Source organism: Bacillus cereus group sp. BfR-BA-01522 (assembly GCF_022662635.1).
Taxonomy (GTDB): Bacteria; Bacillota; Bacilli; order Bacillales; family Bacillaceae_G; genus Bacillus_A; species Bacillus_A cytotoxicus.
The window spans coordinates 1-52289 of sequence record NZ_JAKUDY010000021.1; the positions used below are offsets into that span (position 1 = coordinate 1).

The window sequence follows — 52289 nt, forward strand, 5'->3', positions numbered from 1 at the left end:
TAAAACACGCCCCTTTTTTGTAAAAAATACCCAAGTTATTAAGATACATCAGGAATTGGCAAATCAGATAGCATGCCATTGCCTTTATTAAGAAGGCGCGGCTGCACACGCTCTAATTGTTTTTGTGCATTATATATTAATTGTATCTCCATCTCTTTTCCGGTTACTTTATGGGAGACAAGAACCTTTTCCACCATACCGTGTACATTAAAAGCTAAATCATAGTGCAAATATTTATCTCCATCGACTGCAGATAAACGAGCACCGTCACGAATAAGTGTATATCCTTCGGTCATACCTTCTTTAAATACATCATTTGGATCATTACCGGGCATTGGTTTACCACCGGTATATATTTGCCTATCAATTAATCCTTTCATCAAATACATGATTGGATCATATAGATTTTTTTGCATTATCATAGAATCACTCCTAGTTTACCCTCGTAACAGACCAGGTTTTTGCTGGTCGTTGGACATAATAGTGATCTTTGTCTTGATTTACCCGAGGAAATGATAAATCGGGTAAGGAACCATAGTCGAACAAAATATTATTTTGTGTATCTAGTACCTGCAAACGTCCTGTAAGAATTCCTTTTGGGTTTCGTACTGCTTCAAATACAACAATATTTACACCGTATTCAAGAGGGATATCTACATACGTAGGATTGTTCCGGATGAAATAATTTTTTGCGACTAATTTATCATTACAGTAAATATTTAATAAGTCGCCATCCTCTACGTCCCAATCCCAAAGTTTTAATCGTAATGTATCTATATTGACTGTAATACCAGTTATATCTGTATATGGAGCAGGTTCATACCCATAGTTAACAGTTAAATCTAAAGTTTGATAGAATCCATCATCTGCAGATATCATTGTAGTAATTCCTTTAACAAAGTAATTCCACTGTTGGCCAGAATCTCTATTGTAAACGGAAATAACGTCGAATAATTGAATCCTTGGATCACCAATTACCGCTACTGTTAATGTTCTGAACTTCTGAATTGCTTTTAAGTGATAGGCTGCAGCAACTGCCCTCCTTGCAAAGAACGTTGTCGCCCAAGGAACTTCTATCATTTCCTCTCGCAAATCACCCTTCGAAACATTTTTTAATAGAAATGGGTTAATGAATCCATTTGCATAATCGCCACATTTCACAACGACACTATTACTAATATCTTGATCTGTTAGTTGCATATCTAATGAGATAAGGTTTTCCCCTTCTATAAAATTAAACTTTGCAGGTTCGTTAATTGCGTAGTCCGGAATTTTCATAAATGTACAACTACCATCCGGTTCATGTTTTATATAATGGAATGTTGTATCTATAATATCGCGAACAATTTCATCCCATTTTTGAAACCTCTTACCGGTTGCCCCCTCAACAATCCAACTCTGATTGGTACCAGGAATATTTACTCTGTTTCCGTGTAATTGAACTCCTGCTTTTTCAAAAAAGAATTTCACTACATCATAAACATTACCGGTTGGTGCAACAATTTCATCAGATCCTGGTGTAGGAATTACTGATTTATGCAGTACTTTTTTATACGATGTTGTACAGGTTACTGAAATTGTACCGCTTTCGGCATTTACCTTAACATCAGATACAAAACCATGTATATACGGTAAAGCTTCATTACCATAGCCGATAGACACCTTAAATTCAGTCTGCGGATATAGCTGGTTTGTATTTGTTACCTCACTGTTATAAAACCATTCTTGAATAGAAGAGAACTTACCATACCAGTTATCAGGAGCCATTTGACCGTATTCATTTGCAAAGGTAATAGTAAATGTACTTGCAAACTGATCTGCGTTTTCTTGCACTTCTAAGCCCGTTACACGGTGCTGGACTTGTACATAAGAAGAAGAGTCCCTTCTTTTCATATAAACAATTAAATTAGGGGAGTTATTTCCAATTTGAAAATAGCTCCCCAACATTCTAATTAAAGAAATAGATCCTTCTCTCAAATTCCATCAACCCCAATACCCGCTTGTGACATAGATATTAATTTGCATTTTGCTATCACTAATGCCCCTTTCCTTATTGCATCTACTTCATTTGGTGGAATAATACCGCCGTATGTTCCATAATCACCGGTGATGATATGAGGACGATAGATTTCTCTCATGAAATCACGCCAATGTTCTATTTGGTTAAATAAAACATTAAATTCAACTTCACAGCCTTTATTTCCGGAACTTTGAAAACGCGGATAGCCATGCATTACATTGAATGATTTGAGCCCATCAAGAGATTTTGGAAGTTTTGTCTGCTCAATCATTGCGATGTTTGGAACAGGACCAAAAGCGTAATAATGAACATCACGTATATAAGCTACATCTGCAGCACCATAACCACTTGTTGTGAATTCAATTGTTTGTGGTCCTGCGCCTACAAATATTTCTTTAGATTCCCAAGCATAAGCACCTCTTGCTCTAAATTTCTCAATACCATTTACTCGAACAATAAAATACTTATCTGGAAGTATACCATCAGATCCAATGGGGACTTGGGACATGAAAGAAAAGTTATATGTTCCTGGCCACGAAAAAACAATTGTGTATCGAATTGTAGTTTTTAACTCTGTAGCATCAAATAAGAGATGGTATGAACCGCCTCTTCTATGCAATGTTTTTATGATACTCATACATTTCTCACCGCCATTCCCATTAGATCGTCAGCAACTACGTTTTGTAGCAGTTTACGCATTTTTACAAAGTCCTCTGCAGATTGTAATTTTTCAACAGCAACTTTGAATGTTGCATTTTGAATTGTTACGCCATTATCTGTTTTCTTCTCAACGTGGGTTTGTCCAGCAAATGGATGTGCAGTTTTACCAATTAGATCTGCAGAATGTGCGCCCATTTGTCCGATTTGAGTAGATACATCAGTTACTAGTTTCATTGGTTTAGGTGGAACAACAGCTTTATTCAATAGTTCAGAAGCCCTATCTACTACGGGAATCATTTTTTCCATCCCTATACCTAGACCTTCTGTAATAAATCCACCAAATTCCATCATTAGACGTGAGGGACTTCGAATACCAAAGAATTTTTTTACAGCTTTAGGAATTCCACTTACAACACCTTTAGCTTTGTCAGCTACCCAACCAGCCATTGATGCCATCCCTTTGCCGATACCAGCGATTATATCTTTTCCCCAACTTAATGCATCCTTTGCCACGTTTTTGACAATAGATCCTACTTTACTAAATACATCTTTTACTGTATCCACAATTCCTGTAAAGGTTCCAGTAATAGCCTTTTTGATTGTAGAGAAATTATTTACTATGAAATCTTTAATAGCCCCTACAACGCTAAACATTGTATTTTTAATTTTGTTAAAATTATCAACTACGAAATTAACAAAGGTACGAACTGCACTAATAATTGTATCTTTAATGAAATTCCATGCAGTTTGAATAATATTCTTTACCACATTCATAACGGTGTTGATTATATTTTTTATAGTGTTGAATGCAGATTGAACAGTATTCTTAATGAAATTCAATACAGTAACAAATACTGTTTTAATGAAATTCCATGCTACTGAGATAATTGTTTTTATCACATTCATTACAGTAGAAATGATATTTTTAATAAAATCGAATGCAGCACGAACAAACGATTTCAAGAAGTTGAGGACAGTGGTAAATATCGTCTTTATGATATTCCATCCAACTCTAAAAATCGTTTGCCATATTTTTATATAAAAAGATATTACGTTTTTTATGAATTCTAAGGCAATTTTAATAACGCTTTTTAAAATATTTAAAGCAGCATTAAAAATGAATTTTATAGCATTCCATCCAATTTCGAATGCCTTTTTCCAAAAATTAATATAGAACTTTATAACTGCAAGATAACCGCGCCAAGCTGCTTCGAGTATTTTTCCTATAAATGATACAGAAGCATGGAAGACTTTTTTCGTACCTTCCCAAAATCCAGAAAAGAACTTAGACAAACCATTCCAAGCGGATTTCGCACCTTTTACGGTTGCATCCCACCCCTTAGAGCATGCGTCACCTATCCATTTAACTGCTTGTTTCGTATATTTAACAACAGAATCCCAATTTTTATAAATTAAATATACTAATCCAACAATAGCTAAGATAGCAATTGTCCAGGGATTCATGAGTAATGTCATAGCAGATCTACCAAGTAAAGCTAATGCTTTTCCTATCGCACCAAACATACCAATAAGTTTAGGTCCTATCTTTAAAAGTCCTGCAAATGCAGCACTACCTAGAAAAGATACTGCTCTTCCTATCATTCCGAACATACCTATTAATCTAGGTCCAAGTTTTAGCATTCCTGTAAATAGCATTGGTACTTTCGTTAGTACTGGCACAAGAAATCTGAACGAGCCAACAAATGCTCCGACTCCACTTGTCATAAAGCCAAGCATGGCGACTAATGGTCCTAGTACTGCAACCATACCTAAAATTGCTACAATCCCAATTTGAATTGGTTTCGGAATTGCACTAAAGGCTTTGGCTGCCCATTCTACGGCTTTGATAATTGGGGGAAGTGCTACTTCTGCAATATCAATAATCGCTTGTCCAAGCGGCTCTAATGATGCTGTTGTAGTACGAACTAGTTTTTGCCAACGAACGCCAAATGCTTCTTGTTGCGTTTTTTGCATATCTTTCATCGCACCGTCAACATTTTGTAAAGCGCCACCAGCATTATTAAGACCAAGTACAGCTTCTGCGCCCATATCTTCCCACTTAGTACCAAACACAGCAACTCCAAGCTGATTAGCTTTAACTTTGTCGTCCATTTTACCTAAATCACCAAGTACAGCATTGAACACATCAGCAGCTGTAGCTTTACCTTTATTGAAGTTGTCCCATATTTTTTGTGTTTCTGGTGACATTTCAGCAAAAGCATCAGCTACACCTTTCGATCCGTCTTGTACACGGATACCAAACTCTTTCACAAGGTCATTAATGTAGTCAAGATTGTAGCTTCCATCACGGGTTCCATTCGCCATTATGGTGAACATTTCTTGTGCTGAGAATCCTGCCTGTTTATATAGCGGCGCATATTCAGCTACATTATCAAACATTTCGTTAGAAAAATTAAGCCCCTCTTGTCCTGCTGCGGCAAATAAATCAAACGCTTCTTTTGATTCAATACCAAATTGGTTCATCAGTTGACCTGCACCACGTGTTACCTCATTGATATCAGTGTCGAATGTTTTCCCCAGTGTCATAGCACTTTTTGTGGCACTTTCTAATTCATCATAAGGAACGTCCTTCATGTTCTGATAGACTTTTATCAAAGACTGATCTACCTCTTCAAGACTTTGTCCGAACCCATCTTTCCATGTATCCTTTGCAATCTTACCAAGGTTTTCCGCACCCTTTGCGCTGAGACCAAGTGAAGATTGGATATTCCTCTGTGAAGTATCGAAATCAGAAGCTACTTTAACAGCAGCTGCCCCGATACCAGCTAAAGGTAAAGAAAGACCAGTAGTCATGTTAGTACCAACATCTTTCATCTTGTTACCAACTTTACTAATGGATTCCCCTGCCTTTTGGAATTTATCATGCATTCCATTCGCTGTTTTTTGCACACGATCTTCAAATTGCTGTAATTCTTTATATGCACCCTCAGCTTTAATACCAATTGTTCCGAACAACTGGAATATTTCTGCTAACATTTACGCACCTCCCTTCGATGAGGCTATCACTCTTCATCTTCTTCCTCTTGGAATTGAGCGATTAGTTTATTAGCATGTTCGATACATTGTTCTTTTGACCATACTTCTGCGATTTCAGCAGATTGATTTTCATCGTCAAGAGTATCTGTGAGTCCAAAAGCTTGAAGGTAATCATTAAAAGTGGTACCTTCTTCAAGTTGACGAGTTTGAAATCCAATGAACGCCATCTTCTTCCACTCATTCAGCTCTTCTCGTTGCTCTTCTTTTGTGATGAAAGAAAATAGGTCCATTAAACGCGAAAACGGTATAGATAAGACATATTCATCTGTCCATCCATACCGTTTTTGAATCTTATCGAAAGCACGCAGCATATTTTGCTCAGCTTCCTCTAAATATTCATCTGTATCCTCGTTTATGATTGGATTGGAGCTACTGCTGACTTGCTCCATTTCTCGCTTTGGATTTTCACGAGCCCCTTGACTTGGTTGAAAAAAGTCATTAAGTCTTCACTTTCTAATAAGCCTTTTATAACAGCAACCATTGCTTCTGGAGGGAATTGACGAAACTCATCTGCTTTTACTTTTAATAAACTAGCAAAGAACTCTGTAAAATCATCCTCACAAGCAGGAATCATTGTTAAAACACGGAAAGCAAACTCTAATCCTTTTTGTTGCTGCTTCTCTTTAATCGCAGCTAATTGCACTTGTTTTTCTTCTTCTGGAAGGGATTCAGCAGCTTTAGTTAGTTCATCCATTTCTTGTTTATCCTTACCGAAATCAGCAAAGTTAGCCATTGCGCTGCGTCCGACTTTTGAAATGATCTTAGCGAATCGCCAAACGTCCGTTACATTTAATCGTCGCATTGTTACTGTTTCGCCCATGATTGTAATTTCTGTACCGTTATTCATCATTTTTTCTAAAATAGAAGCCATTTTGTTCTCTCCTTTTAGCATTTAGCCTGTTTTATGTAATAGAAAACCGACTACCTTTTATGCGGTAGCCGGTGCTTTAGTTATTGCTGCTGTTTTCTTTTTCTTCGGTAAATAAATTTCATATGGTGGTGTGGTTGGTGCAGATTCACTATAATGACCGATAAATTTACACTTCAATCCGACAGTTCCTTTACCGTCTTTTAGATCTACTTCAATAGACGAAACTACCATGGCATTACGAATTACAAAAATTACTGGTAAATCGCTACCGGAAATCGTACCAACTAAAGCGATATCATTGTAATTTGAATCTGGAATATCGTTAGTAGGTTGAGCGATATCATAATCTGCATCCGTTTCACTGTCTATTACCATACCAGGTAAAGCTAATTGTAGATTCTCTCTTGTAAATTCAACTAATGTTGTTTCTACATGCGGTTCATCTTTTAAAAGCCATTTACCGCGGACCATCTTACCAAGCAATCCATCGATATCAGCATCATAATACTCTCGATCAAAACCGACCTTTGTACCGCCTGTGGTCGCTCCTAAAAGTTGGCCTAAATCTTTTACACTCTTAAAACCTTTATAGATTACACCAGGTCCAATGACAAAATTATCGGTTGTTCCTTCGCGAACACCATTAATCATTTTCCAACTCATTTGCTCTACCCCCTAATACAAGTCCGTTCGTATGGTTCGGACAAGGAATTTTACATTTATATGAATGATAGACGGGTCTTCATCTGGTACAGGAAGACTACCTGCACGATGTATAGAAAGTATCCCATCATCCTTTAAACCAACTTCTCTATCTAGCAATTTTTCAATACGTGCAGCTATCAACTTTGCCTTATCATAATTCCCGTTATCACAGTACACATCGAAATTTAGAATTATTCGATCTATAATTTCAACATCATCCGGATTATTTGCTTCAATTCTCATAACGACATAAGGCATTTCCATGTCATCTTGTGCAGTTTGAAATGTAAGAGCAGGACCTTTGTCCTCTTCTTCACCATATTCCGATAGATTAGCCTGTATTATTTTATCGTTTTCTACAATATTTCTAATAACTGCAATAGCATTAGACATACAATTATCCTCCCATCATTCTTTTTAATTCCATACGTTCTTTTTCAAACGTTTTTAACAAGAATGGACGGGCTTGCATATTACTTGTTCCATTTTCAAGCCAAATTGATTTCTTTAAATCACTGCCAACTGCTCCTATCACTTCTGATTGCGATCTTTTGATGTTGTATTTAATCGAGTTCAATAAATCACCAATACGAACAGCGGGAGCTTCACCTGGTTTAGAAGCGGTATATTTCCGGCTTGTATGTGGTATTTTGTACTGTTTACCGCTACGGCTTCCTGTAAGAGTTTTCTTCACTTGATTTTGTAAGTGAATCGATGCAGAGGTGACTTTTTGGACACACATAGCATTAATTTGTGTTCTCACTTGCTCCATATTACTAGAAAACTCAATTTCTACTGAATTAGCCATATAGAATCATACCTTTTCGCAATAAATTTCAATGTGATGATTCAGAAATGCAGGGTTACGTGGTTCCCCTTTTACTTCAAACGTATAATCAACGCCTAATTCTTCGTTTTTGAAATAAATACGATCATTAGGTTTAATTTTGTAAGAAGCAGGTGCATAAATCTTAAAAGTTGTATCGAAATTTTGCTTATCACGCTTAAATCTCTCGTTATCAGTAGCAGAATTAGTAGTTACACGGCAAATCATATTCTCGTAAATGTCCTCTTCTGCTTCTGCATAATTACCAGAGGATTGTTTCTTTTTTGTTTTTCGTTTTACAACTACTTCATGAATGTATAAATCATCCATACTACCATCATCAAAGTACATATTCATGTAGCCATCACCGGCTTAACTCTTGCTCTAAACCCTTTTAAAGCATTGAGTATCTTATTATTCGTAGCAGGTTCATCTAATGTTTCTGGGCTAATCTGGTACGAATAATCCCCAATACTTTCCGAAGTCTTCATACCCTTTCGCTGTAAGTTAGCACGAACTACTGCAGAAATAACCAAATCAATAATACATTTCCTCATAAGTACCTGCAGATCATCATAATCTTGTATCTTATATTCGAATTCATATAATTGATTTTCGGATAAACCATAAACAATACGTCCATTTACAGTAATAGAATCGGTCATATCTTGTTTAGAACTGACATGAGTTACTTTTTCTACAGATTCAGCAGGGAAAGAAAGCCAAGCTAGTTTGCTTGTCCGGATGATTTCTTTCATCGGATTAGCTGGCTTGACTCTTAAATATTTTCTTGTAATAACTGCATAGTAATCTATTAGTTCTTGAATAACCGTATCGGGCATTTTCTGCACATTTACGCGGTTTTTGATATCCTGCACGGTAATATCCATTATTTATCCTTCTCTTTCTTATCGATTTCTCTTATAAGTTCAAAATGACCAGTACTTACAAGATAATCAGCTTTATCATTTGCTACTGTTTCCTCTTGGCCATTCTTAAATGTTTGCCCGTAAGCAGTATAAGTACCACCCCAAAGAAGGTTAATTACTTTCATAAGTTACACCTCAATCCATAAAAATACGCCCGGCCATTAGGCACCGAACGTATCAGGAATATTTGTAAGGATAGCAACTGCATCCATTTCTTGAATGATAGCATCATCATCAAAATGGATTACATAGAATCGTTTATCTTCCATTACTGCAGATTTACCTTCTGTTGTTTTACGAACACGAGTTTCATAAGTATTTACAGCGATGAAGTTGCGTGGATCAGCAAGAATAATTACGTCATCTGTTAAAGAAGGAACAGTAGCGATTGCATATCCCATTGGTTTATTAACTTGATCTCCTGCCCCAAGTAATGCAGCGTCACCAGCACCTGTTGGACGATTTGTTAAATATTCAATCCACTTCTCTCTGCGATTCGGTGACATAATCCAACGTAGATTGCTATTCTTATATTTATTAGGCATTGCACCAGACAACGCAAAGAGGGAACCTTTACCAAATCCATTAGCTGCCGCTGCTTCCCCTGTACCAGTTACTAGTTTAGCGTGGTCAACAATATGTGATTCCTTTGACTTTAAAATTTTCTTTAACCAACCATCGTTAATTGATAAAAATGGGTCGGATGATTCTTCATCGCCATTCCAATGTAAATCCTCTAAATCAATACCCGTTTGAGTTGCCATAAGAGTCATTACAGTATCCTCAAAGCCTTCCCCTTCAATGTTCTCGCGGAGAGTTTCTTCTGTAATTTCCCAAGGTAGACGGATTGCTTTTGTATTATATGGAACATTTGATGTTTTCACACCTGCACGGTACTCGTCATCCTTATCTTCTGTTTTCTTACGCAAAATACGCCCGCCAATAGCGATTTTATCAATTACGCCTTGTTTTGCCTTACGCATTTCTTTTCGATGCAGCTGTGAGAATGGAGTTGATTCGAATGCCATTCTAAAGAATTCTTTACTTTGTTCCGGATTTAATAATCCAGAAGAAATGGATCCAGTCGAGATAGTCTTTTCAATTTTAGATAAACGATTTAATAATTCTGTATTATTCATTGGCATATTTGTAGTCCTCCTCTTACAGGTTTAATCCTGCCCATTTAGATTTCTTAATTTTTTGTTGCCCAAGTACTGGATCATCATCTGGATCCAATGATTTACGAATAGAAGCAGCATTTTCAAGGTTTTCAAGACGTTTAGCAATTGGTTCTAGCGCTTTCTGGATAACTGCCGCAGCTTTCTCTTCGTCCGTTTGTTCTTCTGGTGTTGGTTCTACCTCCTCACCATTTACCTGTTTTTCAATCTTATCTAACTTAGTAGCTAACGGTTCTACCGCTTGTTTAACAATATCTGCAAATTCTTCTGCTTTCATTTCATCTTCCTCCTGTGGTGAAGCATCTTCTTTTATTTCGTTAATTAAAGCTAATGCTTCATCTAATTTTGCATGATTCTTTTGGGATAATACTTTCCCAGCTTTTTTAATACTTTCTAATACAATTCTTTCTGCTTGTACATTATCTTCTGATTTCGTGATGGTATAACCACCTTTAATAGAAGCAAGAATTTCCTTCATATCATCAAGAGCAGCTGTCATTCGGTCGATATCGGGATTGTTCTCCCAAATTTCCCAATAGAACACATCTTCGAACAAATTAAAAACAGCACGTAAATCACGGTTCTGTCTTTCGTCTACAAAACGATCTTTTACTTCACCTTTTTTAATATCGTGTTTTTCACCTTTGAAATAACCGATCATTTTACGAATGAACCCCTTCTCTTCATGAGTAAAATCATCTGCTTTCGTGATTTCTACACGTTCACCAAATCCACCCATTGAAAAGCCAGTTACTTCACCTTTTTTAATTTCTTCCCAGGTGTCCGCATCATCAACACGTACAGTCATAAGCCATGTTCCTGCTTTTACTTCTTGATCGCCTACCGTCATATCACTTTTAGCAATCCAATTTTCAACAACTGTACCTTTCCCAGCAATTTCATCATGCTGTTTATCGATGTGCTGGTAATTTTCCATAAAAGTATATGCAGCCTTTTCAATTTCCTCTGCAGTCATCATATCCCCATGACTATCTTCAACTAGTGGTTCATATACAACACCTGTAACAAGCTGCTTCTCTTCCTCTGTTTTAAGGATTGGAACTTGTTTAGATATATTTGGTTGTTTAGTAGATTCACTTTTCATAATGGCAAATTGACGACCATTAGCGCCCTTTGCAACTAATGAAACATAGCTAATATTGGCGTTTCTTAGTTCGTACCCCATCGTTTTACCTCCTTTCCCATAAATATTGGGGTTCCAGTGTCAAAACGCATAGCAGCCAAGTACACGACCGTATACGTTTTGACGATGAAACCCCAACTTATAGGAATATTTATTCTTGTGAAATCATAGTACAGCGGCAATGCGGATGAGCTGGCGGACACATCTTCCCATTACTAAATGGTTCGTCAATATCTACCGTTTCACCATTTAAACCACCACACTCATTACAAACACGCTCATCATGACCTGTAAGCCACGTCTTTTTGTTTCTATTTGCACCTTTATACGCGATTAAATTACCATAATTCATTGCATATGTTGTTTCTGTTCGTGCAATCATCATCGCTCTGTAATTACTAGCCTCTGCCATTACGTCTGCAATGGATACACTTAATGCATCGACACCCATTCCCTCACTAAGATTCTTTAGCATGACTTCTCTTAGTCTACTCTTAGTGGTTTCATGGATCCCTTTTGCTAATTCGAATGCATAAGCAGCTACCCATTTTGCAGCAACGTCACCAATAGGATCTAATACCATCCAGGTTAATCCATTTGTTGCTATAGCGCTTTGAATGAATTCTGTCACATCATCCTGCAATGTGTCCGTGACTTCATCGACAAACATTTGTCGTTCTTCATCCCAATCCACACTATCTAGAAATTCATCAACTTCCGCTTCTGCAATTGCAAGATCAATGTCTTCATCTGCTTTATTAATACGAATTACGGGAAGTAGGTTTAAGAGCCTATTTCCCTGTTCGGAAAAAAATCAGCTACCTTCTTTTGCATAGCCTTCTCTACTTCTTCATGTTTTTCCCTAAATGCATTAATAGCAATTATGTTCTCTTGCTCATTGTCTGCAGATTTTGCAATAGGTTCGAATTGCGAATCAATTGTTCCACCTTCAAAGAATGTATCACCATTTTTTACAGGTTCATAACCTACTACTTTTCTTGATTCATTAAGTGTTAATATACGTTTTTCATAACCGTCTGCTGCATATTGCATATCAGCTTCACGATCATCCGTATCAATTTCGTTTAATTTGAACTGCCAATCTAAACCGCCTAGTTTTTCGGAAAATACACGGAATAATTGTGTATTTAATCGATGCTCCAATATTTCTTGGCCGGGTTCAATAATAGAACGCTTATACATTTCGTTCATTTCTGCAGCAGTTGTTTGCCCTAATGAACCTGTCATAGCCCAACCAATACGGTAAGGCGGTACACGATGAGCTACGCATATCTCCATTGCATTATCTTGTTTATATAAACGGAAACTACCTTCTTTAACATCTGGACTTAATTTTTCCAGCCTAGCTTGTGCTCCTGGTGGAACTGGAACAACCGCTAACTTATGGTGTTCACCTTTTGCCTCAACAGAAAAAAACGCTTGTAATTCTTTTTCTACTGAATCATCTATTTCATCAACACCCTCAATAAATAGCAGAGCATCCGGTATGGTTTTTCCAGTGAAATAGTTAATGTTGTAATCTCTTACCGCCTGCGAACCAACTATAGAACCGATAGAACTCACATAATTTGGTATCCCATAATAAGAGGAACGTGAACCGAATTTACGAATAACAATTACTTCCCCCGCTTTTTCTGTTCCGTTTTCTGCAATATCCTCTGCGTTTAACGGCCTACCATCAGCAAGACGAAATTCATCAGGATAACCGAACTTCTTAAACCAACGTTCTTTATTATTTACAATTTGTGCAAAGCGTACCTTATCTTTATGGGCACGAACTGTATGAGCTGGAATATGGTATAATTCTGACGGTTCACCTTTGTTATTACGAACGACTTCAATGATACCCCATCCAACTGTTTCATAATCCTCCCATACAGCTCTTATAATTTCAGAACTTGTCATTTCTGGATTACAATTCCGCATAAAGTTTTTTAACATTTTATATTGTTCCTGGTTTGCTTCTTTCACTTCTTCAAAAGGAGCAAAGTCAAAACCAACACCTGCAATATCATCTACTTTTGCGCTAATACAAGCAGAATGAATAGGATTACTTTCCTTTATATCCAGCAACGCTTTCATATCATAAGGTGGTTTAACCAATCCCTTATCGCCATATATTTGCGCGAATGGGTCAACTGTCATTTGTTTGCTGTTATCTACCTTATTCTTCGGATCATCTGCAGCTTTATTAATACTAAATACTTTTACATTCTTTATAGTTTTTTTGTCGCTCATATCGTCTGTATGTCCTCCTTTCTTCTATTAATAAAGAGCAAAAGAAATAGCCGAACAATAAATGTCCGACTACACTCTTTTAACTTTTCCACCCATAACCACTTTATGTTTACTCATATCGTCCTCACATGCATAACGAGTCATATCAATACTATGATTATCTTTATCTTGTAATCTATTTTTAGGATTACCGTCTTTATCAACTTCATAATCAATGTTTTCAAATTCGCTTGCCGTTTTTGGACAACGTTCAGGATCAATGATGATTTCCTCTAAATCATCTAACCATTTTTCTCCGTATTCAACGGAACCAGGACCTTTAACCGCACCTTTAATTTTCTTAATACCATGCTCGTTTTTCATTTCATCAATTGATTTTGGTTCAGAAGAATCCGCGATTATCTCAACATCATCCCAGCCGAGCTTTTTAATCCTTTCAGCTAATGAACGGTTACTAATTTTAACGCCATATATTTCACCAAATATATATAGTTTCCTGCGTGTTTTGTCATAATGCATACGACCAAAAGACAGCGCATCATTTCCATAACCCCAGTCAATCCCTTGTCGTATATTATCAAATGATTTGATTTCTTCATCTGTAATACGTCTGAATTTAAGGTTACTAAATGGAACAACGCCGCTGCCTGTTGGTTTACCTTCATATTCATGCTCATACTGTTGTGGTTTAAGCCTTTTCGTTTCTTCTGCTTCCTCAATAAATTGCTTAGAGATGTATGGATTATCATGGTATGTACTATGATGTACAAATGTATTTTTAGGGATAAATTGTGTTTCAAACTTCTTATTAACCCAGGACTGTTTTCTTTTTGGTGGGTTATATGAGTAATACATTTTATAACGCAAACCATTTGGCAGTTCTTTACGTAAAATGGATTTTTCTATTGTAGAAACATCTTCTTCTAATTTGAACTCCGCTAATTCTTCAAACCAGGCTATAGCAACTGGAAACTTTGCTATCTTAATAGATTTGATTTTCGCAGGGTCATCAGCACCACGGAATATAATTTTGTTCCCCCGTGGTTTATAGATGATTTCCATTGGACTTTCTTTAAAACGAAATAAATGCTCTACACCTAGTATTTCTATTGCTTCTTTTATTTGCTCGTAGCAAGATTCTCTTAATGTCTCTTTTACTTTTCGTACACAAAGAACGGTAATAGGATACTGAATTAAATCCATAACAATACAAATTGATATATCAGTAGACTTACCAGAACCACGCCCACCTTTACAAACGATTTTCAATATATCTTCGCATTTTCTTGCCAACCAAACAGGATGGAATGCAACTGGGATTATATCGCTAATTTTCTTTTTGAGCATCTAACTCACCATTTATGTCATCTATAAACTGCACTGGCTCTAAATCATTTGTATCGTTATTTGTAGTAGACTTAATTTTATCAATCTGAACTTTCATTAATTCGAGTTTTGTACGACGCTCATCATCCATGTTTGCTAACCTATCGAAATCCCTAATAAGAGCAGATAATGTGGAAAGAGCTTTAGACTGAGCATTTAAGAAACTAGCCTGCTTATCCCAAGCAAATTGAATTTCCCACTCTTCTTCAAAACCACTTTCGGTAAGTTTCTTTTTCCGTAGTTCCTTTGTCATATCTTCGTTATCTCTAACAAACATAATACGTTGAGCATGAATGATTTGAGCATGGTGCAGCATTATACTTTCCCATAAGATTGATAATGGATCGTTGCTTACTGCTTCTTCTAATTCTTCTTTTAAATCATATATTTCTTGCGGTAAATACTTTCTGTATAGCCCATGGGTAACAGCATTACCATTACGCATTGGAGCAGCACCTCCGGAATTACCAACGGCATTTTTATTACCTTTTGGTGCTCCACCACGATTGTTTAAGGCGTTCTTGTTACCTCTGGGCGCTCCTGGTTTCTTTTTGGAGTACTCCATATCTTTTTTCAGAGTACTCCTTTCTTTTTTATGGAGTACTCCGTTCATTTGTTGTACCCATTTATCTTTCGTTTTCCATCCACCTACTGTTTTTTCAGAAACAGTTTTTTCGGATGTAGATAATAATTCAGCAATTTTACGGTTAGTAATCTCGCCATGATGTTCTTTAAATATTTGATACGCTTTATCGCGATTCGGACTGCGTTGTCTGGCCATAATTACATAACACCTGCCCCCTTATCCAATTGTTTGCACTTCCTTCTCTAAACACTCAATGCATATATGAGAATTATCCGTATTCGCTTCACGGATATAAATTTTATCAAAATGAGTAATTGTTAATGGCATTTTTAAGGTCCACATGCAAGGTTCATTACAAACAGAGCATGTAGGAACATTTATATTTTCTTCTTCCATTTACACCACCTCACGCTAATCGCTTTATAAAATAAAAAAGCAGCGGATTCGCTACTTTAAATATTTTTATTTACTTTCTGTTTTCTCTTCGAATGAAGATTTTTGTAAATCACGTTTTATCCATAATCCTTTATTGATTAAATCTTTAACTTCTTTCCCTAACAAAAAGTCTACCGTTTGGCTATTTAGCATCTCCCATATACCTATCAATTCTGTATGTTTAGGAGTATTCATAAAATATTCAAACGTTTTTACACCTTCAAAATGTCTATGATACTCTCTATGACATTCTCCGCATAATGGGACTAAATTATCATAGGCGTTTGTCCCGCCCAACTGTAATGCCTTTTTATGATGTAAGTGAACATCTACAGTGGAACAGCATCTTTCACAAATTTTACTTCTACCAGTCTCTTTCCAATAGGCTTGACTTAAATTACGAAACGATTGACACAGTTCTTCATATGTATCCATCATAAATTCTCCTCTTTATATTCTTTAACTTTAACGTAAATTGTAGACCTTGGAACACCAGTCATTTTAGCTATATCATTTACACTTAATCCATTTGTATTTCTATTAAAGTAAAGGTTTAAAGCTTTTTTCACTTGTTTTTCATCTTGCCCTTTACGTCCCATATGTTTCCCCTGCGCTTTAGCTCTTTCTCGGCCTTCAGACGTTCTTTCATTAATTAAGTCTCTTTCAAATTCAGCAATTGCCCCTAACATGGTAAACATCAATTTACCTGCTGGTGTCGAAAAATCAATTTTTTCTTTTATAAATACAACAGAAATATTTCTCTCATCTAACTCACGTACAATTTTATGTAAATCAAATGTAGAACGTGCTAATCGATCTATTTTATAAACAACCAATTTATCACCAGAGCGCAAATATTCTAAAGCGTTATTTAACTCTTCTCGATTCCTTTTTGCTCCACTTTGCTTTTCTGTAAAAATCTTTTCGCATCCATATTCTTTTAACTTATCTATTTGCAATCCTAAATCTTGATCTTTAGTGCTGACTCTTGCATATCCAATCAAAGCCATTATAAAAAAACTCCCTTTCATCTAAAAGTCTTATATCTTTTGTACATTTAATTCTAGACTAACTTCTAGACGAAAACAAGCATTATTTTTCCATCATTATAGATTGCAAATGTCAATGTCTAGAAGTTTCAACTTTTAGACATTTATTACGTTTACAATATTTGGTTTGTGTTGAGTTTGTTTTGTTAAATGCAACACATTTGCCCTTATCTTCCCTTAACAACAAACAAGACGCCACCCAGATTACAGCAGCGCCCACAATAATTGATATTGGTTTAAAAAACAATGATTAACACCTGTTCTGCCATGTTTTCACTATATCTATAATCGTATCCATTAGCAGTCAAAAATGCCTCTACACTTTCTATAACAGAATTCACATCATCTTTTTCAATAACAACTTTCTTTTCTTCGACTAATTTATTTAAGTATCCAGTTAACTTATTTACTGCTTCTTTCATGTAATTATCCTCCTCCTAACCAAATATCCATTTTATTTTAAAGTCACGTAACGATCGACAACAAACAAGACGCCACCCAAATCACGGCAGCGCCTACGATAGTTATTCCTATATGCATGTCACAACCTCATTTTAACTCTATGCTAATCGCCACTATTCCAAGGAATATTTCAAGCGAGTATTCATCTTTACTAATCCCTAACATAAAGGATGTAGGAAATAAGGTATATCCTGTTATACCCTTCATCTTATATTCATCCTCCTAACCAAATGTCCATTTTGTTCTAATATGCGGGTTAGGATTTGCACCTAACATGGTCGGGTCCGCCTTTCTGTAGTAGCCCGATTAGTAAACGTCTACCTTTTCCGTCACCGCATTACGTTTAATGTGTAATTTCTATATCAGCAGCAAGTGATTCTGCATAATACTTATCTTCCTTATACGATTCAATATAGCTTCTTTTCAGAATATCTAAGTAGTTATCTTCCATATATCCACCTTCTTTTTTAGGTGTCTAATTTGTCTAATAATGCTGCGTAACGTTCGGTTACTCAGATTCTTATATTCCATAGGTATATAAGACAACACACAATACTCATACAACGACATTTCTGTTAATGCGACTAAGACTGCGCACGATTGTATAAGGTTTACTTGTGCGTTTAATGTGTAATTTCTATATAACAAAGAAAAACACCCATTATGGATGCTTTAACTTCTGCATATGTTCTTTTACTCGTTCATTACCTTTTTCCCAATACTCTTTATCAAGTTCGAATCCAATGTAATTACGACTAGTGTTAATACATGCTATAGCAGTTGTAAAGCTACCCATACAATTATCTAGTACAATATCTCCTTCTTTTGTGTATGTCTTAATAAGATATTCAAAAAGAGCAACTGGTTTTTGCGTTGGATGAAATGTTTTACTATCCCTCGGAAAATCAATTACTGACTTAGGATAATTCGTATACTTAGTCACATGTACTTTGTTCAACGATTCGTTATTTCTTTTTCCGAAAATCTTTAACTTTCTAGATGTACTTTTACGATAAATCGGTTTTTCTAGTTTTATTAAATCTTGCGGATAATATTTAGGTAACTTTTTATAAAACACTAATACATTTTCATGATTTTTCAAAGGCATTCTGTTGGCGTTTGGAAAACCAGTCGTATGGTTTCCTTTCTTCCAAATCCATTCATATCGAAATAATTCCATATTAGATGCAATTAATTTCGTTGTAAATGGCTGACTTGCTGTTAAAAGAATAGCCCCGTTGTCTTTTATGATGCGTTCATATTGTTCCCACAATGGACCAAACGGAATAATTTCGTCCCATTTACACGCAGTAGTTCCGTAAGGCAAATCGCAAAGGATTAAATCAATGGATTTATCCTCAATCATTTTCATTCCTTCTAAACAATCCATATTAAACACTTGATTCAACATTCTTATAACCGCCCTTTTCTTGCAAAATAAAAGGTACTCATCCCAACTATTAGAATGAGTACCTTTTGTGTAGTTTCTTAGCATTTTTATAAAAAAATACAAAGAAACTGTTCATCTCCTATTTACACGTGTAGTGATACGTGTTATAATATTTATAGAAAAGGAGGTGAACAAATGACAAGTTATAGTTCAAAAGAAATGTTCAAACGCTTAAAAAAAGCTGGATATGAATTACATAGTGTACGTGGCAGTCACCATCATTTCAAACATCCAGTAACAGGGAAGAAGATTCCAGTCCCACATCCCCGTAAAGATTTAGGCGTTGGACTTACACAAGAAATCTTGAAACAAGCAGGGCTGAAATAGCCCTCCTTGTTTCAAATGAACTATAACAAACATTATACACCAAAAAACAAGAAAGGATTCGATATTATGTCAAAGAATGAAAAAGACTATTACGTATATCCTGCTATCTTTAGATTTGATAGCGATAGCGTACTTGTAACTTTCCCTGATTTACCTGGATGTATGACAAGTGGCAAAAATCAAGAAGAAGCCTTAAAAATGGCTAGAGATGTATTAGGTGGTTTTCTAACAATAATGGAAGAAGATAACGACCCTATCCCTTCGCCAACCCATATAACAGATTTAACAGATTTAAACGATAATGAATATGTTTTATTAGTCGATGTCAGAATGCCGCCATATAGAATGACCGATAATGTTAAATTAAAAAAGAAAACACTAACTATCCCAGAATGGCTAGACAAAGAAGCTGTAAATAAAAACATCAACCAATCAAAATTACTCACTGAATCTTTAAAAGAAACATTAGGTTTCAATGATAATACACACACACCCTAAAAGGACGCTTGAAGCGTCCTTTTTTTTAATCAAAAAGAGGTTGAAATTCTGCACCTCTTTGAACCGACACTTTATAGGTAGGCAAGTATCAGCTCAAAGAAGAGCAGAAGCTCTCCCGTTTAGACCATTAAATTAATGAGAATTAAAGAGTGTACACATATACTAGAAAATCAAGAGAACAACGAGATTTGTTATATCTTATTTCCTTCTAGTATTAAAAAAACAACTGTCGATCCACGAAGCAACTGGGTTTACTCCATCAGTAACCAACAAGATAAAGTTTCGGAAGCCTTTCATATATAGTGGGCATTCGTATGACAAAAAATAGCGTTTTTAAGATAAAAAGCCTCAGCCAACCATGCAGAAGAGACTTTCTTTAATTTGTTTCCCTATTTTTTCGTCTGCTCTTCGTAATACCGTTTGAACAGTAGACTTCGATTTATTCATCATTATAGAAATTTCTCCCATCGAAAAACAATATCCTTTAAACATGATATACATTTCCCTCTCTGACTCCGATAATGTAGATAACGCATCATCTAACATGATTCGCTCCCATTCAGAAATTACACTTTCTTTTTCTTCTTTATCCCATTCATATTTTGTCGGTGTACTACGGAAATATCTTTGCATTAATAGCGGGTCACACGCCTTTTCACGCTCATATGCCGCTCTACGTTCAATGCCCCTCTTCGCCCCTGGTTGCTTTGCTGTACGCATCCATTCCAAGGCATATTCTATATCACTAATCATTTCTTTAATTACTTTTACATCTGCTTCCGCAGCAACCTCTTTCGCTTTCTCTAATTGTTTCAATGTTTCTCTGTATTCTTTCATTAATTCTTTCATTTTCATGGTCTATTTCCTCCTTTTAAATAAAAAAGAGGACGCTGAATTATAAATAGGAAAGATTACATTCCTATATACAATCAACGCCCTCTGAATCCGGACTATTAACTTCATTTTTTATGTTTATCCTTATAATATGGTATGTGAAATTTTTTATTTTAAATTTCTTTTCTGTAGTTGCTCAATTACATACCCACCACTGTTAACGCCTATTTTTCTTGCAATTTCTGCATATGTTAATCCTTCTTCTCTCATCGATAAAGCCACTACACATAATTTATCCCAATCTTCTTTTGTTCTTCTCTTTGGAGCATCCGCTGCATATGTACCACCTATATGAGTTCCTAGCTTGTTAATTCGTTTCCCTATCTCACAAACTGTTAAGCAATATTTTGTATTTGCATGCTGTTTACAATTTGCGCAATGCTCGTCCTGTAGGTTTAAAATCTTTATACGGATTTCCTTCTTATCCATTTTCCGATTTCCCCCATTAACCACATATTGGCCATTCTAATTTTTCTACTTGTTGCAGATAATCAACTAGTGCTCGATCTGTTCGTTTCACTACATATGCTCTTTTTTCGAATTCTTCTCGTGGGATAGATTTGCGGCCATTATCATATAGCATAGCTTCATAGTATTCTGCTACCAATTCGATAGGAGTAAAATAAATAACCTGGTCTGTTCTGAATTCTATTAAAAAGAAGCAAATAGCCCCTCTCTCTTGCGTATCCCTTAAAAAATCAATTTGGTGCCTATGAATATTATCTAATGGGAATCTACTTGTTTCCTTAGTAGACTTTGCTTCAAAGTAGATTGCTCTACCTTTGTATACACCGTCATAATCTACTGTAGATTTATCTTGCCAGCAGCTTTTCGTTATTTGTCCTAGCTTATTTGTTTTTAATACTTTTACAGGTGTAGGACGTTTATTAATTATTGCCACCATTGCTGATTTATACATTCGATTTGTAATGTTTAATAGATGCTCAAATGCCATCCCTCTATTTGCATATCCCATGATTTTCCCTCTTTCTATCGTTATTACTATTTTCTTATACAAAAGGATTATTTGGTTAAGTTTTCAAACTTAGCTCTGCCTATTACTTCAACTTTAGTCATACTAGTGATCCATCTATTAATAAAACGCTATCCTCACAATCACAAAATTCCGCGTGTAATTTATTTATTGGAGTGTCTATGGTAGGTCTAGCAAGACTAACCAAATATGTTGATAACGCTTGTTCACGCGTTAACTCTACTGGAACAGCTTCTTCTTTAACTTGTTCCGCACTATCACCAGCGACATTTTCTACATATATTTCAATCGCTTTATCCACATCGCCATTTACCGCAATTAACGCATAATATTCATGCTTATTAAACTCAAAGTATTTCATATCCATTCCTCCTTGAATATAACCAATAACTTGTCATATACTATCTATGCATCTAGGTTTTCATTTTGATCGGAGCAGTTAACTCTTGTTGGCTGCTCTTTTATTGCTTGTTCACTTCCACCCAAACTCCATGTTTCATTTCCCAACCTTGGTTGTACAATTGGAATATTTGTTTTTCTACTTGAGACATTTTCCTTTCTTTTTGCTTTTCAAGATCTTGCAGTTCCTTTTGTAGTGATTTAATCTGATTCTCATACTCTTCAAGTGCTTGCATATCTGTTTTTACATAATGCTTATAAGCTGCAACTCTTTCTTCTGGCCACTTGTCCATATCTATTCCCCTTTTCTCCAAAATGAAATTTTTATTAATCATCTATTAGGACCATTCGAAGTCGTTTCGTGCTATTTCCACAGCGTTTTTCATATATAGGGAAAGTCATATACCTCAAAAAATCTATTGACTTATTAGTTTCCGCATGAATTTCTGCTATTGTCCCTTCTGTAATGAAACGCTCGCCTTTATACAATGCGTAAATTCGTCTGTACCACGGTTTCCCCATATTTATTCTCCTTTCAACTAAAATAGCGTTTTTATTAAGAAATTTTTTCTAATTCATGTTCGGCATACCATGTAGACGGTCGTCCTATGATGTTATACTGAAATCCGAATGCAGGATTATTTAATGCACACCACCAATGATCAACCGTAACTACTTCGCCAGTTTCTTTAATCCGAACCCTTTCACCATCTTCAAATAGATGTGTTCTTTCTTCCATATTGATTTCTCCCTCCAATTAAGGATTTTGTTTAGTATTCTGTTGAAGCTATAATGCATGGGCTTGTAATGTTGTCATTTTTAATTACCCATTCAAATGTCTTGCGGACTACTATCGAATCTCCAAGTGGTCTTCCACATTGGAAATTGTCCTTTTCACTTTCTGGCAACTCATCTATGTCTACATACGTAACTTCTTGCAAACTAACTTCCCCGACGAACCCTTCGTTTATATCTTCATCTTCAAGGCCACATTCTTTCTTGTAATACGCTTTTGCTTGTTCTTCATTTTCAGCGCAAACCCAATCGCAATCATTCATTTTAAAAACTTTCATTGTAATCCCTCCATAGCTAATTTCATTGCTTCATGTAAACTATCCGATGACCAATGTCCCTCGTCTGCTAATGAATCATAAATCTCATTCGTTGTTAGTCCTACCATGAGTTCAACTTGAATTCTTCTAATTAACTTTCCGAAGTTATTTGTATAATTCAATTGATCCACCCTTTTCTCTAAAATAACTATTTTATTAAGAAAACTTATTTGCATTTTTCAATTTAACGTTTTCTAATTCAAGTTCACTTATTCTCCTTTGTAACTTTTTAATTGTGTTTATTGCCATAAAAGCAATGTCTTGAGCTTCTTTTTCGTATTCTTCACGAGTCAACGATCCATCTGTATTACCTCTCAGATGCCACAATTCCGATAACGTTTTATCAACTCTCATTTCTCATTCCCCTTTTCGATTAATCTTTATAAGGTTGCCAATTCATACCGTCCAAATTAATAGTTTCTTTTCCGTAAACTTTGCGCCCACGCCCTTGCTCAACTTTGGTTATTTCGTACCACTTGCCAGTATCATCATCTTTCACAACCCCTTTACTTGGCTTGTAAGAGAATGAAAACACCTTTTCACCATCTACATAAAACGGATACATTGTAACCCTCCTTTCCGACCAAATAACGCTTTGGTTATAAATCAGCTACTTTAAAAATCCTTTTATCACAATCAATACAATACGCAAATTTACTGTCCTTATAATTTAGATAATCATGAAAATCTCCATTCTCACGTTCGCTCCCATCGAAATTGTGTCTCCAAATAGATGAACCAGATATTTGTACTTTCGTATAATACCCTTCATTAGAACCACAATGAGGGCATTCATCTATTGGCGCTTTGACTTCATTCATTTCATCCCCTCATTTCTCTACAAAATTCAAAATGTATTACTTTACAAATCCACTTCGAATACAAATTTCAAAAGATACATAGCGAGCGTGATAAGAGCCCACGCTATCGCTACGACTGCAAAATCCGCTTTCTTCATTCAAACCACCACACTGCAATAGTAATCACCCAAACTAGCGCAATCCACTTCGTATCACTCATTGTCACATCCACCACTTTCTGCTCTCAGTTAAACTTTCTTTGGTTGAGCACCGTGTACTACTGCAGCACGCGGCAAAAAGTTTCTAACAAGATATAATGCTTCATGTTCATCTTTTGCATTGATATCTACATTTAGCTCACCTATCATTGGCGGGATCTCATATGTAACTACAAATAGATACATCTCAATACCCACTCGCTTGACGCACAAAGTTTTCTTTGTTTTTCTCTTTATAAGCACGCACAATATCTTCGTATTTATATCCATATAAGTAGCAAAGACGGAAGAAAATGCCGAACGCTCTGCTCAAACGGGTCATTGCTACATTAAGATTTTTGTAATAACACCAGGATTTTTTAGCAGCCAATGTATCTTGTATGTACCATTCGAACAATAAATTGACATTCGATACATTATTTTTCATAATGTGTTGATAACAAAAGTGCGGCACAATTCTACGTTTCAATGTATACCGGTCTAACTCAATAACAATATTCATAAGGAAGTGAAACCCATCTATCAATTCTTCAAGAAGACCTTGCTTTGGTGTTCCGAATTCTACACTCCACATTTTGAATGCTCTTGTTTCATTCCATGCTTCACTAATCTCTACTACTAATGCACGGAATAACATATCTAATTTGTCAGTACCTGTATAAGCGATACGCTTGTCTAGTTCTTTTTGCATTTCAATCAGTTCCGTAATATCAAAAGTTTGTTCCATCTCTTCTTTAGTGATAACGTGCAATTTTGATACATGTCTCATTGTGCATATACCCCTTTACGAAAGTCTTTAATAATGTTGCCTTGTTCATCAAAATAAACGATCTCCCAGTGCGGATGAAATCTAAACTTATGAGGATTTCCATCTAGTACAATAAATAAATCGTTTTTACAATTCCCAACAATCGTTCCCATTTTTCCTTGTACCTCAACGCGCATCCCTCGTTTAGCAAAATGGATTTTTCTGTAACGGCACATTTTTTGAAATGGCTCCTCCTTACCAAAAAGCGTACTAATATCAACAACATCCTTGTATTCACAAACGATAAATCCTTTAAATATTTCGAAAGGCATATCTATATAACCTAGCTTTTTCATTTGATTATAGTAGTGATATTTAGCCATTGTTTCATTTTCTTTTTCTACAATATGCTCACAACGCCATTGTGGAAAAATTGTATAAACACGGAATTTATACAGACTTTTCATCGCATTTCCTCCTGTTCATTATTGTCACAATCAGTAAGACCGCCAATTCTATCTCGTCCAATTCCCATAATTGGCGGTCTTTCGTTCTATAACACTCCAAATCTATTAACAGATCGATTAACTTTTGTTTCCGCAATTACTTATTTCACCTGCATCACATTTCATTTTCGAATCTTATCGAATACTCTAATTGCTATAGCGGACAAAATTCCCAATATTACAAAAATAATTAACGTATCCAGATTCATATCAATTTAACCCGCTCTATCTTCGTTGAAAAATAATATTTCTAGCTCATCCGGGTCCACTTCATATCGTTTACCAGAATTGATAATCATAATAGCAACCTTCCCTGTCTCTTTATCTTGATGTAATACTACTGAAGCATTTACATCATCACTAACATAATCACCAGAATGGAATTCATTATTTCTTCTATTTTTGGAAGCGAAGACTCTGCGGCGTTCTTCCCAATATTGCTCGTCTTCTGTTGCTAACCGACATTGATCAGCATATTGCCAGCCTTTATCTCCTGCGTTCATTACGTTTGTATTTCCCCAAACGCCATATACCTTAATTCTCCCTGTTTTTGAATCTATATCTAAGCACTTAACTCTCGCAAATGTTGTATAATCTTCGCACTCAAACGCTACCCAATCACCTAATTCAAAAGGCGTTTTAATAAATACCGGTACTGGAATGGCTGCTACTGCTATTTTCATTTCGAATTCCTCCATTTTATACATACTCAATTACAAATTGTGGTTTAAATTCCGTACTATCTAAGAAAATTCTTATCTGTTGTGGTTCCTGGGATTCTCTTGCTTTCCTGCAAAGTTCTTCTGCTGCTTCCCAATCAAAATTACTATTGTGCGCTCTGTTATAACGCCATATAGCTGTTACATAATCGATATACATATCAAAGTGATTATCCTGTCTTACCGAGCGCGGCAGCTCGTCCGCGCTCCATACATCGCAAGGAACAATCACCAGGACGTCTACAAAGTCCGGATGTCCAGGACGATGTTTTATGTTAGCTTGTTTGATATCAAAGGGTTCTCCGCGCATCACAACTTTTGTATCTTTTATATTTGTTATAACGGGTGGATCAATAAACAAATTCTCCGAAAAAATCGTCAGTTGCTCTTCCATGTTGATCACCTTCTTGTAATTGCAATGTATATACTAGCTGTTTATCTAACAATGTCCCCATTGCAGCATGCATCCACAAGTGTCCACCAATCTTTCTTTGTAAGAATTGCAGAATCGACAAAATTTCATCGTTAGATAGTTTTACAAACACACCTAATTTTTCTTGATTGAATTTACCACCGCGCTTTTCAATCTCCAGAGAAATGTTGTTTTCTTTTACATATTGTTCTGCTTTAACCAAATTAAGCTGTCGTACTTTATGCTGCCCGTACTTTTTTGTAATCAGCGTTAGCATATCTTTAAGCACTAATGTATCAACTACTTTTAATTTACTTTCTATTTCGCCGCGACAGCTTTTACAAAGCGTTTTCTCGCACCCGTCGATATACATATTTTTCACATCAGCAGCAGGAATGGTATCCCCACAAATATCACACCAATCACCGCTATCAAGCCAAGAATGATTCATTACTTTCAACTCCCTACCACTTTATTTTTTACGGTTAAAAATTTATTAATATTTATATTTTTATATACATAATTTTTTAATGGCCGCTTGTACATATATTGTGATATACTTGCAAATGTAAATTTATTTCGAAAATCCTTATTGGGTACCCGTCTTCACGATGGGTCTTTTTTATGCATTTTTGCGTATTTGTTCAACCACTTCCGGATTCCCACCTATTTCTGCAAGACGATCTGCAACGCCAAGCACATCGTTCCGCTCTTTATTTCTACGATATTGATCTCGTTTCTGTTTTTGCGTGTATAATTCAATTAGTTCTTTTTCAACTGCAGCTGCTTCGTCAGCTTGTTGATTACATAACTCCTTTAATTCTCTTGCAGCTGTTATTTCGCCATCACTCATAGCTCTATCGCATTGACGCAGCAAGATTTTACGATTTGTCGTATACTCACGAAGTTTGTTTTCTAACTTTCCAGCTCTCTGTATATGTTCTGGAAGCACTCTATCAGCTAATCCCATTCATTTCACCTCAATTTCAGCTACATCGATAAGGATGCAGCTGAAAGATATATGAATTACTGTTACGCAATAATAAATACTTTTTTGTTAGCGATTTCATCTGCTAGTTTTTCAGTTAAGTAGTTTTTAATGTTTTCAATCGCTAGCAATTTCCATGCTCCACCGTCCGCTTCAAACAACGCACATTTCGGCCCATTTTGCATACGGAAAACAAAAGGGCTTACTGGTTGTTCTACTTCAACAAACGTGCGAAATGGTTGTAACATGACAGGATTCGGAACTACCACATTAGCTCTCGTTGCAACACCCGTTTGAGCAACGACAGATTGTGAAACTCCATCATCACCAAATTGATTTACTGCTTCTTCACGAATATTTCCAACCACCTTCAGCATTACATCACGATCATCATTTTTAACAAATGCAGATTGCAAGCTAATATTAAAGCTCTCTGCATCATGAAATCTTTCGAATGTAAAGTGTGGGACAAAAGCCTCGGCTCTGATAAAAACATTACGGTTATAATCACCATTAACTTTTGTGAAACAAGAGATATTTTTAGGATTTTCAACATGAATCATTAACAGATGATCACCGTCGAATTCTGACTTGATATAATCTACTAATCCAGACAAACTGCTAACAGTGATTTCAGATGCTGTTGGTTCCTTTACGGCATATAACGGTTGAGTAGAATATGGTCGATTATTAATTCTTTCAACCTTTACTCCTGCTGTTTCTAGTAAGTATTCCATTGCTTGTTTAATCATTTTTACAGCTCCTTTACGGTTTATTAGTTAGTTAGTTTGTTGTTTACGAAAATCCACAACGGATGGTTCAAGTGTTTTGGGCTTATTTTGCGTTTCTTCTGAAACTATTTTTTCACCAATGTCATTAGCAATATCACCATCCCTATCAATGAACATTTGCCCCTTAATACCAGAAGATAATTCTTGCCCAACGATTTCACCTGTAGCGTCTTGCCCCATTAAAATCTTAGTGCCTATTTCTTCAGTTGGAGCTAAAGTAGATTTTGCTTGGACAATACAATCCAACACTTCACGTTTTTTTGTACCAGAAAGCGTTAAGGTTAATGTGATTTTTCTTTTTTTAGTTGGATCCGTGTTTGGATCTGCTATGTTCTCTAAAACCCGTTGGAACTCTGTATCAAATCTTTCTGCAAGAGCCCCTTCGGCAAATGTATTTAAATCAATTGCCATTTTGTACAACCTCCCTATACTAATCTTGGACGCCAAACTTTTATGTAATCTATTACTTCCTCGAAGTCCTTCTGGCGTACATTGTGATAGCTATTTACAGCAAACCTTGCATATACATCTTTCCAAATTGCCGAAAATACCTTTCTTCTTGTATCGTGAATATTTTTATTCACAATCCCTTCATCCCAAACCTTATAAACTCGACGGCTGACAGCATTTCTAATTGCAGTTTGTTGGCTATAATCCACCGTCATACGTTGATTAAGATCATTTTTAATTTCTTGCATTTCTGTCTTAATCTGACTCAGATCCTCCTCATGAGTAAGAGTTAATTTTAAAGTGGCTACTAATTGTTCTCTAGAAGTCGGAAGAGACGTTTGTTTCTGTTTTATATACTCTTCCATCCGATTAAATTCATTTATGAACATTTCTTTAAATTTAGCTGCCTTTTCACCTGTATATCCCATTATCAAGAACATCAGACCATCTCGTTTAAGAAGATATTTCTTATTTCGTTTTCCACTTCGATCTCTATATACACTCACGCCAAAATTGGCTTCAGCAAATTCCTTGCTGCATTGCAATCCTTCGATAGAACGAATAACTTTTGCATGTTCTTTATCAAACACTTCTGCCACAGTAAGACTATCTGTTACAACTGCATCACCATCTATAAATACTAAATGACTAATTGGTTCCTGAATGGATTGTAACGAATTCACTATGAAACCTCCTTTAATCACTCAACACATCATTGCGCTGAGTGATATATCAGTGATTAATTTTCATTTTCTTGAGTTTCATGGACTTGTTCGAACAAAAATACTAAGTTTTCTAGCTGAATACCACCTCTTTCAACTTCATTCAACAAAGTAGTAATATCACGACCCATGTTAGACCTCCTGTTTGTTGAATTTAATTCAACATATTGTTTTGAAAAATCATTTCAATAATTCCGCGTAGTCAATATGTAAAACGGAACATATCCTCTTTAAACGGAAATCTGGAATGTTAACATTGCCTTTTTCTATTTTATTAATAGATGATCTATCCTCATAACCTACTAATTTAGCCAATCTTTCTTGAGATAAACCTTTACGTTCTCTTTTTTCTTTAATGATTCGAGGATTATAAGAAATTGTCATTCAATCACCTCACTCACGAATACATGATACCATCATGTTGAATTTAATTCAACATTTTTTATTCACCCCCTGCATTTCACTAATTCAACATATGGTTGAATTTAATTCAACCATATGTTAAGATGTTGAATGTAGGGGGTGAAACAATGGAAAACATATTCGGAAACAGGTTAAGAGAATTGAGGAAAGTGAAAAAAATGACACAGCAAGATCTCGCAGACAAATTAACTTTATCCAAATCTCTTATTTCCAAATATGAAAACGGTGCAGCTAAACCTTCTTATGAGGTTTTAGAACAATTAGCACATATATTTGATGTAAGCGCAGATTATTTAACTGGTAAAATTAACACTTATATCGATGATGAAGATAAAGAAAAACAAATTAATTATTTATTACAGAAATACAATAAATTAGATCAAGAAAAAAGAAATAAACTTATAAAAGTTCTTGATGCCTTATTGGAATTATAAGAAGGTTGCTAGCGCAACTTTCTTTTTTATGTTCATATTATATCACAAAACAGAACATTTGTTCTAGTTTGGTTCGATTATTTTATATACTTATCACATAAAATGTCTATTTTATAGACATCCATAGTATAAACATATTATTCGATTTATAATTCTCAGTATGAGAGAATTTAGCAAAATGTTGAAAAAGATGCGAAATTCACACGGGTTAACTCAAGAAGAATTAGGAAATAAGCTTAATTTAAGCCGCGGTCAAATTAAGAACTACGAAAATGGTTTTGAACCAGACTTAGAAACTTTAGATCGTATCGCCTCCTACTTTAACGTACCTGTTGATATTCTTTTAAACAGAAATATAAAACCTAACACAAAAATTATTGAAAATACACTAATTGAAATTCAACAGATAATCGCTTCCATGAATGATGAACAACGAGAAGATTTTTGTAAAAAGTTACTTCCTTACGCAAAATTCTTAGATAAAGATATAAGGATATAGTTTTTAAAATCCTTCGTTCTTTTTCATGGCTTTATTTTACATGGAAAAATATTCTGATTCTAGCGGTAAAATGTACATAATTTTACAGTTTTATCAAGACAGCTAACAAGCTGTCTTTTTTGCGTTTGGTTCGACAAAACACGACAACATTCAACATATTTATTTGTTAATATTAGAAGGGGTACCGCCAGCATTTCGGAAAAAAACCACGCTAAGAGTATGCAAGATTTTATACAGTTTTTGGCTCATTTAGTAACAAAGGAGAACCCTAAAATCGCGCAGGATAGCAATGTATAAAAAGATGCATAGAATTATAGGAAAAGAAAAAGGCGAATTTCTTGTGAGAATAAGATTCCGCCTTTTTCCTCGCTACCGATAATGAGACGTTATGTTAACCTTATATGAATATGGTATTCATTGTTCTTTAGAAATTAAATTCAAAAGGATATTTATTTGCCATAAAGAAAATATAAACTTAGATTATATAATATTTATTCCTCTAATAAGGTGGTTTTAGATGAACTATAAGGAAAAAGAATTTACGTTAGATTTGAAAGAAAAGATAATTAACATAGAACAAAAACTTAGAAATGTTTCTGTTCAATTACTACAAAAATACGCCCCTTTATTTGTTAAAAAGGATATGGAGCTTTTTATTGAGCTTGAAAAAAGTAAAAAGGATACCTTTGAAATAGGTTATAAATCATCAATATTACTGGCAGTGACTGATGCACAAGGGGATATGATTGATTTTTATACGATACCAATTTGGGAATGTAATCGTCATTTTTTTGGTCTCCCAGTTTCAATAAATCTCCCTGGAAGCAAAGTAATGGGGGAACTTATTGATGAATCAGAAAAAGACATTCAAATTGAACTTAAGGAACATCTAGAAGAATTCTTAGAGTTACCAGACTAAAAACAAATTTCTGTTATTCAACTAGTAAATAACTAATGTTAAACAAACTAAATCTATTTACTTCCAATAACGAATTTTATGTAAATAAGCTACCCATATGGACAGCTTATTGTATTTTTGGTTTAGCGTGGTTTTTTTCCGAAATGCTGGCGGTACCCCTAGAATTAATATATGCAGATACTATTTGGAGAGGATGTATAATAGATGGGCTTTAGATTTCGAAAAAGTATAAAAGTGGCTCCTGGCGTGAAAATAAATGTTACCCACAAAGGTGTCGGTGTTTCCGCTGGTGTAAAAGGTGCGCGTATTAGTACTGGTCCATCCGGATCACGAATTACAACTTCTTTACCTGGCACCGGAATCTCATATGAACAACGTATAGGAAAAAAGAAAGGGTCTAAACAAAGTACAAATAGATCAACTAACCAAAAGTCAACAACTGTTAGTTCTAATGAACAATCATATACACAACCAAAAACTTCCGTAAAAAAAGAATTAAAAACTTTTAAAGTGACTCCTTTTCGTGTAAAGGATAACAAAGCAAATTCTTTCGCTAGAAAACTAATGAAGCCACTTTCTGTAATTACAGGCGCTTTCGCGGCCCTATTCTTGATTATGATGCTTGTTATTCCTGCTCTTATCCTAGCAGCTATCTCTTTCTTATGTTATAAAAATATAAAAACACCATTTGCAGCTGTATGCCCAGGATGTAATGCTAAAAATCTATTGATTTATAAAGAAAAGAAGATTGCTTGTCGTAAATGTAAAAGCACTCTTATAATTCAAAAATAAATTTATACTTTTATGCTTTTATGCTATACTCTATATAAGCAATGCATTATAAGAACAGATATTTTTGCATATAATAAAAGAAGAGATGCTGGATACATCTCTTCAAGTAACTGCTACCGTCAGGGTGGCGGTTATCATAAGTTATTTTTTCCTTTGAAAACCACCCCTGTGCTTGCGACGGCGAGGAGTGGTTTTTTCATTGTTTTCTTTAAGAAAACTTCTTTTGAAAACAAATGCAGATATTTCACGTACAATTGCTTTCGCGATTTCTTTCAAAAGTTCTACAATGAAATCCATAATTATCACCTCCTTTCCTTCCAGTTGGAAAGAAGGGATAACAAACCACCCTCACAATATGCAGTTACATACAGTCTACCACACTATCCTATTAGAAGAAATATCATTAGAATAAACTAAATTCCTATTGTAACAATACCAAACATAATACCGTGCTGTGGATAAGTGTATTTATCCACAGAAAAAGACCGACATTTATTGTCGGTCTTCGTATTTTCTCTTCTTTTTTCCACAAACTTCTGCTATCATTAAAAGAGTAGATATATAAATTGCAAATGTAAATTTTTTATATAAATTTAAACAATTAAAAAACCCCGACTTAATTTTCAAAGGTTCGTAGAGTTTGGCCGCTCCTGCTAACCGATGAAAATTGGAAAATGGAGATCGAGGTTTGTTTTCACATATTTAATTGCTACCTTTATGATAGCATAAACTAAAAAAAATGTGAACAACAATCCTCTAATTTCCTATACCCATTTTTGGACGGGGTGGAAAATGGAGGATTTTTATTATGTCTGTAACATTCAAAAAAGCTAAAAAGAAAACAAGAAACGAATTACAATTACCTATCTTACACTTTGTTTGTATGGATGACTGGATTGAAAAAATAGGTGATAAAGCATTTACAGCATGGTTAAAATTTTATACCTGGTGTAACCGTGAAGAAGATGAAAACGGGAATCGCCCAGAAGATGATGTAATTCCTTCTAGCTTGACTAAAGTTCAGAGACGTTTAGGGGTAGGAAAAGATACTTTCTATAACAAAATCTTAAAACCACTTTGGAATTATGGTTTGATAGATGTGTTCGAATACAAATCTGAAGATTGGAAAGGCCAAGGCAATGTAAATATCATTGTGTATGAATATCCACAAAATGAACATGCTCTATCTACTAAGCCATTAGAAAAAATTCGTGATTACGATACGGACTATACATCTCAAGCAAAAACTTTCGCCAAACTTGGTGGACGTCCTAAAAAAACGGGAGAAGCCCCCCGTTCTGAAATAGAACAGGGGGATGGTTCTCAAATAGAACAGGGGGGGTTCTCAAATAGAACAGGGCCCCGTTCTGAAATAGAACCCAATAATGTTTCAAATAATCTATCTAATGTTTCAAAATCTAATAATGTTTCAAAACCATCAAAGAATCTATCTATCTTAAATAGCATCGAAAATACAAATTTATATGATACTACAAAAATGGTGCTTAATAGAAAGATAGACAGAATTACTAATAAAAAGTTAGAAATTATTCTTTCTCTTTTTGACATCTATAAAACGGAGATAAATGAAGTTGCGTTTAACGCTGTATTAAATCGTGTACTAGATTCTTCTGTGAAAAAGAGCTTTAAAGGGTTATTAGAGCAATCTATAAAAACAGAAATTGCTAGCTTGCCTAAAGAAGAACAAAATTCTAAAAAACGTACAGAAATGATTCCAGATTGGAAAAAAGAAATAGATCAAGAAGATAACTTGCCATTACCCGCAGAAGAAAACGGACATGCTGAAAAAAATTTAGATGATGAACGTAAACATTTAGAAGAAATATTAAAGAAATATAAGCGTTAGTGATTAGATAAGGCGTTTACAATGTTGGGGGGGAGTAAAATGATAAAATCATATACACATTGGACTGTTTGGAATACCGAAGATGGAAAAAAAGTCATTGCAGATAATAATGGAACCATAATGGACAGAGATACAGCATATGAAACGATGCGTTTGATTCAAGAGTTTTACGATAGTGTATCAGATTCGGAAATTACAGATTGCAATAAACAACTACTAAAAGAACAATATGTAGAATTAGAGGAATGGGAACAGCAATATAAAAAACGCCAAGAATATGAACGAGAATATAAACCTACTTATATGTTCATTATCAAGAGGATAGATCAACCTGGTTATAAATTTAAATTCGGTGGTCATCGCGTTCATGATTTTGATGAAAAAAGAAAATTAAACACAATCAAAGAACAATTGGATTTAAGATTAGCTAACATTGGGAAAGAATCCGAAGTTCCTATTGAATTAGTAAGTTCGTTCATATATGTACATAATGCACCCGGAATTTATAAGCATATATTAGAGGTATATGGGCATTTTAGAGACGATTTTGGCTGGTTCGTATTGAATGATAAAGTTTTTGATAAAATCATTAATTACATAGAAAATGAAATGTTAGAGGTGTAAGTATGTCGTTTAGCACTGAAGTTATTAATCAAAGTATGAATAATATTGGAGGGTATATTGCACTATACTTTGGCCCTCCAATATTACTCATAGCAATACTAGTAATAATTGTATCTAGATATTTTGATGTATATTTAACTCGACAATTGTTCGGTATAGCTGCAGTGTGTATATTTGTTGGTTGGTGTATATATGTTTTTAATTACATTAGCTTAAAGTAAAAGTATTAACGGTATTGTGTATTTCTATATATCTAATTGGTTAGAATGCTACTGTCGTAAAGAAAAAACAATTAGGAGGATGATTTATGTGTGATTTCTCTACGTTTAGACTTTTACCAGATTGGAAGCCACCTATTTTTCATGGAAAAACTGTAAGAAGTAATATTTCCCAAAGTTTGTGGCGTAAGAAAATTAGGCAAACTCTTCTAGAATCTCATAACTTTACATGTTGTATTTGTAATCATAATGAATTAAAAGAAAATTCAAGGAAACTACATGCACATGAAGTTGAGGAATATGATCTAGATAAATTAGTATGTTGTCTGCAAGATATTCAGTTGTTATGTGCTAAATGCCATGCTTTTAGCCATTTTCGGTTAACTTTAGCAAGAGCGACACCTAAACAAATAACAGAGTTAGAAAATCATTTTATGCAGGTAAATAATTGTGAACGAGAAGACTTGCGTAAATACCTTTGTTTGAAGAGAAAACATGAAGACGAAATTATTAAAGAATTATATACAAGATTAGGTATACAGAACGTAATTAGGCGAGTTAACTATAAAGTTACTTATAAAGTGAATGAATGTGTACCTTTTTACAATGAAATTGTACTCCAATTAAAAAATAAAGGCTTATTATATGAAATGTAACTCCTCTTTTTTTACATAGAGAGGGATATTTATTAAAAAATTTCACGTACTTTATTAATTTATAAAAATATTAACCATATCATTAAGGGATTCTTTATTCAAGTGTATTTATGTATAGGCATTACTTAGAATTGCAACTTAAAAATTTAAATGTCCAATTAAACCAGATTGTAGATTTTTTAGGTTACTTACATGATATTCAATTTATTTGGGACAAAATGCATCCACAGGTTAAAAATCAGCTTGATTTAAAGAAATCACATTTAAATCATATTAGAGATATAGTCCATGTGTTTGTAGATATTGATCCTAAAGCATCTAACTTACGCAAAGTAAAAAGTACCGTACGAGTCAGAAATTATGAGTCTGCTTGTACGATACTTTTTATGTTATTCGGGTTTCTTACTTTCGAATAAAGTAGCTATTTCAGCATCATTGATAGATTCTTTTCCATACTCAATTTTATTAAATAAGTCATTGAGCATTTTTCTTAAAGATTGAATATTATTAGCTAAACTACCATCCATGCCTACATTCGATATCTCTTGAACTCTTCCGTTTTCCAATTGCTTCAATTTATTGCTAATCTCTAGAACCTCTGTGGAATATTCATTTTTAACATCAATTAATTTTTCTTTTTTCATTATGTATCACCTTTCTAATTCTACTTATGAATTTTTATACTCTTATTTTAGAATTTCACGTACTATATATCAAATAATAAAATACATAATGATTTTTAGAGAATATTGTAACATTTCGACGAAGACAAGGGTTTTCCCCCTCTATAACGAATGTTATAACAAGAGGTGATGGTGCTATGACAGAGAAAATAGGCAACTCTCAATCTATATATGTAAGCAAGGACGTAGCGACGATGCTAAAGATCCAAGAATCTACATTGCGTAAATACTGTATCATGCTCGAGGAACATGGTTACCATTTCCATAAGAATGAGCACGGACATCGCGGATTTATGGATAACGATATTATAACGCTAAGGAAGTTAATTGAAATTAAATCACACCCTGATATGACGTTAAAACAGGCTTGTAACGCAATAATGACATGGGTTAAAGAAAAAGATATGTCAGAGGTTGATACGGATGTTATAACGAAAACTGAGCAACATGACGAGCGATATAACGAGTTAAAAGAAATGATTCAGCAGCAAAATGAATTGCTAAAGCAAATGGCTATAAAAATGGATGAGCAACAGCGCTACATTGATGAGAGATTAGAAAGACGAGATCAGCAACTTATGAGTGCTATACGTGAGATGCAGGAGGAAAAACGTGTATTATTGGAAACTGCAGCAACGAAGAAAAAAACTTGGTGGAAATTTTGGTAAGAATATAAATAAAGTATAGATGGAGGAGAATAAAATGCTTTGTACTATGGTATTGGATGGTCGTTTTAGAAAAAATTTGCAACAACCATATGAATTATATTTTCAAACTTATACGGATAGAATATCTCCTGTTTTCGAAAATATAGATCAGGAAGCTGAAGAAGTTGCTAAAAATGCTTATAACCAAATGATGATGAATATAGGTTATGAGGATTGCGATCCTGGCGATTTCGCAGATGATGCATGGGAATTTGGAATAGATTATTATCAAAATGTTGCGTTAATGAGATACAACACAAAGTTAATGTGGATTTCTACAATGTATCAATTTTGGGAACAACAGGTTAGAAGATTTTTATATAAAGAAATGACTCGCAGCGGCTATAAAGCTTTTAATAAAAATCAACAAGAAATAGAATATAAAGATTTTTGTAAAAATATCGTTAAAATAAAGGAGTTCTTCCTTAAATTTAATGTTGATGTTGAAACTTTACCATGTTGGGAAAAAGTAAACGAGCTAAGACTATTAGCTAATGTAATAAAGCATGGGCCAGGTGAATCCGCTGAAAAGTTATTGAAAATCAGACCAGATATTTTCGATTCCTCATGTATATCAACTAATCTATTAGATTTATATCAAACGACCTTAAACGATGTGGTTATTAATATAAGCGATCAAGATTTCAAAATGTATGCAGATGCGTTGAGGGATTTTTGGGGAGAGTTGCCAGATAGAATGTTATTGAAATAAAAGTACCTAAAAAGTTAATGAAATAATTTACAGTAGTAGCTTGATTATATAAAAAGAGATTCTAATGCAGAATCTCTTTTTATATGTAATGTTTTATTGATACTTATATAATTATTATATTATTATTAATAAAATGTTGATATTTATCTATATTTTAGATAGAATTAAGATACCATTATATAAGTATTACATAATCGAAATGTAAGTATTAATGAAATTTAAGGAGACGATAAAATGACAAAAGTATTTGCGATTGATCACGGTAATGGTGCCGTTAAAATGCGTACGGATGTGTTTAAGAAGACACTTCCAGCGATCTATTCCTTTGCGTCTAATGTTGGCGAAGCATTATCTGGAGGCAAAATGAAGCTTAAAACTTATAAAGTTGATGGCGCTGAGTATGTATGGGGAGATGACATCATTAAAGTAAATAATACATTGAACACATACGCTCAACAAAACCGTTATAAAACTAATCAATATATAACATTATCTAAAATTGCACTAGCTGAGATGGCAGCGAAAACAAATGTAAAAAGCTATGATGAAGTTCTTGTTGTAACTGGTGTTCCAAGCCAAGAAATTGGCACAAGAGCAGTTGAGGAAATCAAAGAAGTGTATCAAGGGACTCATGAGGTCGAAGTAAATGGTAAAAAGGTAACTATTAATGTAGTTGATGTAATCGTTCTGGCTCAACCAGTAGGAACAGTTATGAGTCGCTATCTAGATGAAGATGGTTTTGTTGCTGATGATTCCTATGAAGATATGACGGTTGGTATTATTGATATCGGTACAGGTACAACAGATTTAGATGTAATCTCTATGCTGCGTCGCGAAAAAGAATCTACTTCAGTTCCAAAAGGAATGCACGATGTATATGAACCAATCGTTTCTAAAATAAAAAAAGAAACAAGTGCTGCTATTAATGATTATAAGTTGGAAAAAGTGTTCGAAAGCGGGGAATACCAAGCTTCTAAACGTATGGATCCAATCGACTTTAATGAAGAGAAAACGGCTTCAATTAAAGAAGTTTACGATTTTATTGTAAACGGAGTGAACAATGCATGGAAAACATTCGACCGTTTTGACGAAGTGCTTGTCTCTGGCGGTGGCGCGAATACTTTCCATGAATTATTGGAAGAATGGATTGGTAAAGTAACTAAGTTAGAAGAAAGTCAAACTGCGAATGTAGAAGGCTTCTACAGATACGGTAAATTTGAGGTAGGCGAAGAAGATGGCGAATAAGACATACCTTCTGTCTTATGACGATGTACTAGATAAAGACATTAAAGAGTGGCTAGAATCTTTACCACGTAATAGAAAAGCCGAAATGGTTCGTACTGCTATTAGACATTATATGCATACGAGTGGTTCTATTATTATTCCTCCAGTGAAAGAAGAAAAAGTGGAACCTAAAAAAAATGAGAGGAAGCGTCCTAAATTAAGTAGGGGCGGTAATTTCGAAAAAGAGTAATTACAAATGAATACAAAAAGAGAAAGCTCTTCCCAGCTTGCCGGCAACGAAAGAGCTTTCTCTACACTATGAAAATCTGAAAGGATGATTGAACAATGTCAAATACCCTTATCAAATTAACAACTAGTGAACCTATTCTACCACAAAAACGTAGCAAAAAGGAATTGTTCGGAACATTTCGGTATTTTTTTAGACATCACTATAATCGATTAAATAAGTGGTTTGGAATTGATGAATGTAAAAGTGATCGCATTTGGTACTATGGAACAATCTTTCTTATGTTTTTTCTTCCTGCTGTTACATATGTCGTTTCTAATTTAATATGGTCCTAAATGAAGATATGATATAATAAATTTCGGGTATACTGGGCTATCTTCTGTGAGGATGGCTCTTTTTTATTATGGTTATACTATTATAGGGAGAGAACATTATTAATGAATAAAGCAGTATTCTTAGACCGCGATGGGGTCTTAAATGAGGTATTAACCAATCGGGTGAAATTCGTAAATACACCAGATGATTTATACTTATTACCTGGAGTCGCAGAATCTATTGCGAAATTAAAACAGAATGGATTCAAAGTATTTACGGTAACAAACCAAGGTGGTATTGGACTTGGATATATGAGTCATGAGCAACTTGAGAATATACATAATAAATTACAATGTGAGATTTTAAAGTTGAATGAATCAGCAATTATAGACGAAATTATGGTTTGTGAACATAAACCTAAAGATGGATGTAAATGTAGAAAACCAGAACCAGGAATGCTATTAGCCCTAGCGAAAAAACATAATTTATCTTTAACAGACAGTTATACGGTCGGGGATCGTGAAGTTGATGTGGCAGCTGGTATCGCTGCTGGTACAAAGACAATACTTGTTACAAATGAAAATAAACCGACACAAGCGAGTTTTAAGTGTTTAACATTATTGGAGGCAGTTGATTATATTTTAAGAGATAACAAGGAGGAGAATGAGAAATGCCATTTGTAATACGTGGTGAAGGATTCATTCTAACGGATTGTGAACCAGGAAAAGAAGAAAAAGAGTTGGAATTTGAAACGTATGAAGAAGCTGAAAAAACATTAAATTTGATACAGTTCCCTATGCGCAATCCAAATGCAAAAATTGTAGAGATTTAGCCCATAATATAGGATAAATACACGATGGGATGTTGTTAGGATGTAAATAGTAGTCCGGACTAACAATTTTGAGTGCTATATAACACGTTGTGTCATGCGGGTTTTAAGCAAAAATAAACATGCAGTTCTTACCCCAACTTCAGTGTACAAATCTAACTCCCCATATCCTGCATAATTTACCTAGTTTTTTTGTTAGGCCGGACTAACAAAAATCTAGGTAAAACATTTACAATTATTTTACATTTAATGGTTATTTATAATGATATAATGAATGTAACAGCATTATTATCCAACAATGGATACTTCGCCCTCTTCGGAGGGCATTTTTTTTGATATGAAGTATAGGTAATTCATGGTTTTGTATTGCATCTTTGACACTATATCTTATACAGTTAAAGAAAAGGTTCGAATTTAAAGAATCCACGGAAGAATGGGAATAAGGGTAGAACAATATTTTTATGAAGAATTAGGCGACATCATTGTGGAGGTACTTCAATGATTAATTTGAAAGGCGAAAAGGAGCAATAATATGAACATAGACAACGCTAGTTATGGGAAAGGATTACGTGACGGAATTATCATGTCTCACGAAAGCGAAATTAAATTTATTGAAGAGCAAATTGAATTTTTGAAAGCAGCACTAGAAAAATAAACTGACGTAAATACTGCCTAATTCAATGCTATCATTAAAGAGAAAAGGAGATGATTTGTATGATTAATTTGGAACCTTATCATTGCTGTATTTGTGATACAGATGAATCAGTGGAAATTGAGATTGATGACTTTGAAGAGAGAAGAGAAGTTTGCATGAATTGTGGTTATGTTCATTTCGGTGCAGCGGATCCATGGGAAATTGAAGAAAATGAAAAAATTGAGAAATGGATAAAGGAATCAAAGATGAAAAGAGCCGACTCATAAGAGCTGGCTCTTTCATTATTGTAGATATTCATAATACCATTCACGCACATCTAACCAAGCAGTGAACTCGTCCATTTTTGGGTTACTCATTTTCTCAGTTAACACATAAGGCGCTTCACCTTCGAACAAGATAGCCCCCTTAATCCCTTTGTTGCATAGCACTTCTGACACTTCTTTGATTGCATCATATCCTAATCCACCTGTTTTTATTGCTCGTCTTCCATCATCCACTGCAGAATCACCTCTATTTAAATACCAATCTAATGTTTTGCTTCCTTGCAGCAAGTTAATATCTACCTTACCAATACCATCAATACGTCCATTGTCTGTGTACTGCCAAATATCACAAGCATAAGCTGGTTTCTTCTGTGGTGTACCGTCATTGGTACCGTAACGTGGAAGCCATAAGAAGTCAGCTTTCACACTTTGTAAATTATATTTAGTATATAATTCATGACTTACATAAAAGCCTACCTTCCACCCAGCAGCTTTACATGTATCAATGAAGGCTTGGGATGCTGTTGCTAAGTCCCCTAAGTTCCCTTTGCTATCCATAGATTTAACAGTATCTGTTTCTACATCTAATGCTAGAAATTTTGCATTCGGGCTTACCCTGTTCATAAAATCCTTTGCTTCTACAATTGCATCTGCTACAGATACAAAACATCCATAAGCATACGCCCCATGAGGAATACCATATCGTTCTAAATTTGTTACATGATCATTATATAAATGATCTACTAGATTCGAACCATACTGAACACGACAAATTGCTAATTCAATTTGCGATGCTGCAATTGGCCAATTTATTTGATTATTCCATTTTGATAAATCTACAATGTACCTCATTATTCAACATCTCCTTGTTTTTGTTCTTTTTCTTTATCAGAGAACCATTTGCCCGCAGACGGATTAGAAACAACACCTGCGGCAATTAAAAGGCATAAAATAGCATCCACATACTCTTGGTATCTTCCAAAATTAAAATTAGGGATAGTATCCATTAGTACCATCCCTAACAGGGCAAATAAGGCTACCCATAGGCCGTAATTGTTCAATTTTTGTTTCATTGTGTTTTCTCCTTTTTCTTTCTTGAATCTGCTCGTCGTATCTTTGCTTCAATTTCAGAAGCAACACTTTCTAATAACCATGCAGGGATCCATTTTTCCCAGCCAATTCTTGCACAGTTTGCAGCGAAACTATTAAAAATGTGATAACTCAATCCACCTATTACCATAAAGAAAAAGAAATCTGGTAGTTTCAGAGCTATATCAAATAAATGTGCAAGTGCAGGTAAAGATAAAAGCACCACAGTTCTTGTGATGCCTTCAATTCCATATTGTGATGAATATGTACCGTCTATCTTTGAAGCTTTACTACCGGTAATCCAGTCTAGCACGATGATCCATCCAAAAATCATCACCCAAATCAAATTTGCTTTACCATATAGCAAATTAACTACTGTGCCCAACCCGCCACTTATTGCGCCACCTACTTTAAATTGATTACTTGTAATAACATCACTTATATTTAACGATTTGATGAGCTCGTGAATTCTTTCCAAGTTCTCACCTCCTTTCAAATTTTGACCAAAATAAAAAAAGCCTGCTACAGCAAGCTTACATTTTACATATTTAATTTCTTCCAAGAATGTTCTAATGGCTCTTGTCGTGGAGATTTTATATTTTTATTTAAATCATTTTGAACAATTAAAGTTTCAGCGAAAATCAATCCCCTTCTATTTAACGGCTTCCTATTTCCGATTAAGAATATGTCATCAATCATTTTCCCATTTCTTGAAATAATATTTCTGGTTGCTATCAAGGGTTTGGGATCGAAAATAACACCTTTAAAAGTATTAATGGTAATCACCTCACTCAATTCGAAATACTAATGAAGGTGGTAAAGAACCATAACTACCTACTGCATTTACATATTTGTATTTCTGAATGACACCATCAACATCTATTTCAATGATATCTTTATTTAGGATTCCGTCACCAGAGGTATAATATATTCCACCCAATTTTCCACGTATCCCATATTGATCTGTTAAGATATAAAAAGGTAATAATAAAAATTTATTATCTATATTTGGATTTCTACTTGCAGAAATCGATAGCCATGTACTTCGATATGAAGAACCTGGGACTGTCCCATCGGAATTTTTAGGTCTATTAAATGTTAATCCGTGATTAGAGGTACTCCAATTGCCACTATAAGCACTTGAATACCAAGTTAAGGCTCTTGTATATGGTTTATGTTCTTCCTCTAACATTAAATCATCTAATACACCAATATAAGATACAGCAGGATTAAGGTTGATACTTATTGGTGGAATTGTACATGTAATAATTTTTTCTTTATCTATAAATAAATAAAACTCAAATTTTATATCAGGATTTATTGTAGGACCATTTGATGAACCTACACCACTGTTGTAGCTTCTACCCTGGAACCAACTAGTAGGCCAAGAGTAATCCGGACTATTCCCGCGCCCTGTAGCATTGTTATAACCTGTACAGAATTTAAAGAAAGCATCTGAATATACGGTTGATCTCACATCAAATTTGAATCTTTCTGACGAAACTTCCATATTTCTACCATCATATGGTATAAGTTCGATATAAATGTTCTTTTTTCCATCATTTCCATCTGAGTACATAACATAGACATCATTTGCATTTTCTTTTCCTTCGTTTAATTGTTTCCAACCAACTCGAAGCATCTCATTGATTACAATATCGAATATTCTTTTTTTAAACTGTGTAAGTCTTTTGAAAATGTATTCTGACATAAAGGTATCCTCCTGTTATTTTAAACTTATAGCTTTAACGATTACTGTAAATAAAGCAGGTTCCGTTCCTTTGTTTTCAATGAAAATATGAGCAGTACTGCTTGCATCTTTATCCTCACAAGGGATTGCTAATATATCGTAAGTTTTCTTCTCTTGTAGACTCTTATATATTTGTAATCCACCTTGCCTTTTATCAAAGATTGTAATGACAGATTCAATATCTTTATCATTCGTTACGTGCAGAGTCCTTAAATCAAATTTGTTATATTCCATGTTAAGAGCTAAATATTGCGACTGCCCATTTTGTACTAGTACTTGTGCTTTCTTTTCGATAAGGACAGGCGATGAAGTATCATCCATAATTTCTTTATATCGATTTATTTTCATTTCTGTACCCATCTGCACACCTCACTCATGTTGTAATCTAATATTAAAATAAATAGGCTCGAAACCTACATAATCCCAATCTTTCAGGACTTTTATCCAAAACTCAATATTACTTTGAGCTTCTAATGTATCTATTGTTATTTCATTCGACCAAGTAGAGTTATCTAGTGAAATATTAGCCCACGTATACCCTGCCTTTTCCATATATTGTTCAATAGAGATTTTTAGGTTATGAACCGGTATTACATTATTGTTTTGAACAATCATTTTTATAATACGTTGACCTTCTACCATTTGGCCCAGATGTGTAGGGTCCGTTTCGTTTAATTCGTTTGAATCCATTAAAAGTTTTATAGGTGAACCGATATTGTATACATCACCGCCATAAAAAGTAGCTTTCTTTTCTGCAATTAATTCTTCTTTATCATTTAATATTTCAATTACTCCATCGAACTCCAATGATGGTAAAGGGATATCGATACCTGTATTCAAGGAATCTACTAAATGTATAGATATGATGCTCCCAGCGGTATTTTTTAATATAACTTTGCTGTTAGGGAACAGTTGACGAAGGTGCAGCTGATTTCCCCTTGTAATGATAATTTTATCGATATCAATCGGTTGATATTCAGCGTCTATTCCTTTCTTTAAGATAACCCCTATTTTATTAGCAGCGATCTTATCGCTATCAATGTAATCAAAAAGATAATCTGTTTTACTGTAAAAGTCCCACTGATCACCTTGAGAGACAGCCATCCATTCTTTATTACCTTTTAAACGGTTTGCAGAATAAGATTCTAAGAATTCGACTTTATTATCTTTATTTTGATAAATAAGCAATCCACCTCTATCTCCGTCAACATCTGGCTCATAATCAGCAATTACTTGTATTGCAATATCTCCCTCTGGTTTAGCAATTAATAGCATCGTATCTGCATCAATCGCATGTTCCATTCGTAAGAATCCTTTCCTTACAGCAATATCAAAAGAACCCGATGGTGTTAGTAACCAATCGGGATTCATAGAATTGAATTCATCTATAAATATTTTTCCACTTTCTTTTTTGTATAGTGAAACTAATGCATTTGTATCAGAACCATCTGGAAGTAACTCTCCTGTATCATCATATTGTATCAGTGGATTAGTATTATCATATCTTTTCCACCCGGGTTCTGGTTTCTTTAAAACGTCTCCTATTTTTGTCATCTTCTCACCCCTTCGTTGAATTTACCTTGTTTTCTTCCAACTTGAATTTGTCCACCAAGATTGACGGCTATGTCGTAACCATAACTTTGGTTGTTCTTCTGCGACTACTTTGTTTTCAGTAACTTCAATAACATCGGCATTGTATATGTTATTAACGATAAAATCATCAAATTTTATACAATTCGCATGAAATGTCATGTCTATTTTAAAGATATCCATTTCTTCGCTTGAGACATCAATCAGAAACGCTCTATCAAACCGCTCAGATTCATTCACAGTCGTTTTCAAAGTGCTGTTCCTATCAAATGTATTATCTTCTATATAATCAGCTCTAAATTGACGAGAAACCTCGAATACATCTTGCTCATGTATTAAGGTTTTTTTAGCTGGTGTTTCTGCTAAAACATCATAAGTTATGTTTTCTGTTTCTATTTCTACTACTGCTCTTTCAGTATTGGTTATTTCGGACATGTCTGTTGTGATATCCGGTATAAACCGTTTCGAATCAATAGTATCAATAAGTTTTGAGACGATATTGGATTCTGAGCGTATCATTTTTTCGGACAGAATCATTTCTGTATATAATTCTCTTTGGATTCGAGCGAATAAATCGTAATCAGGTAAATAAACCGGTAGACCCTGTCCTTCAAATAAATCGTATTCTCCTCTAATCGCATTGATTTGTATTCTATTTTTAATGAACAATTGAAGTCTTTCTTCTAAAGCTGTTATTTCTTTATTCCTTCGATCACTTAACTCATTTTCTGTGATGTCGATAACAATGTTCTTTGTTAATCGATTAACGTTTTCTACCTTTATGCAACTGGTAGTAATCTCATCGATTGTTTTATCTGCAGATGTTGCATTATTAATTACAGTGATATGTTCTTTGTATTCATGATTTCCGATATCAGTTTCAATATTCTCTATAATGAATTCACGATCTATATCTGTTCCGCACGAAATATCAGACATGTTAACATCATGTTCACAACTACGATTGTTCATTAATTCTGCATCGGCAATAGAGTTAACGGCATATTCATTAGTAACCTTATTAGCGTGATTATCATCTGTTATTTCGGTGGCATGGTATGAATGTGTTCTTACGGCATATTCATGATTTGAACCAGGGGTTGCAGCGAACATATTAATAGCTCGACTAGAATAATCGAAATCAGTATCGACGGTCTCTATATGCGATTTTTCCCGTATTTGTTTATCAGAATTTATATATATACTAGTCACTTCTAATGTAGAGCGATCAACAATTTCATATGAATCAAATTCACCATTAACTTTTACTATATCTCTATCCGCCATATCTAGTTGTGTATGGATAGTGGGTAATTCTCTTTGAATTCGAGCGAATAAATCATAATCAGGTAAATAAACCGGTAGACCTTGTCCATCAAATAAATCGTATTCTTCATAAGAACTATTAATTTCACGAATCTTTCGATCTGCTGTTTCTATATCATCATTAGGAACTGCATGGCATTCTTTTACTACCAGATCACCTGCGTCGTCTGTTAGATTTATCCCATGTAATTCTCTTTTGGTCCGTTCGACCATTACATGTTCATAAAAACGCTCACCATACAAAATACGAGCTACTTTAACCCATTCTGGAAGTTCCGCAACATCGGCAGCAAACTGTCGTACTTTCTTTAACAACATTTCTCCGGTGATAGGTGCAGTCATTTCGTATTCATCTGTAGTTCTGTGTGCTGTATTTTCTTCTACAATATGATTCATATCAAAAGTACGGTTATGTTGTAGGGCTTCGTGATTAATATATATGTCTGTATTAAAACATCTTAATTGATTAAACTCTTGTGTTTGGGATATTTCCATCATGAAATCTCGAGATTGTTGAAATGCTTGTGTAGAAGATACGTTTGCTTCTATAAATCTTTCGGAACGTGCATCCTCTACTGATAAAATATTGGCTTCAATTTCGATTTCTCGTATAGCGCGACTGAAAACATCAGATAATATGCCTTTAATTCTATTATTTTTTGTAGCAAAAACACCGGCATTATCTTCTTTAATTGCTTTATATCTCGAATTAGATGGCATGCTTACGGGATAATCATGCTCATTTTTTCCAAAAGGATTTGAAACAGATAATGATATACAATACGTTTTTTCTAAAGATGAACCAGGGACGAGAGAAAAAGCGAAACTTTTTTCGTTTAAAGATAAATAAGGGGCAGCAATAGAATAAATTTTATCTTTCATTCTTCGCTCTCCCCCTTTCCTTAAAGATCTTCTTTGTATATAGCTAGTCCAATTGGGTTAAATGGTGAATTTGAAGTTGTAAATGGCGAAACTTCTGTTGTCGGTAATGTATAACGATAAAGTTGTGCCATTTTATAACTTGCAGTAATTTCACCCACAGGAAACGATTTGAAAGTAACTGTTTTTTCATCAGCGCTATATTCATAGTCTGTTTTAGGAACTTCCTTACAATCTACATAAACACTTAAGGTGTCCCCTTGCGGTTTGTGCTCTAAATGGTATATTTTTCTGAGTCCATCCCCATCTCCAAGGACTTCATTTACAACTGTTTTTTCAATTTCTAATTCGTCAGCTTGTTGAATATTCTTTGGATGAACAGCATACACATCATCTAGTTTTCCTACATATCCATCATTAGGATGGACAATATACATCTGTGACAAATGATATTTACCACTGTACATAGATGGATTGAATCTTCCTTGCCCACTATCAATATCTTGATGATGTGTAATAAATGCAAGATAATGTTTCTGATACATAGCTCCAGTTAATGATTGAGACAACATTGGAGCTAAGTTTCCACCAGACGTATTTTCACCATAATCAACATTCGTTTTCCCAATTTGTTTTATAGAATTAGAGAATTCTTCACCTTTACGACAACCGCTCATAATCAGTAAGTTTTTCTGTGGTTTTTTATCGAAGGTATGCATCTTACCAATATAAAGCGGAACAAACAATGCACGAACTGGGCTCGGTGTTGGATCAATACGCATAAACATAACAATCCGGTCTTTATTTGCATTACCGTACATATATACAACAGAATCACGCTTCCAATCTTTCGTAAATCGTTGTTCTGGTGTAAAGCTCAATGCAGTGAAAGGTGAGGCGTTAATGAAATTGATAGATGTAAAAATTTCAGTCATGACACTTCTTGTATCTTGAACACTAAAAGATGTTTGAGCAAGGAGCACTTCTGCTAATTCGCCGTTTTCATTAGGTTCTAATAATCTAGTTCCCGAAATTGTAATGTTCTCTGAACTAGAAGGAGCGGATTTGAATTCGATTGATTTACTTGTAAACGTATATTCACTTGAATCTACAACATTCTTGTTTTTATAAACAAAAAAACGACTTTCATCAAAGTCGGTAAAAGGTAAATTAAATGTTGTTTTTGTTCCGTTCCCATTCCCTAAATTAGCAACCGTATCGGTGCTATTTATTTCTTTTTCGATAAAATAACGAGTGTACGTGAAGAAAATCATGTCATTTGTTGGTTCGTATGCCTCATTTGCAAGACGGTATTCTCCAGTTACTTTACCACCTTTAGGAACAGGAGAATTAAATTTTATTTTTCCTGTTTTTCCATCAATAGAATAGGTGCTCTTATCTTGTAATTCACTATTTACATAGAGTAATAATGAAGTCGGAACCATTGGCGCTGCAGGAATTTGGAATTCTATTTTTTCCCCATCCCCTACGCCGAAATTTCCTAAACGAGATTCAGTTGAAACATATCGTGCGTCTGCAAAATCAGAATCGGATGTATCATAGGCCATAGCAAATCCAAAACGTCTTCGTTCTAAATCACTACCTAATGATTCGAATAATCGTACATCAATGTATTTGCTAGTACCGCTGCGAATACGAAAGAATAAATCTCTTTTCCAGCCGTTATTTTGGTATAATTTTTCTAAATCTGTTGGTAACGTTTGTAGATTAACAATTTTATCGAACCACATTTTGAATATCCCCCTTTTACATTGATTTTTCATAGATTCCTAATCCGGCAGGTCTATATGCTGTAGCTGGCATTTTCGTAATAGGCGAAATAGCATCCACAGTAAAGAAACGATAAATATCATAGGAATCTGGACATGTTTGCTTACGGACTTTTAATTTATCGCCATCGAGTAATCCCAATGGTGATAAAAGAACCATGTAAGGCATAGAACCACGAACCCCTTCGTCAGGGTGTACGATGTAAGCACGCGACGTATGTACTCTACCACTATACAAAGACGGATTGAATTGATATTTATATTCATCATTGTCATGACTTTGCCATGCAGAGGGATATTGCCCCCCATTTACTCCTTTTCTATCTGGTGGCATCATATTACTCGGAACACTCCATGCAATGTAATGAGCTTGGTATCTTGCACCAAATCTGGAACGTTTTATAATCACATTATCAATTCCGTTACCTGGAGATTTAGGATATGTCTTTGTTCTTGGCATATAATTCGTTACATCTATTAATGGAGTATTACTCTCAAAATTATATAAATGAGAATATACTTCAGATCCTTCGTAAGCAGTCCCAGCCCATAATGCGTCAGCAATTTCATCCTCTTTTCCATAGCTCTCTAATTGCCCCATATATACAGGTAAGACTGGAACCGAGTTGTTTTCAAATGCAGGTGTTCTATCTGCTTGAATTAATAGAACAACTCTATACTCATCAACTTGTCCTGTAATTCGAACCAATGAATCGGGCCACCAGTTTGTATCTACATTTACACTCTGTAAATTTGGATTTCTTAGAGTTGCTTTCACTAGTGGGGACATCATAAGTTCTGGTGTATCAGTGTAATCGTAAGTGTAATAAACGTAAGATTTACCATTCTTATCTATGTCTGTATGCGGAATTCTATTAACTTTAGCTAATTCGACATCTGAAATTGATTTAAATTCCTTTCCATCTTCTGCGCCCATAAAGATAATGCTATTATCTGCATAGTTTGGAAGTTTTTCAATCATATATAAGTATAGACGAGAGCGGTCCTTATAACGTGGATTGTTTTCTAAATATGATTTAAATTCAGCTTCTCCTTCTTCTGTAGAAAAATCTATATCTAATTTACTTTTCGCAGACCATCCCCACGTTTGCATAATTCCATACATGCCACCATCACTATTTTTTAGAATTACATGTTTTGCAGCCCAATAATTATGCAAAGAAGTTTCTCCATCTTTCATTTTGTAAACGCATTTGTAAAATGTTTGAGCCTTTTTCCAGCCATTTTGAATCATTGTATTGACTAACTCATTATGGAATTCGGCTTCCGTTACTATTTTTTCAATATATGCCATCTATTTCACTCTCCTAATCTCTTAGTAGTTGATAATTCAACTTTACAATCTTATGCTTTCCAGATTGATTGTGATATTCAAACTTTAATAGGGCATTAGCGGGTATAGGTTTAATGACAGAAAAATTAAATCCTTCTGGGACATCCTTTATATAAATGTTTTTACATACTTGCTCATCGTTAATAAACAAGTTCCAATAATCACGATCGTCATATTGTGATGCAGATATAGAAAAAGCAATCATTTCAGTTTCGAAATCTAAAGAGAATTTATCTATATTCACAGCATCATCTATACTTATTCTTCTCCCCTCTATATATGGCTTGGTCTTCGTAGGAAAATAAGGTGCATCAAATCTTCCGCCGGCCATATAATTGACAGCGAAGCTCATAAAACCACTCCTCTACTTTAAACAGTGCAACTCGAACCATATTGTTTTATCGATAATTCCTTGGTTATAGAATCGAAATATAATTTCATCACCTGCAGTTAATTGTTCATAAACCATAAAATGCATACCTTCGGGAAGCTTCTTGGTATAAATGTTTTTACAGAAATACTCCCCATTAACAAGTAAATCCCATTTGTCGTCCAGTTCATATACCGAGCAACTGACACTAATTGCGTAGAATTCCATATCAGCAGGTAATGTATATTTAAATTCTTCCGTAGTAAATGATGCAGAATCCATGATGAAGCCAGGGACAAATGGCTTTGTTTTTGTTGGGTAGAAAGGTGGATCTAATCTCCCGCCAGCTAAATACGATGTAGTAAACATAAAACACGCCCCTTTTTTGTAAAAAATACCCAAGTTATTAAGATACATCAGGAATTGGCAAATCAGATAGCATGCCATTGCCTTTATTAAGAAGGCGCGGCTGCACACGC

The 52289-nt window shown here is 34.7% G+C and carries 76 protein-coding genes; 18 read left to right on the forward strand and 58 right to left on the reverse strand.

What is annotated here, in order from left to right:
- Positions 1 to 38 precede the first annotated feature (38 nt).
- The 23 genes from MR059_RS19845 to MR059_RS19955 form a co-directional block, all read right to left on the reverse strand.
- Complete coding sequence (locus tag MR059_RS19845) at positions 39 to 422, reverse strand: hypothetical protein (protein WP_242161958.1); 384 nt, start codon at positions 420 to 422, stop codon at positions 39 to 41.
- Positions 423 to 432: 10 nt separating this feature from the next.
- Complete coding sequence (locus MR059_RS19850) at positions 433 to 1977, reverse strand: hypothetical protein (protein ID WP_242161959.1); 1545 nt, start codon at positions 1975 to 1977, stop codon at positions 433 to 435.
- Positions 1974 to 2657 (reverse strand): hypothetical protein, encoded by a 684-nt coding sequence (locus tag MR059_RS19855; RefSeq protein ID WP_242161960.1) that lies wholly within the window; start codon positions 2655 to 2657, stop codon positions 1974 to 1976. Before MR059_RS19855 ends, MR059_RS19850 begins: the two co-directional genes overlap by 4 nt.
- Positions 2654 to 5677 (reverse strand): phage tail tape measure protein, encoded by a 3024-nt coding sequence (locus MR059_RS19860; RefSeq protein WP_087099755.1) that lies wholly within the window; start codon positions 5675 to 5677, stop codon positions 2654 to 2656. Before MR059_RS19860 ends, MR059_RS19855 begins: the two co-directional genes overlap by 4 nt.
- 26 nt (positions 5678 to 5703) lie before the next feature.
- Positions 5704 to 6126 (reverse strand): hypothetical protein, encoded by a 423-nt coding sequence (locus MR059_RS19865; protein WP_087099757.1) that lies wholly within the window; start codon positions 6124 to 6126, stop codon positions 5704 to 5706.
- Positions 6090 to 6608, reverse strand: coding sequence for a hypothetical protein (locus MR059_RS19870; protein WP_087099759.1), 519 nt, complete (start codon positions 6606 to 6608; stop codon positions 6090 to 6092). Before MR059_RS19870 ends, MR059_RS19865 begins: the two co-directional genes overlap by 37 nt.
- A 57-nt stretch (positions 6609 to 6665) precedes the next feature.
- Complete coding sequence (locus MR059_RS19875) at positions 6666 to 7271, reverse strand: hypothetical protein (protein WP_087099761.1); 606 nt, start codon at positions 7269 to 7271, stop codon at positions 6666 to 6668.
- 12 nt (positions 7272 to 7283) lie between these two features.
- Positions 7284 to 7706, reverse strand: a complete 423-nt coding sequence (locus MR059_RS19880) for a hypothetical protein (protein ID WP_087099763.1) — start codon at positions 7704 to 7706, stop codon at positions 7284 to 7286.
- 4 nt (positions 7707 to 7710) lie between these two features.
- The gene (locus MR059_RS19885; protein WP_087099765.1) at positions 7711 to 8121 is read right to left on the reverse strand and encodes an HK97-gp10 family putative phage morphogenesis protein; all 411 of its coding nucleotides are present in this window, start codon (positions 8119 to 8121) and stop codon (positions 7711 to 7713) included.
- A gap of 6 nt (positions 8122 to 8127) precedes the next feature.
- Entirely contained in the window at positions 8128 to 8496 is a 369-nt protein-coding gene (locus tag MR059_RS19890; protein ID WP_087099767.1) for a hypothetical protein, read from the reverse strand.
- The gene (locus MR059_RS19895; RefSeq protein ID WP_087099769.1) at positions 8493 to 9029 is read right to left on the reverse strand and encodes a hypothetical protein; all 537 of its coding nucleotides are present in this window, start codon (positions 9027 to 9029) and stop codon (positions 8493 to 8495) included. The genes MR059_RS19890 and MR059_RS19895 overlap by 4 nt, the downstream gene beginning before the upstream one ends.
- Complete coding sequence (locus MR059_RS19900) at positions 9029 to 9193, reverse strand: YqbF domain-containing protein (RefSeq protein ID WP_087099771.1); 165 nt, start codon at positions 9191 to 9193, stop codon at positions 9029 to 9031. Before MR059_RS19900 ends, MR059_RS19895 begins: the two co-directional genes overlap by 1 nt.
- Before the next feature lie 36 nt (positions 9194 to 9229).
- Positions 9230 to 10213: a phage major capsid protein gene (locus MR059_RS19905; protein ID WP_087099773.1), complete on the reverse strand. Its 984-nt coding sequence runs from the start codon at positions 10211 to 10213 to the stop codon at positions 9230 to 9232.
- A 16-nt stretch (positions 10214 to 10229) separates the two neighbouring features.
- Positions 10230 to 11432 (reverse strand): XkdF-like putative serine protease domain-containing protein, encoded by a 1203-nt coding sequence (locus MR059_RS19910; protein ID WP_087099775.1) that lies wholly within the window; start codon positions 11430 to 11432, stop codon positions 10230 to 10232.
- Positions 11433 to 11541: 109 nt separating this feature from the next.
- A complete protein-coding gene (locus MR059_RS19915) occupies positions 11542 to 12060 on the reverse strand; it encodes a phage head morphogenesis protein (RefSeq protein WP_087099777.1) in 519 nt (172 codons plus the stop codon).
- 113 nt (positions 12061 to 12173) lie between these two features.
- Positions 12174 to 13649 (reverse strand): phage portal protein, encoded by a 1476-nt coding sequence (locus MR059_RS19920; RefSeq protein ID WP_087099779.1) that lies wholly within the window; start codon positions 13647 to 13649, stop codon positions 12174 to 12176.
- A 69-nt stretch (positions 13650 to 13718) separates the two neighbouring features.
- Positions 13719 to 14996: a PBSX family phage terminase large subunit gene (locus MR059_RS19925; protein ID WP_087099781.1), complete on the reverse strand. Its 1278-nt coding sequence runs from the start codon at positions 14994 to 14996 to the stop codon at positions 13719 to 13721.
- The gene (terS, locus tag MR059_RS19930) at positions 14977 to 15816 is read right to left on the reverse strand and encodes a phage terminase small subunit (protein ID WP_087099783.1); all 840 of its coding nucleotides are present in this window, start codon (positions 15814 to 15816) and stop codon (positions 14977 to 14979) included. Before terS ends, MR059_RS19925 begins: the two co-directional genes overlap by 20 nt.
- A gap of 21 nt (positions 15817 to 15837) precedes the next feature.
- A complete protein-coding gene (locus MR059_RS19935; RefSeq protein WP_087099785.1) occupies positions 15838 to 16017 on the reverse strand; it encodes a hypothetical protein in 180 nt (59 codons plus the stop codon).
- Positions 16018 to 16083: 66 nt separating this feature from the next.
- Complete coding sequence (locus MR059_RS19940; protein WP_087099787.1) at positions 16084 to 16491, reverse strand: HNH endonuclease signature motif containing protein; 408 nt, start codon at positions 16489 to 16491, stop codon at positions 16084 to 16086.
- Positions 16491 to 17066, reverse strand: coding sequence for a recombinase family protein (locus tag MR059_RS19945; protein WP_087099789.1), 576 nt, complete (start codon positions 17064 to 17066; stop codon positions 16491 to 16493). The genes MR059_RS19940 and MR059_RS19945 overlap by 1 nt, the downstream gene beginning before the upstream one ends.
- Before the next feature lie 275 nt (positions 17067 to 17341).
- Positions 17342 to 17527 (reverse strand): hypothetical protein, encoded by a 186-nt coding sequence (locus MR059_RS19950; RefSeq protein WP_087099791.1) that lies wholly within the window; start codon positions 17525 to 17527, stop codon positions 17342 to 17344.
- Between the two features lie 701 nt (positions 17528 to 18228).
- Positions 18229 to 18978 carry a DNA-methyltransferase gene (locus MR059_RS19955; protein WP_242161961.1) on the reverse strand — a complete coding sequence of 250 codons (750 nt, stop codon included), beginning with the start codon at positions 18976 to 18978 and terminating at the stop codon, positions 18229 to 18231.
- A 174-nt stretch (positions 18979 to 19152) separates the two neighbouring features.
- On the opposite strand from MR059_RS19955, the gene MR059_RS19960 reads away from it, so the two are divergent.
- Positions 19153 to 19344: a type II toxin-antitoxin system HicA family toxin gene (locus MR059_RS19960; RefSeq protein ID WP_087099634.1), complete on the forward strand. Its 192-nt coding sequence runs from the start codon at positions 19153 to 19155 to the stop codon at positions 19342 to 19344.
- Positions 19345 to 19410: 66 nt separating this feature from the next.
- Entirely contained in the window at positions 19411 to 19842 is a 432-nt protein-coding gene (locus tag MR059_RS19965; RefSeq protein ID WP_087099636.1) for a type II toxin-antitoxin system HicB family antitoxin, read from the forward strand.
- Positions 19843 to 20190: 348 nt separating this feature from the next.
- On the opposite strand, the gene MR059_RS19970 is transcribed toward MR059_RS19965, so the two are convergent.
- The 22 genes from MR059_RS19970 to MR059_RS20075 form a co-directional block, all read right to left on the reverse strand.
- Positions 20191 to 20691 carry a sigma factor-like helix-turn-helix DNA-binding protein gene (locus MR059_RS19970; RefSeq protein ID WP_087099703.1) on the reverse strand — a complete coding sequence of 167 codons (501 nt, stop codon included), beginning with the start codon at positions 20689 to 20691 and terminating at the stop codon, positions 20191 to 20193.
- A gap of 153 nt (positions 20692 to 20844) precedes the next feature.
- Positions 20845 to 21165, reverse strand: a complete 321-nt coding sequence (locus MR059_RS19975; protein ID WP_087099638.1) for a zinc-finger domain-containing protein — start codon at positions 21163 to 21165, stop codon at positions 20845 to 20847.
- 16 nt (positions 21166 to 21181) lie between these two features.
- Complete coding sequence (locus MR059_RS19980) at positions 21182 to 21712, reverse strand: Holliday junction resolvase RecU (RefSeq protein WP_087099640.1); 531 nt, start codon at positions 21710 to 21712, stop codon at positions 21182 to 21184.
- Positions 21713 to 21809: 97 nt separating this feature from the next.
- Positions 21810 to 22091: a hypothetical protein gene (locus MR059_RS19985; RefSeq protein ID WP_242145563.1), complete on the reverse strand. Its 282-nt coding sequence runs from the start codon at positions 22089 to 22091 to the stop codon at positions 21810 to 21812.
- Positions 22092 to 22191: 100 nt separating this feature from the next.
- Complete coding sequence (locus MR059_RS19990) at positions 22192 to 22422, reverse strand: hypothetical protein (protein WP_242161962.1); 231 nt, start codon at positions 22420 to 22422, stop codon at positions 22192 to 22194.
- A gap of 263 nt (positions 22423 to 22685) precedes the next feature.
- Entirely contained in the window at positions 22686 to 22868 is a 183-nt protein-coding gene (locus MR059_RS19995) for a hypothetical protein (protein WP_242161963.1), read from the reverse strand.
- Positions 22869 to 22899: 31 nt separating this feature from the next.
- Positions 22900 to 23202: a hypothetical protein gene (locus MR059_RS20000; RefSeq protein WP_242161964.1), complete on the reverse strand. Its 303-nt coding sequence runs from the start codon at positions 23200 to 23202 to the stop codon at positions 22900 to 22902.
- On the reverse strand, positions 23199 to 23363 hold the full coding sequence (locus MR059_RS20005; protein WP_242161999.1) for a hypothetical protein: 165 nt from the start codon (positions 23361 to 23363) through the stop codon (positions 23199 to 23201). The genes MR059_RS20000 and MR059_RS20005 overlap by 4 nt, the downstream gene beginning before the upstream one ends.
- A 34-nt stretch (positions 23364 to 23397) precedes the next feature.
- A complete protein-coding gene (locus MR059_RS20010) occupies positions 23398 to 23595 on the reverse strand; it encodes a hypothetical protein (RefSeq protein WP_242161965.1) in 198 nt (65 codons plus the stop codon).
- 19 nt (positions 23596 to 23614) lie between these two features.
- Positions 23615 to 23806, reverse strand: a complete 192-nt coding sequence (locus MR059_RS20015) for a hypothetical protein (RefSeq protein WP_000283199.1) — start codon at positions 23804 to 23806, stop codon at positions 23615 to 23617.
- Positions 23807 to 23840: 34 nt separating this feature from the next.
- On the reverse strand, positions 23841 to 24062 hold the full coding sequence (locus MR059_RS20020; RefSeq protein ID WP_242161966.1) for a hypothetical protein: 222 nt from the start codon (positions 24060 to 24062) through the stop codon (positions 23841 to 23843).
- 227 nt (positions 24063 to 24289) lie between these two features.
- The gene (locus tag MR059_RS20025; RefSeq protein ID WP_176371966.1) at positions 24290 to 24445 is read right to left on the reverse strand and encodes a hypothetical protein; all 156 of its coding nucleotides are present in this window, start codon (positions 24443 to 24445) and stop codon (positions 24290 to 24292) included.
- 1 nt (position 24446) lies between these two features.
- Positions 24447 to 25028: a dUTP diphosphatase gene (locus MR059_RS20030; RefSeq protein WP_087099657.1), complete on the reverse strand. Its 582-nt coding sequence runs from the start codon at positions 25026 to 25028 to the stop codon at positions 24447 to 24449.
- Positions 25025 to 25474: a hypothetical protein gene (locus MR059_RS20035; protein ID WP_087099659.1), complete on the reverse strand. Its 450-nt coding sequence runs from the start codon at positions 25472 to 25474 to the stop codon at positions 25025 to 25027. Before MR059_RS20035 ends, MR059_RS20030 begins: the two co-directional genes overlap by 4 nt.
- A gap of 254 nt (positions 25475 to 25728) precedes the next feature.
- Positions 25729 to 26196 carry a hypothetical protein gene (locus MR059_RS20040; protein WP_242145624.1) on the reverse strand — a complete coding sequence of 156 codons (468 nt, stop codon included), beginning with the start codon at positions 26194 to 26196 and terminating at the stop codon, positions 25729 to 25731.
- Positions 26197 to 26212: 16 nt separating this feature from the next.
- A complete protein-coding gene (locus tag MR059_RS20045; protein ID WP_242161967.1) occupies positions 26213 to 26626 on the reverse strand; it encodes a cell division protein SepF in 414 nt (137 codons plus the stop codon).
- On the reverse strand, positions 26583 to 27095 hold the full coding sequence (locus MR059_RS20050; RefSeq protein WP_242161968.1) for a hypothetical protein: 513 nt from the start codon (positions 27093 to 27095) through the stop codon (positions 26583 to 26585). The genes MR059_RS20045 and MR059_RS20050 overlap by 44 nt, the downstream gene beginning before the upstream one ends.
- Before the next feature lie 171 nt (positions 27096 to 27266).
- On the reverse strand, positions 27267 to 27614 hold the full coding sequence (locus MR059_RS20055; RefSeq protein WP_242161969.1) for a hypothetical protein: 348 nt from the start codon (positions 27612 to 27614) through the stop codon (positions 27267 to 27269).
- A gap of 62 nt (positions 27615 to 27676) precedes the next feature.
- Positions 27677 to 28384 (reverse strand): hypothetical protein, encoded by a 708-nt coding sequence (locus tag MR059_RS20060; RefSeq protein ID WP_242161970.1) that lies wholly within the window; start codon positions 28382 to 28384, stop codon positions 27677 to 27679.
- 27 nt (positions 28385 to 28411) lie between these two features.
- Entirely contained in the window at positions 28412 to 28834 is a 423-nt protein-coding gene (locus tag MR059_RS20065) for a replication terminator protein (protein ID WP_242161971.1), read from the reverse strand.
- A 14-nt stretch (positions 28835 to 28848) separates the two neighbouring features.
- Positions 28849 to 29556, reverse strand: coding sequence for a Rha family transcriptional regulator (locus MR059_RS22050; RefSeq protein WP_242161972.1), 708 nt, complete (start codon positions 29554 to 29556; stop codon positions 28849 to 28851).
- A 219-nt stretch (positions 29557 to 29775) separates the two neighbouring features.
- A complete protein-coding gene (locus MR059_RS20075; RefSeq protein ID WP_242145617.1) occupies positions 29776 to 29979 on the reverse strand; it encodes a helix-turn-helix domain-containing protein in 204 nt (67 codons plus the stop codon).
- 146 nt (positions 29980 to 30125) lie between these two features.
- Between MR059_RS20075 and MR059_RS20080 the strand changes: the two genes are divergently transcribed.
- The 4 genes from MR059_RS20080 to MR059_RS20095 all read left to right on the forward strand — a co-directional run bounded on the left by MR059_RS20080 (position 30126) and on the right by MR059_RS20095 (position 32662).
- Positions 30126 to 30452 (forward strand): helix-turn-helix domain-containing protein, encoded by a 327-nt coding sequence (locus tag MR059_RS20080; protein WP_242161973.1) that lies wholly within the window; start codon positions 30126 to 30128, stop codon positions 30450 to 30452.
- Between the two features lie 178 nt (positions 30453 to 30630).
- Positions 30631 to 30951: a helix-turn-helix domain-containing protein gene (locus MR059_RS20085; protein WP_242161974.1), complete on the forward strand. Its 321-nt coding sequence runs from the start codon at positions 30631 to 30633 to the stop codon at positions 30949 to 30951.
- 517 nt (positions 30952 to 31468) lie between these two features.
- Positions 31469 to 31870, forward strand: coding sequence for a hypothetical protein (locus tag MR059_RS20090; protein WP_242161975.1), 402 nt, complete (start codon positions 31469 to 31471; stop codon positions 31868 to 31870).
- Positions 31871 to 32074: 204 nt separating this feature from the next.
- Positions 32075 to 32662 carry a DUF4236 domain-containing protein gene (locus MR059_RS20095; protein WP_242161976.1) on the forward strand — a complete coding sequence of 196 codons (588 nt, stop codon included), beginning with the start codon at positions 32075 to 32077 and terminating at the stop codon, positions 32660 to 32662.
- A gap of 141 nt (positions 32663 to 32803) precedes the next feature.
- Here MR059_RS20095 and MR059_RS20100 read toward each other — a convergent pair whose 3' ends face one another.
- The gene (locus MR059_RS20100) at positions 32804 to 32959 is read right to left on the reverse strand and encodes a hypothetical protein (RefSeq protein WP_204082016.1); all 156 of its coding nucleotides are present in this window, start codon (positions 32957 to 32959) and stop codon (positions 32804 to 32806) included.
- Positions 32960 to 33470: 511 nt separating this feature from the next.
- Between MR059_RS20100 and MR059_RS20105 the strand changes: the two genes are divergently transcribed.
- From MR059_RS20105 to MR059_RS20115, 3 genes are all read left to right on the forward strand, one after another.
- Entirely contained in the window at positions 33471 to 34529 is a 1059-nt protein-coding gene (locus MR059_RS20105; protein WP_242161977.1) for a hypothetical protein, read from the forward strand.
- Positions 34530 to 34568: 39 nt separating this feature from the next.
- Positions 34569 to 35153, forward strand: a complete 585-nt coding sequence (locus MR059_RS20110) for a hypothetical protein (RefSeq protein WP_242161978.1) — start codon at positions 34569 to 34571, stop codon at positions 35151 to 35153.
- A 307-nt stretch (positions 35154 to 35460) separates the two neighbouring features.
- Positions 35461 to 36027: a hypothetical protein gene (locus MR059_RS20115; RefSeq protein ID WP_242161979.1), complete on the forward strand. Its 567-nt coding sequence runs from the start codon at positions 35461 to 35463 to the stop codon at positions 36025 to 36027.
- Positions 36028 to 36416: 389 nt separating this feature from the next.
- On the opposite strand, the gene MR059_RS20120 is transcribed toward MR059_RS20115, so the two are convergent.
- A complete protein-coding gene (locus MR059_RS20120) occupies positions 36417 to 36671 on the reverse strand; it encodes a hypothetical protein (RefSeq protein WP_242161980.1) in 255 nt (84 codons plus the stop codon).
- Between the two features lie 176 nt (positions 36672 to 36847).
- Here MR059_RS20120 and MR059_RS20125 point away from each other — a divergent pair, with 176 nt between their 5' ends.
- The 9 genes from MR059_RS20125 (at position 36848) to MR059_RS20160 (ending at position 41665) form a co-directional block, all read left to right on the forward strand.
- Positions 36848 to 37378: a DUF3967 domain-containing protein gene (locus MR059_RS20125; protein ID WP_242161981.1), complete on the forward strand. Its 531-nt coding sequence runs from the start codon at positions 36848 to 36850 to the stop codon at positions 37376 to 37378.
- 34 nt (positions 37379 to 37412) lie between these two features.
- The gene (locus MR059_RS20130; protein WP_242161982.1) at positions 37413 to 38129 is read left to right on the forward strand and encodes a hypothetical protein; all 717 of its coding nucleotides are present in this window, start codon (positions 37413 to 37415) and stop codon (positions 38127 to 38129) included.
- 234 nt (positions 38130 to 38363) lie between these two features.
- Positions 38364 to 39374: a ParM/StbA family protein gene (locus MR059_RS20135; RefSeq protein WP_242161983.1), complete on the forward strand. Its 1011-nt coding sequence runs from the start codon at positions 38364 to 38366 to the stop codon at positions 39372 to 39374.
- A complete protein-coding gene (locus MR059_RS20140) occupies positions 39364 to 39603 on the forward strand; it encodes a hypothetical protein (protein WP_242161984.1) in 240 nt (79 codons plus the stop codon). The genes MR059_RS20135 and MR059_RS20140 overlap by 11 nt, the downstream gene beginning before the upstream one ends.
- Before the next feature lie 95 nt (positions 39604 to 39698).
- The gene (locus MR059_RS20145) at positions 39699 to 39935 is read left to right on the forward strand and encodes a hypothetical protein (RefSeq protein ID WP_242161985.1); all 237 of its coding nucleotides are present in this window, start codon (positions 39699 to 39701) and stop codon (positions 39933 to 39935) included.
- 102 nt (positions 39936 to 40037) lie between these two features.
- Positions 40038 to 40598, forward strand: a complete 561-nt coding sequence (locus MR059_RS20150) for a D-glycero-alpha-D-manno-heptose-1,7-bisphosphate 7-phosphatase (protein WP_242161986.1) — start codon at positions 40038 to 40040, stop codon at positions 40596 to 40598.
- Positions 40586 to 40747 carry a hypothetical protein gene (locus MR059_RS20155; protein ID WP_242161987.1) on the forward strand — a complete coding sequence of 54 codons (162 nt, stop codon included), beginning with the start codon at positions 40586 to 40588 and terminating at the stop codon, positions 40745 to 40747. Before MR059_RS20150 ends, MR059_RS20155 begins: the two co-directional genes overlap by 13 nt.
- Before the next feature lie 529 nt (positions 40748 to 41276).
- Positions 41277 to 41399: a hypothetical protein gene (locus tag MR059_RS21905; protein WP_277927696.1), complete on the forward strand. Its 123-nt coding sequence runs from the start codon at positions 41277 to 41279 to the stop codon at positions 41397 to 41399.
- Between the two features lie 59 nt (positions 41400 to 41458).
- A complete protein-coding gene (locus tag MR059_RS20160; protein WP_242161988.1) occupies positions 41459 to 41665 on the forward strand; it encodes a hypothetical protein in 207 nt (68 codons plus the stop codon).
- A gap of 15 nt (positions 41666 to 41680) precedes the next feature.
- Here MR059_RS20160 and MR059_RS20165 read toward each other — a convergent pair whose 3' ends face one another.
- From MR059_RS20165 to MR059_RS20215, 11 genes are all read right to left on the reverse strand, one after another.
- Positions 41681 to 42514, reverse strand: coding sequence for a GH25 family lysozyme (locus MR059_RS20165; RefSeq protein WP_242161989.1), 834 nt, complete (start codon positions 42512 to 42514; stop codon positions 41681 to 41683).
- Positions 42514 to 42735, reverse strand: coding sequence for a hypothetical protein (locus tag MR059_RS20170; protein ID WP_242161990.1), 222 nt, complete (start codon positions 42733 to 42735; stop codon positions 42514 to 42516). The genes MR059_RS20165 and MR059_RS20170 overlap by 1 nt, the downstream gene beginning before the upstream one ends.
- Positions 42732 to 43229 carry a phage holin family protein gene (locus MR059_RS20175; protein ID WP_087099793.1) on the reverse strand — a complete coding sequence of 166 codons (498 nt, stop codon included), beginning with the start codon at positions 43227 to 43229 and terminating at the stop codon, positions 42732 to 42734. The genes MR059_RS20170 and MR059_RS20175 overlap by 4 nt, the downstream gene beginning before the upstream one ends.
- Positions 43230 to 43538: 309 nt before the next feature.
- On the reverse strand, positions 43539 to 44462 hold the full coding sequence (locus MR059_RS20180; RefSeq protein WP_242161991.1) for a hypothetical protein: 924 nt from the start codon (positions 44460 to 44462) through the stop codon (positions 43539 to 43541).
- Positions 44463 to 44477: 15 nt separating this feature from the next.
- Positions 44478 to 44861 carry a hypothetical protein gene (locus MR059_RS20185; protein WP_242161992.1) on the reverse strand — a complete coding sequence of 128 codons (384 nt, stop codon included), beginning with the start codon at positions 44859 to 44861 and terminating at the stop codon, positions 44478 to 44480.
- Positions 44862 to 44870: 9 nt separating this feature from the next.
- Complete coding sequence (locus tag MR059_RS20190) at positions 44871 to 46055, reverse strand: cell adhesion protein (protein ID WP_242161993.1); 1185 nt, start codon at positions 46053 to 46055, stop codon at positions 44871 to 44873.
- Positions 46056 to 46076: 21 nt separating this feature from the next.
- Complete coding sequence (locus tag MR059_RS20195; protein ID WP_242161994.1) at positions 46077 to 48299, reverse strand: hypothetical protein; 2223 nt, start codon at positions 48297 to 48299, stop codon at positions 46077 to 46079.
- 20 nt (positions 48300 to 48319) lie between these two features.
- Positions 48320 to 50047 (reverse strand): hypothetical protein, encoded by a 1728-nt coding sequence (locus tag MR059_RS20200; protein WP_242161995.1) that lies wholly within the window; start codon positions 50045 to 50047, stop codon positions 48320 to 48322.
- A 16-nt stretch (positions 50048 to 50063) separates the two neighbouring features.
- Positions 50064 to 51401 carry a hypothetical protein gene (locus MR059_RS20205; RefSeq protein ID WP_242161996.1) on the reverse strand — a complete coding sequence of 446 codons (1338 nt, stop codon included), beginning with the start codon at positions 51399 to 51401 and terminating at the stop codon, positions 50064 to 50066.
- A 13-nt stretch (positions 51402 to 51414) separates the two neighbouring features.
- Positions 51415 to 51792 (reverse strand): Low copy number virion structural protein, encoded by a 378-nt coding sequence (locus MR059_RS20210; RefSeq protein ID WP_242161997.1) that lies wholly within the window; start codon positions 51790 to 51792, stop codon positions 51415 to 51417.
- A gap of 12 nt (positions 51793 to 51804) precedes the next feature.
- Positions 51805 to 52179: a Low copy number virion structural protein gene (locus MR059_RS20215; RefSeq protein ID WP_242161998.1), complete on the reverse strand. Its 375-nt coding sequence runs from the start codon at positions 52177 to 52179 to the stop codon at positions 51805 to 51807.
- Positions 52180 to 52289 lie beyond the last annotated feature (110 nt).

Bases quoted from the DNA above. Each gene is read 5' to 3' on its own strand.
- MR059_RS20150 (WP_242161986.1), top strand. From the start codon at position 40,038: ATGAATAAAGCAGTATTCTTAGACCGCGATGGGGTCTTAAATGAGGTA.
- MR059_RS19975 (WP_087099638.1), bottom strand. From the start codon at position 21,165: ATGGATAAGAAGGAAATCCGTATAAAGATTTTAAACCTACAGGACGAG.
- MR059_RS19855 (WP_242161960.1), bottom strand. From the start codon at position 2,657: ATGAGTATCATAAAAACATTGCATAGAAGAGGCGGTTCATACCATCTC.
- MR059_RS20000 (WP_242161964.1), bottom strand. From the start codon at position 23,202: ATGAAAGTTTTTAAAATGAATGATTGCGATTGGGTTTGCGCTGAAAAT.
- MR059_RS19980 (WP_087099640.1), bottom strand. From the start codon at position 21,712: ATGGGATATGCAAATAGAGGGATGGCATTTGAGCATCTATTAAACATT.
- MR059_RS20185 (WP_242161992.1), bottom strand. From the start codon at position 44,861: ATGGGTACAGAAATGAAAATAAATCGATATAAAGAAATTATGGATGAT.
- MR059_RS20100 (WP_204082016.1), bottom strand. From the start codon at position 32,959: ATGGATTTCATTGTAGAACTTTTGAAAGAAATCGCGAAAGCAATTGTA.
- MR059_RS19870 (WP_087099759.1), bottom strand. From the start codon at position 6,608: ATGGCTTCTATTTTAGAAAAAATGATGAATAACGGTACAGAAATTACA.
- MR059_RS20160 (WP_242161988.1), top strand. From the start codon at position 41,459: ATGATTAATTTGGAACCTTATCATTGCTGTATTTGTGATACAGATGAA.
- MR059_RS20200 (WP_242161995.1), bottom strand. From the start codon at position 50,047: ATGTGGTTCGATAAAATTGTTAATCTACAAACGTTACCAACAGATTTA.
- MR059_RS20130 (WP_242161982.1), top strand. From the start codon at position 37,413: ATGCTTTGTACTATGGTATTGGATGGTCGTTTTAGAAAAAATTTGCAA.
- MR059_RS19860 (WP_087099755.1), bottom strand. From the start codon at position 5,677: ATGTTAGCAGAAATATTCCAGTTGTTCGGAACAATTGGTATTAAAGCT.
- MR059_RS19935 (WP_087099785.1), bottom strand. From the start codon at position 16,017: ATGGAAGAAGAAAATATAAATGTTCCTACATGCTCTGTTTGTAATGAA.
- MR059_RS20155 (WP_242161987.1), top strand. From the start codon at position 40,586: ATGCCATTTGTAATACGTGGTGAAGGATTCATTCTAACGGATTGTGAA.
- MR059_RS20205 (WP_242161996.1), bottom strand. From the start codon at position 51,401: ATGGCATATATTGAAAAAATAGTAACGGAAGCCGAATTCCATAATGAG.
- MR059_RS20170 (WP_242161990.1), bottom strand. From the start codon at position 42,735: ATGAAACAAAAATTGAACAATTACGGCCTATGGGTAGCCTTATTTGCC.
- MR059_RS19990 (WP_242161962.1), bottom strand. From the start codon at position 22,422: ATGGACAAGTGGCCAGAAGAAAGAGTTGCAGCTTATAAGCATTATGTA.
- MR059_RS20215 (WP_242161998.1), bottom strand. From the start codon at position 52,179: ATGTTTACTACATCGTATTTAGCTGGCGGGAGATTAGATCCACCTTTC.
- MR059_RS20030 (WP_087099657.1), bottom strand. From the start codon at position 25,028: ATGAGACATGTATCAAAATTGCACGTTATCACTAAAGAAGAGATGGAA.
- MR059_RS20010 (WP_242161965.1), bottom strand. From the start codon at position 23,595: ATGAGAGTTGATAAAACGTTATCGGAATTGTGGCATCTGAGAGGTAAT.
- MR059_RS19955 (WP_242161961.1), bottom strand. From the start codon at position 18,978: ATGTTGAATCAAGTGTTTAATATGGATTGTTTAGAAGGAATGAAAATG.
- MR059_RS19985 (WP_242145563.1), bottom strand. From the start codon at position 22,091: ATGAAATACTTTGAGTTTAATAAGCATGAATATTATGCGTTAATTGCG.
- MR059_RS20020 (WP_242161966.1), bottom strand. From the start codon at position 24,062: ATGAATGAAGTCAAAGCGCCAATAGATGAATGCCCTCATTGTGGTTCT.
- MR059_RS20040 (WP_242145624.1), bottom strand. From the start codon at position 26,196: ATGAAAATAGCAGTAGCAGCCATTCCAGTACCGGTATTTATTAAAACG.
- MR059_RS20110 (WP_242161978.1), top strand. From the start codon at position 34,569: ATGATAAAATCATATACACATTGGACTGTTTGGAATACCGAAGATGGA.
- MR059_RS21905 (WP_277927696.1), top strand. From the start codon at position 41,277: ATGAACATAGACAACGCTAGTTATGGGAAAGGATTACGTGACGGAATT.
- MR059_RS20165 (WP_242161989.1), bottom strand. From the start codon at position 42,514: ATGAGGTACATTGTAGATTTATCAAAATGGAATAATCAAATAAATTGG.
- MR059_RS19970 (WP_087099703.1), bottom strand. From the start codon at position 20,691: ATGAAAGAATTAATGAAAGAATACAGAGAAACATTGAAACAATTAGAG.
- MR059_RS20120 (WP_242161980.1), bottom strand. From the start codon at position 36,671: ATGAAAAAAGAAAAATTAATTGATGTTAAAAATGAATATTCCACAGAG.
- MR059_RS20055 (WP_242161969.1), bottom strand. From the start codon at position 27,614: ATGGGATTAGCTGATAGAGTGCTTCCAGAACATATACAGAGAGCTGGA.
- MR059_RS19905 (WP_087099773.1), bottom strand. From the start codon at position 10,213: ATGCCAATGAATAATACAGAATTATTAAATCGTTTATCTAAAATTGAA.
- MR059_RS19915 (WP_087099777.1), bottom strand. From the start codon at position 12,060: ATGTTTGTCGATGAAGTCACGGACACATTGCAGGATGATGTGACAGAA.
- MR059_RS19920 (WP_087099779.1), bottom strand. From the start codon at position 13,649: ATGAGCGACAAAAAAACTATAAAGAATGTAAAAGTATTTAGTATTAAT.
- MR059_RS20080 (WP_242161973.1), top strand. From the start codon at position 30,126: ATGGAAAACATATTCGGAAACAGGTTAAGAGAATTGAGGAAAGTGAAA.
- MR059_RS20210 (WP_242161997.1), bottom strand. From the start codon at position 51,792: ATGAGCTTCGCTGTCAATTATATGGCCGGCGGAAGATTTGATGCACCT.
- MR059_RS20090 (WP_242161975.1), top strand. From the start codon at position 31,469: ATGAACTATAAGGAAAAAGAATTTACGTTAGATTTGAAAGAAAAGATA.
- MR059_RS20190 (WP_242161993.1), bottom strand. From the start codon at position 46,055: ATGACAAAAATAGGAGACGTTTTAAAGAAACCAGAACCCGGGTGGAAA.
- MR059_RS19845 (WP_242161958.1), bottom strand. From the start codon at position 422: ATGATAATGCAAAAAAATCTATATGATCCAATCATGTATTTGATGAAA.
- terS (WP_087099783.1), bottom strand. From the start codon at position 15,816: ATGGCCAGACAACGCAGTCCGAATCGCGATAAAGCGTATCAAATATTT.
- MR059_RS20065 (WP_242161971.1), bottom strand. From the start codon at position 28,834: ATGGCAATTGATTTAAATACATTTGCCGAAGGGGCTCTTGCAGAAAGA.
- MR059_RS20115 (WP_242161979.1), top strand. From the start codon at position 35,461: ATGTGTGATTTCTCTACGTTTAGACTTTTACCAGATTGGAAGCCACCT.
- MR059_RS20060 (WP_242161970.1), bottom strand. From the start codon at position 28,384: ATGATTAAACAAGCAATGGAATACTTACTAGAAACAGCAGGAGTAAAG.
- MR059_RS20035 (WP_087099659.1), bottom strand. From the start codon at position 25,474: ATGAAAAGTCTGTATAAATTCCGTGTTTATACAATTTTTCCACAATGG.
- MR059_RS19945 (WP_087099789.1), bottom strand. From the start codon at position 17,066: ATGGCTTTGATTGGATATGCAAGAGTCAGCACTAAAGATCAAGATTTA.
- MR059_RS19880 (WP_087099763.1), bottom strand. From the start codon at position 7,706: ATGTCTAATGCTATTGCAGTTATTAGAAATATTGTAGAAAACGATAAA.
- MR059_RS20135 (WP_242161983.1), top strand. From the start codon at position 38,364: ATGACAAAAGTATTTGCGATTGATCACGGTAATGGTGCCGTTAAAATG.
- MR059_RS19885 (WP_087099765.1), bottom strand. From the start codon at position 8,121: ATGGCTAATTCAGTAGAAATTGAGTTTTCTAGTAATATGGAGCAAGTG.
- MR059_RS20145 (WP_242161985.1), top strand. From the start codon at position 39,699: ATGTCAAATACCCTTATCAAATTAACAACTAGTGAACCTATTCTACCA.
- MR059_RS20140 (WP_242161984.1), top strand. From the start codon at position 39,364: ATGGCGAATAAGACATACCTTCTGTCTTATGACGATGTACTAGATAAA.
- MR059_RS19925 (WP_087099781.1), bottom strand. From the start codon at position 14,996: ATGCTCAAAAAGAAAATTAGCGATATAATCCCAGTTGCATTCCATCCT.
- MR059_RS20045 (WP_242161967.1), bottom strand. From the start codon at position 26,626: ATGGAAGAGCAACTGACGATTTTTTCGGAGAATTTGTTTATTGATCCA.
- MR059_RS19995 (WP_242161963.1), bottom strand. From the start codon at position 22,868: ATGGAAGAAAGAACACATCTATTTGAAGATGGTGAAAGGGTTCGGATT.
- MR059_RS20105 (WP_242161977.1), top strand. From the start codon at position 33,471: ATGTCTGTAACATTCAAAAAAGCTAAAAAGAAAACAAGAAACGAATTA.
- MR059_RS20180 (WP_242161991.1), bottom strand. From the start codon at position 44,462: ATGTCAGAATACATTTTCAAAAGACTTACACAGTTTAAAAAAAGAATA.
- MR059_RS20025 (WP_176371966.1), bottom strand. From the start codon at position 24,445: ATGTATCTATTTGTAGTTACATATGAGATCCCGCCAATGATAGGTGAG.
- MR059_RS19875 (WP_087099761.1), bottom strand. From the start codon at position 7,271: ATGAGTTGGAAAATGATTAATGGTGTTCGCGAAGGAACAACCGATAAT.
- MR059_RS20050 (WP_242161968.1), bottom strand. From the start codon at position 27,095: ATGAATCATTCTTGGCTTGATAGCGGTGATTGGTGTGATATTTGTGGG.
- MR059_RS20015 (WP_000283199.1), bottom strand. From the start codon at position 23,806: ATGTATCCGTTTTATGTAGATGGTGAAAAGGTGTTTTCATTCTCTTAC.
- MR059_RS19965 (WP_087099636.1), top strand. From the start codon at position 19,411: ATGTCAAAGAATGAAAAAGACTATTACGTATATCCTGCTATCTTTAGA.
- MR059_RS19960 (WP_087099634.1), top strand. From the start codon at position 19,153: ATGACAAGTTATAGTTCAAAAGAAATGTTCAAACGCTTAAAAAAAGCT.
- MR059_RS20195 (WP_242161994.1), bottom strand. From the start codon at position 48,299: ATGAAAGATAAAATTTATTCTATTGCTGCCCCTTATTTATCTTTAAAC.
- MR059_RS19940 (WP_087099787.1), bottom strand. From the start codon at position 16,491: ATGGATACATATGAAGAACTGTGTCAATCGTTTCGTAATTTAAGTCAA.
- MR059_RS19900 (WP_087099771.1), bottom strand. From the start codon at position 9,193: ATGAAAGTAATTAACCTTCTTTGGGGTGGTACTTATACTGCTTACGGG.
- MR059_RS19895 (WP_087099769.1), bottom strand. From the start codon at position 9,029: ATGGATATTACCGTGCAGGATATCAAAAACCGCGTAAATGTGCAGAAA.
- MR059_RS19950 (WP_087099791.1), bottom strand. From the start codon at position 17,527: ATGAAAGAAGCAGTAAATAAGTTAACTGGATACTTAAATAAATTAGTC.
- MR059_RS19865 (WP_087099757.1), bottom strand. From the start codon at position 6,126: ATGGAGCAAGTCAGCAGTAGCTCCAATCCAATCATAAACGAGGATACA.
- MR059_RS20085 (WP_242161974.1), top strand. From the start codon at position 30,631: ATGTTGAAAAAGATGCGAAATTCACACGGGTTAACTCAAGAAGAATTA.
- MR059_RS19890 (WP_087099767.1), bottom strand. From the start codon at position 8,496: ATGAATATGTACTTTGATGATGGTAGTATGGATGATTTATACATTCAT.
- MR059_RS19910 (WP_087099775.1), bottom strand. From the start codon at position 11,432: ATGGGGTACGAACTAAGAAACGCCAATATTAGCTATGTTTCATTAGTT.
- MR059_RS20075 (WP_242145617.1), bottom strand. From the start codon at position 29,979: ATGACAATTTCTTATAATCCTCGAATCATTAAAGAAAAAAGAGAACGT.
- MR059_RS20095 (WP_242161976.1), top strand. From the start codon at position 32,075: ATGGGCTTTAGATTTCGAAAAAGTATAAAAGTGGCTCCTGGCGTGAAA.
- MR059_RS20125 (WP_242161981.1), top strand. From the start codon at position 36,848: ATGACAGAGAAAATAGGCAACTCTCAATCTATATATGTAAGCAAGGAC.